The sequence below is a fragment of the Xanthomonas translucens pv. cerealis genome (assembly GCF_006838285.1).
GTDB lineage: Bacteria > Pseudomonadota > Gammaproteobacteria > Xanthomonadales > Xanthomonadaceae > Xanthomonas_A > Xanthomonas_A cerealis.
Genome location: NZ_CP038228.1, coordinates 1,140,796 through 1,197,592, shown reverse-complemented (window position 1 = coordinate 1,197,592; position 56,797 = coordinate 1,140,796). Strand labels below are relative to the sequence as shown.

The following is a 56,797-nucleotide window of genomic DNA, read 5'->3' as shown; positions in this document are numbered from 1 at the left end:
GAAGCGCAGGACAACATCGGCGTGGAGGTGGCGGCCAAGCTGGTGCGCTACAGCGACAACGGCAGCACTGTGTCGGCGGTGAACTTCCCCGAGGTCACCCTGCCCGAGCACGCCGCGAGCCTGCGCCTGCTCCACATCCACCGCAACATGCCGGGCGTGCTGTCGCAGGTCAACGAACTGTTCTCGCGCCACAACGTCAACATCGACGGCCAGTTCCTGCGCACCGACCCCAAGGTCGGCTACGTCGTGATCGACGTCGCCGCCAGCGAGGAACTGGCGGCGGTGCTGAAGGATGAGCTGGGGCAGATCGCGGGGACGTTGCGGACGAGAGTTCTTTACTGAGCGGGACCGGGGACCAGGGACCCGAAAGGGCGTGGGTTGCGTGATCTGCTTTTCCGCGCCTGTTTCCCGCTCTCGTACCTTCGCGGGTTTGCGTCACCGGAAACAATCCAAGCCCGATCGCCGTCGAAGAGCTGACTCGCCAGCGCCGCCGCTCTCCCGGGTTCCCGGTCCCGATCAAGGCTGCAATTCGCCGCGCAACCCCTCGCTCAACAGATAATCGTCGGCCTTCAGGTACCACCGCTCTGGGCCGGTGGTGACTGCCTCCATGTACAGGCCGGCGCCGTCCTCGCGCGGCGGGCGCTGCAGGCTGACGATCGTCACGCCATGCGGCGGCCCGCTCAACGCCAGCAGCGCACGGTGCACGGTGCGCGCCAGTTCGGCCGACGCCATCCGCTCGTCGAGCGGGCGGAACGCCAGGCGGTAGGTGAAGGCAGCAGCGGTGCGGGACATGGGCATGGACAGGCAACGGGCGCCCAAGGGTACCCAATCCCGCCATGCACGCCCAGCCAGCGGCGGATGCTCAGCGCCCGCGCACGCCAGTCCCGCGCATCAGCGGCCGCGCTGCGCCAGCCACTTGCCGGCCATGCGCCGCAGCGACGGATCCAGGTCCGGCTCGGCCAGCAGCTCGGCGATCGGGCGCCAGGCCAGGGCCAGCGACTCGGCGCTGACCGCGAACGCCTCGTCGGCGCCGGCACGCACCACATAGCGCGCGTCGAAGTGCCAGTGTCCGGGCACGTCCTGACGCTCGGGAATCCAGTGCCGGTCCAGGTCGAACAGGGCGCCGTCCTCCAGCGCCAGCCCGGACAGCCCCGATTCCTCCTCGGCTTCCTTCAGCGCCACCAGCGCCAGGTCGCGGTCGCCGTCGGCGTGACCGCCCAGCTGCAGCCAGCGCTGCAGCTTGCGGTGGTGGGTCAGCAGGGTGCGGGTGCCGTCGGCGCTGACCAGCCAGGCCGAACCGGTGAAGTGGCCGTCCAGGCGTTCGCGCACGAACGGGTCCTGCGCATCGTCCAGCAACGCCAGGAATTGCGCAGCAACCTCGGCCTGCTGCGGCCAACGGGCGGCATAGGCCTGCAACTGGCGGCGCAGGGAAAGGTCCGGCATGGGCGGTTCTCGCGATCGGGGTCGGCCATTATCGCCGCCGCCGGCACAGCGCTGCTTGTGGCGGCCGCCCGGCTTTGGCATGGTACGACGCTTGCGTGGCCTGCCTGGGCCTAGCGCACCATCGTTACCGGGGCGAGACCGCCCCGATCGCCCCTGGGAAATGCAACGCATGCTGAAGTCTCTGTTGAGGGTCAAGCCGATCGAGCCTGCCGGCCACGTCGATGCCGGCGAACCGTTCGAAGGCGGCCTGGAAGGCGAGGCCACGCTGAAACGGACCCTCACCGCCAAGCACCTGATCATGCTCGGCATCGGCGCGGTGATCGGCGCGGGCATCTTCGTGCTGACCGGCCAGGCCGCGGCCAACCACGCCGGACCGGCGGTGATGCTGTCGTTCGTGTTCGCCGGCATCGCCTGCGCCTTCGCCGGCCTGTGCTATGCCGAATTCGCGGCGATGATGCCGGTGTCCGGCAGCGCCTACTCCTACGCCTACGCCACCCTGGGCGAAGGCGTGGCCTGGTTCATCGGTTGGTGCCTGGTGCTGGAATACCTGTTCGCCGGCTCCAGCGTCGCGGTCGGCTGGTCGGCCTATCTGATCAGTTTCCTCAGCGGCACCCTGGGCCTGCCGTTCCCCGCCGAACTGGCCGGCGCGCCGCTGGCCTGGAACGGCGATGCCTTCGTCGCCTCCGGCAACATCGTCAATCTGCCGGCGGTGCTGATCGTGGTCGCGGTCAGCGCGCTGTGCTACGTCGGCGTCACCCAGTCCGCGTTCGTCAACGCCATCGTGGTGGCGATCAAGGTCGCGGTGATCTGCCTGTTCGTCGGCTTCGGCATTTCCCACATCGATCCGGCCAACTGGCACCCGTTCATCCCCGAGAACACCGGGCCGGGCCAGTTCGGCTGGAGCGGCATCTTCCGCGCCGCCTCCATCGTGTTCTTCTCCTACATCGGTTTCGACGCGGTCTCCACCTCGGCCGGCGAAACCAAGGACCCGCAGCGCAACATGCCGATCGGCATCCTGGTGTCGCTGGCGGTGTGCACGATCATCTACATCATCGTCTGTGCGGTACTGACCGGCCTGCTGCCCTACACCCAGCTCGGCACCGCCAAGCCGGTGGCCACCGCGCTGGAGCAGTACCCGAGCCTGGCCTGGCTGAAGACTGCGGTGGAGATCGGCGCGATCGCCGGCCTGTCCTCGGTGGTGCTGGTGATGCTGATGGCGCAGCCGCGCATCTTCTACACCATGTCCCGCGACGGCCTGCTGCCGAAGCTGTTCGGCAAGGTCCACCGCACGTTCCACACGCCTTACGTCGGCACCATCTTCGTCGGCGTGGTGGCCGCGTTGCTGGCCGGACTGATCCCGCTGGACGTGCTCGGCGAACTGGTGTCGATGGGCACCCTGCTCGCCTTCGCCACGGTCTGCATCGGGGTGATGGTGCTGCGCTTCACCAAGCCCGACCTGCCGCGCCCGTTCCGGGTGCCGCTGGCGATGGTGATCTGCCCGCTCGGCGCGCTGGCCTGCCTGTTCCTGTTCTTCCAGGCGTTCCAGGAACACTGGAAGGTGTTCGTCGGCTGGACCGTGATCGGGCTGTTCATCTACTTCGGCTACGGCATCCGCCACAGCCGCCTGGCCATCAAGGTTTAATTGCCAGTCCCCTCGCACGAACCCGCGCATCCATGTGCGGTGATCAACAGGAACCGCTCCATGTTCAAACAACTCTGGGCCACCAAACACCCCCACGCCAGCCAAGAAGACGCCGGCGGCCTGGGCCTGCAGCGCTCGCTCGGCCCTTGGGGTCTGACCGCCTTGGGGATCGGCGCAGTGATCGGTGGCGGCATCTTCGTCATCACAGGACAGGCCGCGGCCAACCATGCCGGCCCGGCGATCATGTTGTCGTTCGTGCTGGCGGCGCTGTGCTGCGCGTTCTGCGCGCTGGCCTATGCCGAATTCGCGGCGATGGTGCCGGTCTCCGGCAGCGCCTACACCTACACCTACGCCACCTTCGGCGAACTGGCGGCCTGGTTCATCGGCTGGATGCTGGTGCTGGAATACAGCGTGTCGTCCTCGGCCGTGGCAGTGAGCTGGACCGGCTATTTCCTCAGCCTGCTCGACCATTTCGGCATGCACCTGCCCGCGGCCCTGGTCAATGCGCCGCTGGACGGCAAGCTGCAGCGCACCGGCGCGATCGCCAACCTGCCCGCCGCCGGCATCGTGCTGCTGCTGACCTGGCTGTGCTACGCCGGCATCCGCAAGTCCTCGGCGATGAACATGGCGATGGTGATCCTGAAGACCGGGCTGATCCTGCTGGTGATCGCGGCCGGCTGGAAGTACGTGGACACGGCCAACTGGCACCCGTTCATTCCGGCCAACGCCGGCCCCGGCAAGTACGGCATGGACGGGGTGCTGCGCGGCGCGGCGATGGTGTTCTTCGCTTACATCGGCTTTGAGGCGGTGTCGGTGGCGGCGCAGGAATCGCACCGGCCGCAGCGCGACCTGCCGATCGGCATGATCCTGTCGCTGGTGATCTGCACCGTGCTGTACATCGCCATGGCGGCGGTGATGACCGGGCTGGTGCCCTACACCCAGCTGGGTACCGACGAGCCGGTGGTGACCGCGGTGGCCGCGCACCCGCAGCTGACCTGGCTACGGGTGGTGGTCGAGGTCGGCGCGCTGATCGGCCTGTCCTCGGTGGTGCTGGTGATGATCATCGGCCAGCCGCGGATCTTCATGATCATCGCCCGCGACGGGCTGCTGCCGCCGGTGTTCACCAAGATCCATCCGAAGTACCGCACCCCGCATATCAACACGGTGATCACCGGCATCGGCATCGCGCTGCTGGCGGCGCTGTTCCCGCTGGACGTGCTCGGCGAACTGACCTCGATGGGCACGCTGATCGCCTTCGCCGCGGTCTGCGCCGGGGTCCTGGTGCTGCGCCGTACCCAGCCGGACCTGCCGCGCCCGTTCCGCATCCCGTTCGCGTGGCCGATCTGCATCGCCGGCATGCTCAGCTGCCTGGCGCTGCTGTCGGCGATGACCGCGCACAACTGGCTGCTGATGGGCGGCTGGACCGCGCTCGGCCTGCTGATCTATTTCGGCTACGGCTTCCGCCACAGCCGTCTGCGTGCCACACAGGCTCGCTAGAATACGGGCATGAACGCACAGCCCTACGATACCGAACGCCTGCGCACGCTGGCCCAGCTACTGATCGGCAACATCCGCGAACTGGCGGCGGCCGGCTGGACCCCGGCCACCAGCAGCAACTTCTCGCACCGGCTCGACGCCGCGCATGCCGCGATCACCGTGTCCGGCCGCGACAAGGGTCGGCTGGTCGAGGCCGACATCATGGTGGTGGACTTCGACGGCAAAGCCGTCGGCAGCGACCACCGCCCGTCGGCCGAGACCCTGCTGCACACCCGACTGTACCGCCGTTTCCCGGAGATCGGCTGCGTCCTGCACACGCATTCGCCGGTGCAGACGATCGCCTCGCGGCTGTATGCCGGCGCCGGCCACGTGCGCCTGGAAGGCTACGAACTGCTGAAGGCGCTACACGGCAACCACACCCACGAAACCGCGGTGGAGCTGCCGGTGTTCGCCAACACCCAGGACATGACCGTGCTGGCCGCGCAGGTGGACGCGTTGCTGGACCGCACCCCGCTGTGGGGCTACCTGATCGACGGCCACGGCCTGTACGCCTGGGGCCGCGACATGGCCCAGGCGCGCCGCCACCTGGAAGCGATCGAGTTCCTGCTGCATTGCGAGCTGGAACTGCGCAAGCTGCGCGCAGCCGGCTGAGCCCCGGCGCGCAGCGCCGCGCGACAGCGTTCCAGCGCCGCAACGGCGGCTTCCCCGCCAGCTGCTACCCTTTTCTCCCCTCCACGACGCCCTCGCCCGCCGCCATGAGCCGACTCCGCATCTTCGCCGAAACCACTCCCGACGCGCCGCTGTTCGACAGCCGCGATGGCGACGCGATCGCCGCCGAACTGCGCAAGATCGGCGTCACCTTTGAGCGCTGGCAGGCAGACCAGCCGATCGAGGCCGGCGCCACCCCGGAAGCGGTGATGGCCGCCTACAAGACCGACATCGACCGACTGGTGGCCGCGCATGGCTTCAAGACCGTGGACGTGGTCAGCATCGCCCCGGACCATCCGCAGCGCGAGGAAATGCGCAGGAAGTTCCTCGACGAGCATTTCCACAAGGAAGACGAAGTGCGCTTCTTCGTCGCCGGCTCGGGCCTGTTCACCCTGCACGTGGACGGCAAGGTGTACGAGATCGAATGCGTGCAGAACGACCTGATCGCAGTGCCGGACGGCACCCACCACTGGTTCGACATGGGCCCGGAGCCGCGCTTCGTCGCGATCCGCTTCTTCACCGAGCCGGACGGCTGGGTCGGCCATTTCACCGGCACCGACATCGCCCAGCGCTTCCCGCGCTACGAAGCGGCGCTGCGCGGCGAGGCGAACTGAGCGATGGCCAGCCCGCGCGTGATCCTGACCGATATCGAAGGCACCACCAGCAGCATCTCCTTCGTCAAGGACGTGCTGTTCCCCTATGCGCGCCGTGCCCTGCCCCAGTTCGTCCGCGAGCACGGCCAGCAACCGCAGGTGCGGCAGTGGCTGGACGCAGTGGCGACCGAATCCGGCGGCATCTGCACCGATGCGGTGATCGTGGAGACGCTGCAGGGCTGGATCGACCAGGACCGCAAGCACACCGCGCTGAAGGCGCTGCAGGGCATGATCTGGGAGGCCGGCTACCGCGACGCCGACTTCGCCGCGCACATCTATCCCGACGCCGCGCCGGCGCTGCGCCGCTGGCATGCCGACGGCCACCCGCTGTACGTGTACTCGTCCGGCTCGGTGCCGGCGCAGAAACTGTTCTTCGGCCATAGCGACGCTGGCGACCTGAGCGGGCTGTTCTCCGGCTGGTTCGACACCGAGGTCGGCGCCAAGCGCGAAGCGGCCAGTTACGCGCGCATCGCCGAGGCGACCGGCGTGCCGGCCGCGCAGATCGTATTCCTGTCCGACGTGGTCGCCGAACTCGACGCCGCGCGCGAGGCCGGGCTGGACACGGTGCTGGTCGATCGCCGCGAGGACTATCCCGAACCGCGCCTGGGCGACGCCTGCAACGGCCACCGGCGCGTGGACAGCTTCGCCGAGCTGGCGTTCTGAGTGACCCGCGGCATCGCCACGCGCTGCCGCGTCCTTCCTCTGTCGCATCCGCCGCCGCCCATGCCTTCGTTCCTGCGCAGCAGCAGCCTGCCGTACCGACGCCTGGCCCTGACCCTGCTGCTGGCGCTGCTACTGCCGGCCTGCCATGCGGATCCCGGCGCGGCGCAGGCGCAGGCCAATGCGCCGGCGCCGGTCGATCCGATCGACCAGGCGCAACTGCGCAAGGCATTGGCCGCGCTGCAGCAGCAGCGGCCGGGCAGCACCGACCTGTACGTGGTCGGCTTCGCCGGCGACGCCAGCGAGGACGTGTTCCGCAACGAGACCCATTATCTGCGCCAGCTGTTCGCGCAGCGCTTCGGCGCAGCGGGGCGCATCGTCGCCCTGATCAACCACGCCGACAATCTCGGCGCCCATGCCTACGCGCCGCAGGCCTCGTACGACAACCTGGCCGATACGCTGCAGCGGATCGGCAAGCTGATGGACCGGCGCGAGGACGCGCTGCTGCTGTTCCTGACCAGCCACGGCACCGAGCAGCACGAACTGTATGTGCAGTTCGGCCCCGGCGAGGACGCCGACTACGACACCATCACCCCCAAGGAACTGCGCGGGTTGCTCGACGCCGCCGGCATCCGCAACCGGGTGATCGTGCTGTCGGCCTGCTACTCGGGCGGCTTCGTGCCGGCGCTGAAGAGTCCGGACACGCTGATCATCACCGCCGCGCGCCGCGACCGGCCCTCGTTCGGCTGCGGCAACACCGCCAGCGCCACCTATTTCGGCCGCGCCTGGCTGATCGACGCTCTGGCGCGCACCACCGATTTCGTCGAGAGCTATCGCCTGGCCACCGCCGAGATCACCGCGCGCGAACAGGCGCAAGGCGAAGCGCCGTCGTATCCGCAGTTGTACGTCGGCGCGCGCATCGCCCCGCTGCTGCAGCGCTGGCGCGCGCAGTTGCAGCCGGTCGCGGCGCCGGCGTATCCCTATCCGGAAGCTGAGGCGCAGACGCAGACGACCGCAGCACCGGCCACCGCGGCAGACGGCAAGGCCGGACACTAACCAGGCCGGACGAGGCTGCGGATCCGAATGCCGACGACGAGGCCGAGACGGCAGGTTCGGTACGTGCGCGACAGCATTCGAAAGCATGACGAGTGGCTTCGACCCGACCCTCGCCCCGCCCCTCTCTCCCACGGGACTTCCTTCGATCGCAGGGGGAGATGAGCTCCAGTGTGGCGATGGGCATCGCCTTGCACGACCGCGCCTACCATTTGCGTCGCGCTACGACAGCCGCTCGAGACGATCCGACAAAGTGTGTAGTGCAGCATCGAGCGCATGTCTTTCGTGCACCGCGTTACGAGAAGATGCGAGTGAGTCGCGTTTGATCACCAAATCTTGGCGCTCGCTAAACTTGATTCCGCAGCAAGCCCGCCAGCCTCACGCCAGCCAGCTGCGTCCGATCCTTCCGCCCGCTCGCCTTCGCTCGCCAGCCAGGATCACCCGCTTTCGACAGCCTCCCGCGCGGAGGCGTTTTTGTTTTTGGGATTCGGAAAATCCCTTGCGGGTCTTGTGTCTTGGCTCAGCGGTGCCGACAAATACACGGGCTCTGAAGAGTTTGCTGCTCGCGCTCGTCGCGACTGAAGTCGCTCACACAAGATTTCGCGGCAGGCCAGCCGGCTGCACCGTAGGAGGGGCTTCAGCACCGACAGTTCGCTTGCAGAGCGACCAGCTTGCCCACGCATTCGTCGCGGCTGAAGCCTCCTACAAAAGCGCGCAGCAGCGGGTTGGACGCAATGTGGGAGGGACTTCAGTCCCGACGCAGGAAGCCTGACCGTACGCCGCTTCTTGCGCCCGTTGCATCAATGCGCCGAACGCGGCTCACTCAGGGCGTCGCGTTCTGCAGGCGATAGTCTGTGGTTGCACGCTGCTCGCCGCGCCAGCGGTCGAAGGCGCGCACGTCGATGCGGTGTGCGCCGGCCGCCAGGTCGGTCGGCAAGGCGCCGCGCCAAAGGTGCTGCGACGGGATCGCTTCCGGCGAGCGGTCGTAGCCGCGCAGTGTGTCGGCAGCGTCGTCGCGCGCGTTCTCGGCGAGCAGGTCCGGATCCGGCTGCTGCACGCGCGCCATCGGCTTCCACGCGCCGTCGTCGATGCGGTATTCCACGCGGCTGCCGTCCTCGCCCATGAACACGTTCGCATACACCGCCCAGGCCGGATACGCGCCGCGGCGCAATACCTTCGGCGCATGCAAGCGCATCTGCGCGTCGGCCGCGGCACGCGCGGCGTGATAGGCCAGCGCATAGCGGCCATCGCGCTGCACGGTCAGCAGCGCATAGCCGTTCGGGGTGCCGTCGGCCATCGTCGCCGCGGGAATGCCGTCGGCGTCCTTGGCCCCGGACCAGAACGCGCCGCAGGCCGCGCCCACGTTGTATTCGTGCAGCGGCTGCGCGCCGTGCCAGCCATCGCCGGCACCGTGATAGTAGTGGCGCTGGGTATGGCTGTGGCCGCTGAGCACCAGCACCTGCGCGAACGGCTGCAGCAGCGCGAACAGGCGCGCGCGGTCGGCATGGCGGAACGTTTCCTTGCCCGGCGCGGCGTCGAACAGCGGGATGTGCATGCCCAGCACCAGCAACCGCTGCTTCGGCAGCGTGGCCAGGTAGGCCTGCAGGAACGCGAACTGGTCCTCGCGCAGGCCGCCGATGTAATTGGGTTGCTTCTGCGGCTGGTAGACCACGTCGTCGAGGAACACGAAGCTGGCGCCGCCCTCTTCCGCCGCATAGGTATCCGGCCCGTAGACCGCGCGCCAGCTGGACAGCGAGCCGGCATCGTCGGCCGCGTCGAAATTCAGGTCGTGGTTGCCGGGCACGTGGAACCACGGCACGCCGAGCTTGGCGGTTTCGGCATTCAGCGCCGGATACAGCGACAGGTCGTCGCTGACCACGTCGCCCAGGGTGGTGCCCAGGCGCGCGCGGGTCTTGCCCAGCAGCGGCGCGACGATGTCGCGCGCGTAGTAGCCGACATCGGTCGCCGAGGCGGTCTGGGTGTCGGCGAACACCAGCACCTCGGTGCTTGCCGCGGCCGGCTGCGCGCGCAGCGCGAAATCCCAGCCGCTGATGGCGCCGCCGGTCGGCGCGATGCCCGGGTAGTTGAGCTTGGGCGATCCGGCCGGCGCGTAGTGCCGCCAGTACGCCGGCAAACCGTTGCCGGCGCTGGCGAAGGCGTAGCCGTCGGGCTTGATCACGAACAGCGTGCGTCCCGGCGCCACGTCGAGGCGGTAGCGGCCCTGCGCATCGGTGCGCACGATGTGCACGCCGTCGGAGACCTGCACGCCGGCGATGCCGCGCTCGCCGGTGCCGCGGCCCGCGTGGCCGTCGCGCTCCTGATAGACGCTGCCGCTGATGGTGGCGGTCTGCGCCAGCGCGGGCGCGGCGGCGGTCAACAGGCAGAGAAGCACTACGGCGCGCAGCGACATGCGTGAAGTCCGGCATCGAGGGGATGCCGCGATTGTAGCCATCCACCACGACACGGCGCCGAGCGCCGTCGCGCGAACCTACTTGTGCCGGGCTTCCAGCACCGCAACCGCGTCGGCCAGCGCCAGGCCGCGCGCGCGCAGCAGCACGGTCAGGTGGTACAGCAGGTCCGCCGATTCGCCGAGCAGCGCTGCATCGTCCTGCGCCACGCCAGCCAATGCGGTTTCCACGCCTTCCTCGCCTACCTTCTGCGCGATGCGCCGGGTGCCCTTCTCGAACAATTGCGTGGTGTAACTGCCCGGGGGACGTTCGCGTTCGCGTTGTTCGACCAGGCGGTCGAGCGCACCCAGGAACTGGCCCGGTGCCTGCGGAAAACAGCTGCTGCGGCCAAGGTGGCAGGTCGGGCCGTGCGGGTGTGCCGTCACCAGCAGCGTGTCGCGGTCGCAGTCGGTCTGGATCGACACCAGGTCCAGGGTGTTGCCCGAGCTTTCGCCCTTGGTCCACAGCCGCTGCTTGCTGCGGCTGTAGAAGGTGACCTTGCCGCTGGCACGGGTCGCGGCCAACGCGTCGGCATTCATGTAGCCGAGCATCAGCACGCGCAGCGTGGCCGCGTCCTGCACCACTACGGGCAGCAGGCCGTCGCCCTTGCTCCAGTCCAGGGTGCTCCAATCCAATGTGTTCCCAGCAAACGCCGCATCCACCGGCGCGGCTTCGTGCTCATGCGCCATCGCGCACCTCGATCTGTCGTTGGCGCAGGAAGCGCTTGAGGTCGGGAATCGGAATCGCGCCGCTGTGGAACACGCTGGCGGCCAGTGCGCCATCCACGTCGGCCTGTTCGAATACGTCGGCGAAGTGCTGCATCTGCCCGGCACCGCCGGAGGCGATCAGCGGCACCTTGCACAGGGTACGCACCTCGAACAGCTGGGCGATGTCGTAGCCGCGGCGTACACCGTCGTTGTCCATGCAGTTGAGCACGATCTCGCCGGCGCCGAGCTGCTGCGCCTCCACCACCCAATCCACGGTGCGCACGCGCAGCGCCTGGGTCTTGTCCGGGTCGCCGGTGAAGCGGCGCACCCGCCACTGGCCGTCGTCCTCGCGGATCGAATCGATGCCCACCACCACGCATTGCACGCCGAACGCTTCGGCCAGTTCGGCGATCAGCGCCGGCCGCTCCAGCGCCGGCGAGTTGATCGAGATCTTGTCGGCGCCGGCATGCAGCACCGCGCGCGCGGTGGCCACGTCGCGGATGCCGCCGGCCACGCAGAACGGGATGTCGATCAGCCGCGCCACCCGCTCGACCCAGGCGTAGTCCACCGAACGCCCTTCCGGGCTGGCGCCGATGTCGTAGAACACCAGTTCGTCGGCGCCCTGGTCGCGGTAGCGCAAGGCCAGCTCGACGATGTCGCCCATGTCGATGTGGTCGCGGAACTTCACGCCCTTGACCACGCGCCCATCGCGCACGTCCAGGCACGGGATGATGCGCCGGCTCAGCATGCCAGCGCCTCGTCCAGCGCCAGCCGGCCTTCCAGCAGCGACTTGCCGAGCACCGCGCCGGCGCAGCCGACCTCGCGCGCGGCGCGCACGTCGGCGGCGTCGCGGATGCCGCCGGAGGCCTGCACGTCCACGCCCGGCGCGATCCGGCGCAGGTAGGCGTACAGCGCCAGGTTCGGCCCGGACAGCATGCCGTCGCGGGCGATGTCGGTGCACAGCAGGTGCTTCAGCCCGGCCGCGGCGTACTCGACCGCCAGCGCTTCCAGGGTCAGCGAGGAGGTCTCGGTCCAACCCAGCACCGGCAGCCGCCACACGCCGTGCGCGTCCTGGCGCGTGTCCAGGGCCACGGTGATGCGTTCGGCGCCGAACTCGGCCAGCCATTCGAGCACCGATTCGCGGTCGCGCACCGCCAGCGAGCCGATCACCACGCGCGCGGCGCCGGCGTCGAGCATACGCTGCACGTCGGCACGCGAGCGCACCCCGCCGCCGGTCTGCACCTGCAGCCCGGTCTGCGCGCGGATCTGGCTCAGCAGCGGCGCCAGGGTGTAGCCGCCGGCACGCGCCGCGTCCAGGTCTACCAGGTGCATCCAGCCCGCGCCGGCATCGGCGAAGGCCTGCGCGCGCGGCAGCGGATCGTCGCCGTAATGGGTTTCGCGGGCGTAGTCGCCTTGCGCCAGCCGCACCACGCGGCCGTCGCGGATGTCCAACGCGGGATAGACGATGAAGCTCATGGGAAATCCGCCTCGAGAAAGTTGCGCAGGATGCACGCGCCGGTGCTCGCCGAGCGCTCGGGATGGAATTGCGCGCCGCAGCGGCGGCCTTGCTGCACCACCGCGGTGAACAGGCCGCCGTGATCGCAGGCGGCCACGGTGTCGGCGGTGACCGGGGCGGCGTAGCCATGCACGAAATAGGCGCTGGCGTGCTCCGGCAGGCCATCCAGCAGCGGCGAGGAGCGCATCGGCAACAGCCGGTTCCAGCCCATGTGCGGGATGCGGATACCCAGTGCCGGCGGCATATGCCGGACCACGCCGGTCAGCAGGCCCAGGCAATCGACGTCGCCTTCATCGGAATGCTCGAACAGCAGCTGCATGCCCAGGCAGATGCCGATCAGCGGCACCTGCAGCACGCGCAGCGGCTCGATCAGCCCTTGCTCGCGCAGCCGCGCCATCGCATGCGGCGCGGCGCCGACGCCAGGCAAAATCACCCGGTCCGCACCCTGCAAACCGGCCGCGTCGCGCACCAGCCTGGCTTCCACGCCCAGGCGCTCCAACGCGTAGCGCACCGAGCCGAGGTTGGCGCCGCCGGCATCGATCAGGGCGACATCGCTCATCGCTGCCTCCATGCGCAAGCGCCGCGCATCACAGCACGCCCTTGGTCGAAGGCAGCGCGGCACCCTCGCGGCGCAGCGCCTGGCGCAAGGCCCGCGCCAATGCCTTGAAGCAGGCCTCGACCTTGTGGTGGTCGTTGTCGCCGTGCACGCACAGATGTAGGTTCAACCCCGACGCATCGCACAGCGAACGGAAGAAATGCGGCACCAGTTCGGTCGGCAGGTCACCGACGCGCTCGCGCTTGAACGCGCCTTCGAACACGAAATACGGGCGGCCGCTGAAATCCAGCGCGGCGCTGGCCAGGGTCTCGTCCATCGGCAGGGTGAAGCCGAGGCGCGCGTCGCTGCCGGCGGCCAGCCAAGGGCTGTCGGGCGGATCGAAGCCGTAGCGGCCGATGCCGCGCTTGTCGCCCAGCGCCTGGCGCAAGGCCTGGCCCAGCGCCAGACCGGTGTCCTCGATGGTGTGGTGCTCGTCGATATGCAGGTCGCCCTCGGCGCGCACGTCCAGGGCAAAGCCGCCGTGCTTGCCGATCTGCTCGAGCATGTGGTCGAAGAACGGCAGGCCGGTGGCGCAGTGCGGGTCGCGCGCCAGGTCCAGGTCGATCTCGACCGCAATCCGGGTTTCCTTGGTGTCGCGCTGCACCCTGGCGCGGCGCGGCGCATCGGCCAGTTCGTGGGCGATGCCGGCCCAGTCCCAGTCGCCGCCGAACTGCTCGGTCTTCAGCTGGAAGCCGCGGATGCGCAGATTCTCGGCAAACTCGATGTCGGTGAGGCGGTCGCCGACCATCGCCGAACGCGCCCAGTCGATGCCGCGGTCCTGCAGGTACGGCAGCATCAGGCCGATGCCGGGCTTGCGCGTGGGTGCGTTGTCGGCCGGCCAGCTGCAGTCGATCAGCACCTCGCGGAAGGCAATGCCCTGGCTGGCGAAGATCTGCAGCATCAGGTCGTTGGGGCCGTCGAACGCGGACTGCGGAAAGGCTTCGCTGCCCAGACCGTCCTGGTTGGTGACGATGACGAACTGGTAACCGGCGTCGCGCAATTTCAACATCGCCGGGATCACGCCCTGCACGAAGCGCAGCTTTTCGTAGGCGTCGATCTGGAAATCGGCCGGCTCCTCGATCAGGGTGCCGTCGCGGTCGACGAACAGGATCGGGGTCATGCCGCCGCCCTCCCCGCCTGCAGCGCGCCGAGCACGCGCTGGTTCTGTTCTGCGGTGCCGAGGGTGATGCGCAGCGCATCGCCCAGGGTCGGCGCGGCGCGCTGGTCGCGCACTACCACGCCGGCGGCCAGCAGCGCACGGAATGCGCCTTCGGCATCGTCAAAGCGCAGCAGCAGGAAGTTGCCTTGCGAGGGATACACCCGGCGCACGCCGGGCAGCGCGGCCAGCGCGGCGCACATGCGCTCGCGCTCGCCGCGGATCTCGGCCACGCGCGCGGCGGTCTGCCGCAGCGGCTCGGGCTGCAGTGCGGCCAGCGCCAGCTGCGTGCACGGCGCCGGAATCGGGTACGGCGCCTGGCAGCGGCGCAGCACCGCGATCAGCGCCGGATCGGTGATCACGCAGCCGATCCGCGCCGCGGCCAGCGCATGCGCCTTGGACAGCGTGCGCAGCACCGCCAGATTGGCGTGGCGCGCCAGCAGCGTGCTCGCCGAGGGCACGTCGGAGAATTCGCCGTAGGCCTCATCGACCACCAGCAAGGCGCGCCCATGCAGGCGCTCGGCAGCACGTTCGATGTCGGCAAGTGGGATCGCCGCGCCGCTGGGATTGCCAGGCGAGCACAGGAACACCAGCTTGGCCATCTGGCTCAACGCCGCCTCCACCACTGCATCGATATCGGTGACCAAGCCGGTGGCGTCTTCGCGCAACGGCACTTCGACGATGCGCGCATTCTGCAGCCGAGCGCACACCGCATACATGCCGAACACCGGCGGAGTGATCACGATCGCGTCGCGGCCCGGCTCGCACAGCGCCCGCAGCAGCAGGTCGATGGCCTCGTCGCTGCCGCGGCCGAGCAGCACCTGCTCCGGCGCGCAGGCGTACAGCGACGCCAGCGCCGCACGCAACGCCAGCGGCTGCGGTTCCGGATAGCGGCGGTTGCCGGCGTCGCGGTCGGCGGGATTGGCCCAGGCCGATTCGTTGGCGTTGAGCCAAACCTCGCCTTGCAGCGCGCTGCTGCGCGCCGAGGAATAGCCGGCGAAGTCGCGCAGGTCGTGGCGGACCAGCGCCAGCATCGAACCCGGTATCTGCATTCCGTTCTGCGTGCTCATGCCACCTTCTCCATGCGCAGCGCCACCGCATTGGCATGCGCGTCCAGGCCCTCGGCACGGGCCATGGTCACCGCGCAGGCGCCGATCGCGGCGATGCCGACGCGGCTGGCGCTCTGCACGCTGACGAAGGTCTGGAAACTGGCGACGCTGACCCCGCTGTAGGCGCGCGCCGCGCCGTTGGTCGGCAGCACGTGGTTGGTGCCGCTGCAATAGTCGCCCAGCGCTTCCGGGGTGAAATCGCCGAGGAACACCGAACCCGCGGCCTCGACCCGCTCCAGCCAGGCCCGCGGCTCGCGCAGCGCCAGGATCAGGTGCTCGGGCGCGTAACGGTTGCTGATCGCGAACGCATCCTCGAGCGCGCCGACCTGGATCAGCCGCGACGCGGCCAGCGCCTGGCGCGCGATCGCCGCACGCGGCAGCGTCGCCAGCTGGCGCTCGATCTCGTCCTCGACCGCCTCGATCAGCTCGGCGCTGTCGGACAGCAGCAGCACCTGCGAATCCGGGCCATGCTCGGCCTGCGACAGCAGGTCGGCGGCGACGAAGGCGGCATCGGCGCCGACGTCGGCGATCACCAGCACCTCGGACGGCCCGGCCGGCATGTCGATCGCCGCCGCGCCGGCCTGCGCCAGCTGCTGCTTGGCCTCGGTGACGTAGCCGTTGCCCGGCCCGAACAGCTTGTCGCAGGACGGCACCGAGGCGGTGCCGAAGCCCATCGCCGCAATCGCCTGCGCACCGCCGAGCTTGAACACGCGGTCCACGCCGGTCAGTTTCGCGGCGACCAGCACCGCCGGATCGGCCGAGCCATCGGCGCGCGGCGGCGTGCACAGCACCACCTCGCGGCAGCCGGCCAGCGCCGCCGGCACGCACAGCATCAGCGCGGTGGACGGCAGCGGCGCGCTGCCGGCCGGCACGTACAGGCCGACCCGGCCGATCGGCCGCACCACCCGCTCGCAGACCACGCCCGGCGCGGTTTCCACCGCATACGGTTGCGCCATGCCGGCGCGGTGGAAGGTCTCGATCCGCGCCGCGGCCTGCGCCATCGCCTCGCGCAGCACCGCCGGCACCGCCGCTTCTGCCGCGGCGAACTCGTCGGCGCCGACTTCGAAGCGCTGCAGCACCACGCCGTCGAAACGCGCGGTGATCTCGCGCAAGGCCGCATCGCCGCGACCGCGCACCTCGTCCAGCAACTGCGCCACCGCAGCGCGGGTCTGCGCGGCCACGGTCTGCGCCGGCCGGGTCAGGGCCTGCGTGCGTGCCTGCGCGTCGAGCGAATTCCACTCCAGTCGGTTCATGCCAGCGAGCGCTCCACGGTCAACACCATCAGCCCCTGCGCGCCTGCGCGCTCCAGTTCCTCCATGCGCTGCCAGGTAATCGCGCCATGGCACATGGTCTGCAATTGCAACGGGCCGTCGCCGTCGCCGGGCAGTTGCACCAGCGGATCGGCATCGGGCAGCAGCCGGGTCAGTTCGGCGACGTGGTCGCGCGCGGCGCGGAACATCAGCAGCTTGCTGTCGCGCAGCTTGAGCACGCCGTCGAGCCGGCGCAGCAGCATCGCCGCCAGCCCGGCGCGGGCGTCGCCCGGCTCGCGCACCGGCCCGGCCAGCACCGCTTCGCTTTCCAGCAGCGTTTCCACCGGCTTGAGCTGGTTGGCGGCCAGGGTCGCGCCGCTGGACACCAGGTCGCAGATCAGGTCGGCGGTGCCCAGGCGCGGCGCGATCTCCACCGAGCCGGACAGCTCCACCACCTGTGCGTCGAGGCCGCGCGCCTGCAGCCAGTCCGCCAACACCGCCGGGTAACTGGTGGCGATGCGTTTGCCCTGCAATTGTTCCGCGCCGGTCCATTCCCAGGTCTCGGGCACCGCCAGCATCAGCCGGCACTGGCCGAAGTTCAGCCCGCGCAACGCGCGGTAGGCTTCGGGCAAGCCGTTGCGGCGGCGCTCGCCGGCCTGCTCTTCCAGCTCGTTGCGGCCGACGATGCCGAAATCGCAGACGCCGTCGGCGATCAGCCCGGGGATGTCGTCGTCGCGCACCAGCAACAGGTCCACCGGCAGCGACTCGCCGTAGCAGAACAACTTGTCGCGGCTCTCGCGCCAGCTCAGCCCGCAGGCGGCCAGCACCGCCCGCGCCGGCTCGGCCAGGCGGCCGCTCTTCTGAATCGCGATACGCAGCCGGTCACGCGCCGGCGCTGCCAGGGAAGCACTCATCAGGACATCTCAATGGGAATCGGAGGGGCGCGCCGCTTGCCGGCGCAGCGCCGTGGCATAGCCGCCGGCGCCGTATTCCAGGGTCCGCGCGACGCGGCCGATGGTGGTCACGCTGACCTGGGTCAGCTCGTGGATTTCGCGGTACGGCACACCCTTGAGCAGCAGCGGCACCACCCGCCAGCGGTCGGACATCGCCTCCAGCTCGGCCGGCGTGCACAGGTCCTGCAGGAACGCGGCGACCTCCTGCGGCTTGCTCAGCTGAGCCAGGGCGCGCGACAGCGCCTTGAACGAGGGGTCGCTGTCGCGATCGGGTTGCGTGGAAGGTCGTTGTTTCATTGCAATAATGTAATAGCGTGCTAGCACATTAGCGCGATTGGACGGACCGGGTCAAGCCGCGGCGCACGCGGGCGTTGCCTGGACATGTTCGATCGCTGATGGGCGTGCTGATGGGCGTGAGGTCGCCATGCCATCTGTCGCGGCTGAAGCCGCGGGTGCGGTGTGCGGTGCGCTTTTGCAGCAGCGGCTTCAGACGCGACAGGCACCCACACCGATCGCATCGGCCCAACAGTGCAGGCACCGCTCCTGCCACCCCCACGTGACTGCCTAGGCAGGTGGCGAACGCCCGTTGCGTTCACCATTGCGTGAGCCGCTTCGGTAGCGACAGGCCCTGGTCATCCGCGTCGCGACTGAAGTCGCTCCCACAAGGGACATGCGGCGCGACCATCCAGGTTGCGCCACGCCAGGCCCGGCAAGCCCTCTCAGGGCATGACCTTGGCCTGCTCCAGTTCGACCAGCAGGGCGCTGGCCAGTTCGTCGCGGGCGACCTCGAACTGCTGCTCGCGCACCAGGTCCTTGACCGCGACCACGCCGCGCGCCAGCTCGTCGTCGCCGGCCAGCACCACGAAGCGGATGCCGGCGCGCGCGGCATACTGGAACTGCTTGCCGACCTTCTTCGGCTCCATCTGCACTTCGGTATTGATGCCGCCGACGCGCAGGCGCCGGGCGATGTCAAGCGCGTCGGCCAGCTTGGCCTCGTCCATCAGCGCGACCATCGCCTGCACGCTGCTGGAGGCGATGCCGTCGATCAGCCCGGCCTCGCGCAGCTGCCAGAACAAGCGGGTCAGGCCGATGGAAATGCCCACGCCCGGCAGCCTGGATTTGCTGTAGTGGCTGGCCAGGTCCTCGTAACGCCCGCCCGAGCAGATCGAGCCGATCTGCGGGTAGTCGGTCAGCAGGGTCTCGTAGACGGTGCCGGTGTAGTAATCCAGGCCGCGGGCGATGGAGAAGTTCAGGCAGTAGGCGGTTTCCGGCACGCCCAGCGCCTTGACCAGGGCCAGCACCTCGCACAGCTCGGCCACGCCCTCGCGCAGCGTGGCGCTGGCCTCGGCCGCCGCGACCAGCGCATCCAGCCGCGCCAGCGCGTCGTCATGGCCGCTGGAGCGCACCGCGACGAAGGCCAGGATCCGCTCGACCTGCTCGGCCGGGATGTCGAAACCCTCCCCGGCAAGCGTCTCGCGCACATAATCGGCGCCGCGCTTGTCGAGCTTGTCGACCTCGCGCAGCACCGCCAGCTGGCGCTCGCCCTCGGCCACGCCCAAGCTCTCGAAAAAGCCGCGCATCAGCTTGCGGTTGTTCAATTGCACCGCGAACGCGCCGATGCCCAACTCGGCGAACACCGCGTGGATCACCGCCAGCACTTCGGCGTCGTAGCGGATGCTCAGCGCATCCTTGCCGATCACGTCGATGTCGCACTGGTAGAACTCGCGGAAACGGCCGCGCTGGGCGCGTTCGCCGCGGTACACGCGCTGCATCTGGTAGCGGCGGAACGGGAAACTCAGCTCATGCTCGTGTTCGGCCACGTAGCGCGCCAGCGGCACGGTCAGGTCGAAGCGCAGCGCCAGCTCCGGCAACCCGCCCTCGCCGCTGGCCTCGGCATTGGCCAGCGCGCCGGTGGATTGCACGAAATACACCTGGCGCTCGGTCTCCCCACCGGACTTGGTCAACAGCACGTCGGACAGTTCGAACACAGGCGTCTCCACCGGCAGGAACCCGAACCGCTCGTAATTGCGGCGGATGACGTCCAGCATGCGCTGGAACGCGATCTGCTCACGCGGCAGCAATTCCATGATGCCAGGCGGCGTACGGGGCTTGATCACGTGCAAAACTCCTGCGATTCGGTGGCGAGCGGACGCCAATTCTAGCCGCACTGGGTGCCGGCGATCGTATCGGCGTATGATCCGAGCGTGACCAACCCGCCTGTCAAGCGCATGCACCGGACCATCCCCGGCTTCGCTCTGCCCTATGTCGAACCCACCGCGGCCCGCGATCCGAATGCGCACGAATGCATGCATTGTGCAGTGCGCCACCTGGCGATCTGTTCGGCGCTGGCCTACGACGAAGTGCAGGCGCTGGAGCGGGTGACCACGTCGTTGTCCTATGCCGCCGGCGCCACCGTGGTACGCACCGGCGAGGCGCGGCAGTTCGTGTACACCGTCGTCTCCGGCGCACTGCGCCTGGTCCGCACGCTGGCCGACGGGCGCCGCCAAGTGGTCGGCTTCGTGCTGCCAGGCGACTACGTGGGTCTGAGCGAATCGACGAAATACCGCAACGACATCGAAACCATCGCCGACACCCGCGCATGCCGGGTGTCGGTGGCGCACATGCGCCAGTTGCGCGAGCAGTATCCGCAACTGGAGCGCAAGCTGCTGCAGCGCGCCTGTCTGGAACTGGACGCGGCCCAGGACGCGGCGTTGTCGCTGGCTCGCCTGCAACCGATGGAAAAACTCGCCGACTTCCTGCTCAAGCTGGCGGCCCGCACCGCCAGCCAGGGCGATGCCGGCAACACGGTGACCTTGATGATGGGCCGCGGCGACATCGCCGACCATCTCGGCCTGACCATGGAAACGGTCAGCCGCAGCTTCACCAAGCTGCGCCAGCAAGGCCTGATCGCGCTGCCGCAGCTGCACGTGGTCGAGATCCGCGACTTCGCCGCCTTGCACCGGCTGGCGTCCGTCGAAGGACGCCAGCCGGCGTAGTCGATGAATGCTTCAGGCCGCGGCCCCACCCTGCCCCGCGTCCAGGCATAGACTTGCGATCGCAACACACCTGCGGCGCCGCCGCGGTGCCGGTGGGGGGGAACCATACGGGAGTGCAACCATGCTCGTCGCCATCGATATGCTGCACGACACGCGCGCCTGCGTGATGCTGGATCGCGAAAGGGAACTGGATTACTGGAAGGCGCATTTCACCCAGGCTTCGTTCCATCAGCCTGGCCATGCCTTCACCGACTACGAGCCGGCGCTGAAGCTCGCTTACGACGCCTACCTGAAGTACCACGGACAGCGCTTCGAGGATGTGGTACCGCTGCTGCGCGACGTGTTCCTGCGCGATCACCCGCGCTCGCGCCTGGACTGGCTGCAGGTGCGCAGCGTAGTGCAGGCCGCCTGGCAGCGGATGCAGCCGCAGAACCAGAACCAGAACCAGAACCAGACGTGAGCCTGCACGCCTGAGCTTGCGCGCCGCCGTGCCTGGCCAATGCAGGCGGCACCGCGACATCCCGGGCAGCGGCAGCGCCGCTGCCCCTTCCAACGGCGTCAGCCGGCCAGCAGGCGTGCGCGCAACGCCGCGTAGTCCGGTGCGATCGGCTCGGCCTGCGCTGGCCGCTGCAGCAGGGCCGCCAACGCCGGCGGCACCGGTACCGGCTGGCCGATCAGCGGCTCCACCACTGCCTCGAACTTGGCCGGATGCGCGGTCGCCGCCACCGCCCAGTCGCCCGCATCGGCCTCGGCGCCTTCGGCGCGGATCTGCTGCAGCACATGCAATGCGGTGGCGGTATGCGGGCAATGCACCTCGCCGTAACGGCGGAAGCGCTCGCCGATCAGCTGGCGGATCTGCGCATCGTCCACCGAATAGGACTGGAACTGCGCACGCAGCGCGGCATCGTCGCCGCGGTACAGCCAGCGCAGGCGCTCGAAATTGCTCGGCGCGCCGACGTCCATGGCATTGGCCACGGTGGCCACGCTGGGCCGCGGCGCGTAGTCGGCGCCGGCGAAATAATCCGGCAGCACGTGGTTGGCGTTGGTCGCCAGCACGATGCGGCCCAGCGGCACGCCCAGCCCGCGCGCCAGGATCGCCGCCAGGGCATTGCCGAGGTTGCCGGTCGGCACCACCAGGTTCAGCGCCTGCGCGTGCGCGGCGTAATGCACCAGTGCGCTGTGCGCGTAATAGCTCATCTGCGGCAGCAGCCGGCCCAGGCTGATGCTGTTGGCCGAACTCAGCGGCGCCTGCGCCTGCAGTTCGACATCGCTCAAAGCCTGCTTCACCAGCGCCTGGCAGTCGTCGAACGAACCGGCCACGCGCAGCGCCTGGATGTTGTCGCCGAAGCAGCCCAGCTGATGCGCCTGGCGCGGCGACACGCGCCCGTCCGGATACAGCACCACCACACGCAGGCCGGGCTGGCGATGGAAGGCCGCCGCCACCGCCGCACCGGTATCGCCGGAGGTGGCGACCAGGATGGTCAGCGGCGTGGCGGCATCGCGGCGCAGCCGCGTCAGGCAGGCGGCGAGGAAGCGCGCGCCGAAATCCTTGAACGCGGCAGTCGGCCCGTGGAACAGCTCCAGCGCGTGGTCGCCAGGCGTGGCCAGCGGCTGCAGCGGCGCGTCGAAGTCGAAGGCCTCGGCGCAGATCGTCGGCAACTCGGCGGCGAGCGCGTCGCCGTCGAAGAACGGCGCCAACAGGTCCGCTGCGGTTGCAGCCAGATTGGCGCCGGCACGCAGTGCGCGCGCTGGCGGCATCCGCTCGGGAACGTAAAGCCCGCCATCGGGCGCCAGGCCGGCGGCGATGGCCTGGCTGAGCGTGGCGGCAGGGGCGGCATGACGGGTGGAAATGAAGTTCATCGTTGATCCATGACGGGAAGAATGCGCCCCACCGCCGCCGTTTCGCCCTCGCCTTGCGCGGGGGAGTGCCGGCACCGCGAGCGGGACAAACGCGCATTGGCGAGCCAGGCGCGGGTTTGCCAGGCGGCAGTGGGACGGGGCCGACACCGCCACCACCGCCCGACTGAGGCAAGTGGCGCATGCGCATCGACACGTGCCGGTGGCGAACGTTACCAGATGGCGCGCGGCTGCGTCCTTCCCGGACCCGGCGCGGATAGCGCCCGCCGCTCCGACCGCGCGCTTGCCCGGCCACTGGCAACGCCATCGAGGCCTGTCCTGCGCGCGGAGGATCGTGCAAGGCGCTGCGGCGTTGCACCGTATCCGCTGCAACGCACCGAGAGCGCTGACGCGCGTGCCACTGGATGCTCGGCTGGATGGCAGAGGTATTCGCCGCAGCGGCGCCGGCACGGCCGCCAACTCAGGCCGTGGCAACGGAGGTGGCCATGCGCGTCCGCCGAAGCAGGCCTGCAGCGCTGGCCGCGTGCAAGGCCGGTGCACGCGACCGCGTCTTCGCCGCCTTGCGTGCGGCCAGGGCGGCGCCAGCACAGCGGCGGTGTCGCGCGGCGCCGCCTATCGTCTGCTGTGCCGGGCGAACGGACGCAAGCCAGAGCGTGCGAGCACCCGAGACTTATCGAGCTTGCGCCGCGCCTGGCAAGGGAGCGCGCGCAGGCGCCGCACCATCGAGGTAGGCACCGCGCGGACTGTCCAAACAGATGAAGTTCTGCGCATCATCGGCGCTGCCCTGGCCGATCCATAGCGCCGATTGCGGATAGTGGCAGAGCGGCCGGGTGCGGACCACGCCCTTGGCCGGGTCGTCATTGGCGTATTTTGCCGCGACGATGCGCTCTGGCGCGATGCCTTGCTCGACCCACGCCTCCATCGCCGACAACACGTCGTGCTGGCGATCGAGGGCCAATGCGGGCGGCCCGTACAGCGCGCCGAAGGCCGAGGTGCCGGGTCCGCCGGTGAAGTGGCCCATGCCGGGCACCATGAACAGGCGGAAGAACTGCTGGGTCTGCGCAAGCGCATCCCCGGCGCTGTTGCTCTGCGGATTGTCCAACGCTTGCCTGGCCACGACCGATTCGTAATAGGTGATCGCGCCCCGCGGCGGAACCACCGGATCTTCCCAGCCGATATACAGGATCATCTTGCCGTTGCGCGCGCGAAATCCGCTCAGATCCGCGGAGGTGGCGTCGATGACGCCGGCCAGCGGCTGGCCGGCGACCGGCTTGCGTTCGGCGCGGGCGACATCGCTATCGAAGTTCACCTGGGTATGGTCGAACCCGGCGCTGCCGGTATCGAACACCATGTTGGCGAAGAACTGGTTGGCGAGCACCGCATGGCCGCCACCGGGAACGGCGGCGTTGCCGGTGATCCACTGGTCCCATGTCCCCGGCGTGGCGACCGCGAACGGCTCGAAACCATAGTAGATGCGCTCGCCGGTGCGCGGGTTGACCGGGCCGGCAAGGATGGCGGCGAGCGCCTGCAGCTGCGCCGCAGTGAGACAAGCGTCGCTCTCGGCACCGCTGCACAACAGCACGCGCGGATCGAAGCGGCAGCGACGCGGGTCGTTGACCACGCCGTCGGCGGTGTGGTCCTTCGCATCGCATTGGGCGAGCGCGGCGGCCTGGATGGCCGGCAACTTGGCCGCCGCGATGGTCGCCGCCGGACTGCCGAACTCGGCGTCCTCCGACCACAGCCAGGAAAACGCGTTGTGGACCCAGGCGCTGGACGGCGCATCGGCGATGATGCCATCGAAGGCGCCCGGAAAGCGCTGCGCGGCGATCAACGCATCGCGGCCACCATTGGAGGCGCCGAAAAAGTAGGAATAGCGCGGCGCGCGGTGCGTGTAGGCGGAGACCAACGCCTTGCCGTTGGAGATCGTCGTGGCCAGCGCCTGATAGCCCCAGTCGACGATCTTCTGCGCGTGGCCGAGCGCAAAGCTGGCATCGCCGATCGACGCCCGGTGGCCGCTATCGGTGGTGGCGGTCGCATAGCCGCGGCGCAAGGCGAAACCAAGCGATCTGTATTGAATGTTGCCGGCAAAAACGACGGTGCCGACCTGCAGGTATTTCTGGTTCCAGCCCGAGGATGGAATCCACACCTCGAACCCGATTTCCGAATCGCTGGCCGGCCGCGACACCCCGACGACGCGACAGAACGCCGGCAGTCCGTCGAGCACGGTGCCGTCCGGCGCAGTGAAGCTGCCGGCGGGCACATCGGTAGCGCTGCTGATCGTGGTGGACGGCAGCGACAGCGCGAGCACGTCGGCGCAGGCGGCCGAGGCCGAGGCCGTTGTCAGCAAGGCGCCCGTTGCCGCCAGCGTGCGTAGCAACACAGGTAACCCGTTCAATCGAAACATGCGCATTTCCTTGACTGAAAAAGCAGTTGCAACGGACCGGCGGCCAGTGCGCGCACCGATGAAAGGGATGGCGTTGGTGGATGCCGCAACAGCGCCTGCGGCACTGCGGCGGGCATGCTTATCGGCGCAAGCGCTCCAGCAGCGAGGTGCTGGCGTATCCATCCGCTGGCAGATGCAGATCCTGCTGGTAGGCGCGGATGGCGGCACGCGTCATCGACCCCAGTACGCCGTCGGCGGTGCCGGGCGAGTAGCCCTTGGCGGTCAGCCGCTGCTGCAACTCGGTGATCTGCGCGACGCTGCTCAATGGCGGATCATCGGTCGGCCATGCGTGGGCCACGCCGCCAGCGCCCGCATAGCCGTCGGCCAGCAAGCCGATCGCCAGCGCGTAGGCTATGGAGTTGTTGTAGCGCAGGATGCTGCGGAAATTGCGCAGGACCAGAAAGGCCGGACCGCGATAACCGGCAGGCAACACGATGGCGGCTTGCTCCTGGGCGAGCGCGTCGGGAATGGCGAGCGTGGCGCCCATCACCCCGAGGCGTTGCCATTCGGCAACCGACTTTTCGGTCGAAAGGTCCGCCTGGGTGTAATCGAAACTCGCCGGTAGCTGCACTTCCTGGCCCCAGGGCGTGCGCGCGTTCCAGCCGCTACGCTGCAGATAGGAGGCCGTGGACGCCAGCGCATCGGCGCGGGACGTCCAGACGTCGCGCAGATGGTCGTGATCGAAATCGACCGCATAGTCCAGATAGGTGCTTGGAATGAATTGGGTCTGTCCCATGGCGCCGGCCCACGAACCAACCAGCTGGGTGCGTGCGGCGTCCTTGTTTTGCAGGATATGGAGCGCGGCCATCAATTGCGCGGCGCCGTAGTGCATGCGCCGCCCGCTGTAGGCGAGCGTGGCCAGCGAACGAATCACATCGCGGCTGCCGATGTCCTTCCCGTAGCCACTCTCCACGCACCAAATGGCCGCCACGATCCCGGCATCGACGCCATAGGCGCGCTCCACCTCGGGCAGCACCGGTTCGCTGCGCAGCAGTTGCTGGCCCTGCTGGATATTCTCCGCGCTCACGCGCTTGGCCAGATACTCCCAGATGGGGGTGGTGAATTCCGGTTGCGCCATATCCAGCTGGTGCACCGAAGGATCCGGCGTGACGACGCGGAAGGCGAGATCGAGCGTGCTTTGGTCGATGCCCTGGGCACTGGCATCGCTGCGGAACGTCGCCAGCCATTGCTGGAAATCCGCCTGGGAGGCGGCGTCGACCGGCGCGCTGGACGTCGCATCTGCGGCAAAACAAGCAGGAGCGGCCGATGCAGATGCAAGCGCAACGACCATCAGCGATGTAGCGAGAATAGTGGAACGCATGGGCTGTATATCCATAAATGGCGTTAATCAGACGCCGCGTGGTGGAGATCAATCGCAGCGTTTACTTTCGAAATGAAACACACCCCCCTTGGGACCAATCATCGGTCGCCACCGCAGCCGGCGTCGAGCGCAAGAAGCGAACAATCAACCACGTAAGCGAAGATCTCCGTAGACAGCGCAGCACTTGCCGCCCTGGCCGATTCGCCGTATCTATTGAACGATGCCGGCGCGGGGGCGCTGGCGGCGCCACCCGATCGGGGAGGCATGGCACGGCGTTGCCGCCGAGCGCCAACAAGCGGTACGGCGCAACGCGGGCGCGGGCGCAAGCTAGAGCAACCTGGCGCCCTGGCAGTTCAGCGAAGACACCCAGCGCTGGCTGGCGAAACCAGCCACCGCGAACGCCGCCTGCACCGCAGGCGCGGCCGCCTCGGCCGCCGCACGGGTCGGGAACCACGCGAAGATGCTTGGGCCGGCGCCGGAAATGCTCGCGCCCATCGCACCGGCGTCCAGCGCGGCGTGCTTGGCCGCATCGAAGCCGGCGATCAACGGCGCACGCCGCGGCTCGATCAGCACGTCGCGCAGCCCAGCGCGCACCAGCGCTTCGTCGCCGGCGTGGCAACCCGCCAGCACCAGCGCCAGATTGGAACTCTGCGCCACGAACTCGCCGAGTCGGTAGTCGCCGGCCAGCGCCGCGCGCGCGCGGCGTGTCTCCAGCACTGCGTCGGGATGCACCAGCAGGCTGTGCCAGGCCGCCGGCACCGGCAGCGGCACCATCCGCTGCAACGTGGACAGCACCAGCCCGCCCAGGAACATCGGGCCGAGGTTGTCGCCATGGCGACTGCCGCTGGCCACCGCCTCGCCCTCCAGCGAATACAGATACAGCTGCTGGCGTGACAATGGCGCGTCCAGCAGCGCATTGGCCGCCACCAGCGCGGCCACGCACGAGGCCGCCGACCCGCCCATGCCGGAACCGAGCGGGATGCCCTTGTCGATCTCGATCTCGAAGCCGAACGGCAGCTCCAGCGCCTCGCGCAGCGCGATCAGCGCCGCGCCGGCGGTGTTGCGCGCCGCCTCCAGCGGCAGCGCCACCGTAGTGCCGCGGATCGCGGCGATGCGCACCTGCGGCGCGTCGATGCGACGCACCGTCACCGTGTCGCCCACGCCTTCCAGCGCATAGCCGAGCAAATCGAAGCCCACCGCCACGTTGGCCACCGAGGCCGGCGCGAAGGCGCGTGCCTCGCGCGGCGCGGTGCGCGCGCCGGGGTTCGGGGCCATCGCCATCTGCGCTTCGCTCACAGCCGCGCGCCCTCGCCCGCCGCCACCCGCAGCAGGTCGGCGAACACGCCGGCGGCGGTGACTTCCGGACCGGCGCCGGGACCCTGCACCACCAGCGGATTGTCGCAATAGCGGCGGGTGGTGAACTGCACCACGTTGTCGGTCAGGCGCAGGTTGGCGAAGGCGTGCTCGGCCGGCAGTTCCACCAGGCCGACGCTGGGCGCGCGCTCCGGGGTCAGCTGCGCCACGTAGCGCAGCACGCAGCCGCGCGCCCTGGCCGCCTGCAGGCGCTGCGCGAACGCCGCGTCCACTTCGTGCAGGCCAGCCATGAAATCCTCCACGCTGGCCTGGCGCAGCGCTTCCGGCACCAGGCTCTCCACCGCCACGTCCTCCAGGCTCAGCTCGCGCCCGGCCTCGCGCGCCAGGATCACCAGCTTGCGCGCCACGTCGGTGCCTGACAGGTCGTCGCGCGGATCCGGCTCGGTATAGCCCATGCCGCGCGCATCGGTGACCAACTGCGAGAACGGCACGCTGCCATCGTACTTGTTGAACAGCCAGGCCAGGGTGCCGGAGAAGATGCCCTCGATCGCAGTGACCACGTCGCCGGTATCGACCAGGTCGCGCAGCGTGGTGATCACCGGCAGGCCGGCGCCGACCGTGGCTTCGTAGCGGAAGCGCGCGCCGCTGCTCGCGGCGGCGGCGCGGATCGCATGGAAACGCGCCAGCGGCCCGGCACCGGCCTGCTTGTTCGGGGTGACCACGTGGATGCCGGCGGCAAGCCAGCCGGCGTAGCGGTCGGCGACGTCGGCGCTGCCGCTGCAATCGATGATGACCGCATGCGGCAGGTGCGCCGACAGCAGGTGCGCGGTGAACGCATCCAGGTCGGTGGGCTGCTGGCCGCTGGCGAAGGCCTGCCGCCAGTCGCCGGCGATCGCGCGGGTTTCCAGGCACATCGCGCTGCGCGAGGCGATCGCGCGCAGGCGCAGGTCGAGGTTGGCCTTGGCCAGCAGCTGCGGCTGCGCTGCGCGCAGTTGGTCGAGCAGCGTCTTGCCGACGTTGCCCGGGCCGATCACCCCGACCGAGAAGGTCTGCGGCGACAGCCAGAACCCGGCATGCGCCGCGCGCAGCGCCTTGGTCGCATGCGCGCTGTCGATCGCCACCGAGATATTGCGCTCCGAGGAACCCTGCGCAATCGCCAGGATGTTGACCTGGGCGCGGCCCAGCGATTCGAACAGGCGCGCGGCCACGCCCGGCTGCCCGGCCATGCCGTCGCCGACCGCGGCCAGCACACTGATGCCGGTGGTCAGTTGCACGCGCTGCACCTGGCCGAGCACCAGTTCGTGCGCGAACGCCGACAGCAGCGCGTCGCGCGCGCGTTCGCATTCGTTCTGCCGCACCACGCAGCAGATCGAATGCTCCGAGGAGCCCTGCGAGATCATCACCACCGACACCCGCGCATTGCGCAGCGCGGCGAACACGCGCTCGGCGGTGCCGGGCACGCCGATCAGGCCGGTGCCTTCCAGGTTCAGCACCGCCAGATCCGGGCTCAGGGTCAGGCCCTTGATCGGCCCGCTGGTCGCGCTGCTGGCGGTGATGCGGGTGCCCGGGTGTTCGGGCTGGAAGGTGTTGCGGATGATGATCGGCAGGCCGCGCTCGATCGCCGGCGACATGGTCTGCGGATGCACCACCTTGGCGCCGAAATAGGCCAGTTCGCAGGCCTCGTCGTAACTCAGCGTTTCGAGCTGCACGGCTTCGGGCACCACCCGCGGGTCGGCAGAGAGCACGCCGTCCACGTCGGTCCAGATATGCAGTTCGTCGGCATCGAACAACGCGGCGAAGATCGCGCCGGAGTAGTCGCTGCCGTTGCGGCCGAGCGTGGTGATGCGCCCGGCGCGGTCGCGGGCGACGAAGCCGGTGACCACGACGCGCTGCTGCGGGTGCTGCGCGCGCCAGTCGGCCAGGCGCGCCGCGCTGGCCTCCCAGTCCACGTCCACGCCCAGTTCGCCTCGGTCCACCACCAGCACCTCGCGCGCGTCCAGCACCGCGCAGTCCTCGCCCAGCGCACGCAGATGTTCGCCGAGCAATTGCGCCGAATACACCTCGCCCAGGCCCTGCACCCGGTCCAGCACCTCGCGCGGCAACTCGCCGATCACCGCCAGCGCGCCGAGGATCTCGGCCAGGTGCGCGAAGCGCGCATCCAGCCATTCCACCGTGGCGCCAGCATGCTCGCCGAGCAGCGACACCGCCGCGGCGCGGTGCCGCGCGCGGGTCTCGTGCCAGCGCTCGCGCCAGTCGCCGTTCTCGCTGGCGGCCAGTTCGGCCAGCCCGATCAGTGCATCAGTGACGCCCTTCATCGCCGAGACCACGGTGATCTGCAGAGCTTCCGGGCGCGTCAGCAGCAGCTGCGCGACATGGCGATAACAGTCGGCGTCGGCCACCGACGTGCCGCCGAACTTGTGGACGACGGAGCGCGCGGCGAGCGCGGGATCTGCGGAGGGTACGGAAGCGACAGCGGGGGACGGCATGGGAGACCTCGGAGTAGAGGCCCCGCTCGCATCAGGCCGACGGGTTCCCCCGCATCCTGATCCGGGTGCGGGGCCGTGGGTTTCGAAAGTTACGCGAAAACGACGGGCCGCACCGGGCGAATGGTGTGGATGGTAATACCGGTGTTAATGCCCGCGCAAAGCGCCGCCGTGCGCCGCAGCGCGGGCGGAACGACACAGCTGGCGAGGGCGAAGGCGTGGTGCATGGCAGCAAGGGGACATCATGCGCCGGGGTGCTGTCAAGCGCCGCACGCAGCCCGACCGCAAACGCACTGCGGCCGGGTCGATCGGTTGCAAAAGTTACCATCGGCGCAGCACCCAGGATCGCGCGGCATCGAGCACTGCCGCCGGTGGCGCCGGCACCGACGCGAGCGCATGGCGAGTGGCCTCGCGCATGCGCCGCGGACGCACGCAGATCCCGCTGCTGCGTGCGCGGCCTAGCGGTCAGTGCTGCGGTTTGTCGGTGGTCGGCTGCTGCTGCGGATCGGTGGTGGGTTGCTGAGGATCGGTGGCCGGCGGCGTGGCGGGCGGTGTGCCTTGGGTTGCATCGCTGCCCATCGCCGCATCGCCGGTGGTACCCGTTGCCGGGGGCGAACCTGCGTCCTGCCCGCGGCCGGGGCCGTGCTGCCATCGGCGGCGGGTGGTGGCGCTGCGCTCTGCTCATGCGTGGGCTGGTCGCCATCGCGATGGCAGGCGACCAGGGCGGCCAGGACCGAACCGATCAACGCGACGTTCAATGTCTTGCTCATGTGCTTGCTCATGTGGGTAACTCCTGCTTTGGCATTCGTACCGTGCTGAGTGGGTGCGGCCGCGCTCGGGCGACCGGAGGAACGAGCCCGCATCTGCGATGCCGCCGCCGGGTCGCGTACGCGATCCGGCCGGCAGCGGCAAGCGCGGCAACGGCAACGTTGCTGCATTTGCGGACCGGCATAGGCTACGCAATACGGCGCTCAGATGGCGTCGGCATAGGGTGTGGATCGCGTTATCCGCAGTCCCGGCATTTCACCTGCATCGACTCACCTGCATCGACGGCGCTGCTGCCGATGGCGTGCACAGCGAACGCCAGCAGCGACGACCGCGCCGGCTGCGCGATTGCCGCAATGGTGGTGACCCCGGCGCGATTCGAACGCACGACCTGTCCCTTAGGAGGGGACCGCTCTATCCAGCTGAGCTACGGGGCCTTGGCCGGCGCATTGTCGCACGATCGCCGCGCTTGCCAAGCCCGCCGCGGCGCGCGGCGAATGCGGCCGGGCCCGCCCGGTCTGCTAAAATTGCGGGCTAGTCGCGTCCCGCGTCCCCCGCCTGCGGTCGCCTTCCCTGTCGCAACGAACCCAGGAGATTCCATGTCCGCTGACCTGCTCAAGGCGCTCGGCCTGACCGCGTCCAATTCCGGTACCTACCTCGGCAACGGCGAGTGGTCCACGGCCACCGGTGCCGGCGTGCTGCAGCCGCTGAACCCCTCCAGCAACACGGTGATCGCCGAGGTGCAGGCGACCACCGCGCAGGACTACGAGACCGTGGTCGCCCGCGCCCAGGCTGCGTTCAAGGTCTGGCGCACCACCCCGGCGCCGCGCCGCGGCGAGGCGGTACGCCTGTGCGGCGATGCGCTGCGCAAGCACAAGGACGCGCTGGGGTCGCTGGTCGCGCTGGAAATGGGCAAGAGCAAGCCCGAGGGCGACGGCGAAGTGCAGGAGATGATCGACATCGCCGATTTCGCGGTCGGCCAGAGCCGCATGCTGTACGGCTACACGCTGCACTCCGAGCGTCCCGGCCACCGCATGTACGAGCAGTACCAGCCGCTGGGCCTGGTCGGCATCATCAGCGCGTTCAACTTCCCGGTCGCGGTGTGGGCGTGGAATGCCTTCCTGGCGGCGATCTGCGGCGATATCTGCCTGTGGAAGCCGTCCAACAAGACCCCGCTGACCGCGATCGCGTCGATGAAGATCTGCAACGCCGCGCTGCGCGACGCCGGCTTCCCGGACATCTTCTTCCTGATCAACGACGCCGGCACCGAACTGGCCGAAACGCTGGTCGAGGACCAGCGCATCGCGCTGATCAGCTTCACAGGCTCGACCCAGGTCGGACGCAATGTCGCCGAGAAGTGCGCGCGGCGCCTAGGCCGCTGCCTGCTGGAACTGGGCGGCAACAACGCGATCGTCCTCGACGAAAGCGCCGACCTGAAGCTGGCGATCCCCGGCATCGTGTTCGGCGCGGTCGGCACTGCCGGCCAGCGCTGCACCACCACCCGCCGGCTGATCGTGCACGAATCCATCTACGACACGGTGCTGGCGACGCTGATCAAGGCCTACAAGCAGGTCGAAGGCAAGATCGGCGACCCCACCGACCCGGCCAACCTGATGGGACCGCTGAACAGCCGCAGCGCGGTCGAGCAGTTCCTGGTCTCGATCGAAAAGGCCAAGGCCGCCGGCGGCACCGTCGAGACCGGCGGCACCGCCCTGGACCGTCCCGGCAACTTCGTGCTGCCGGCGATCGTCACCGGCCTGCACAACGGCGACGAGGTGGTGCAGCACGAGACCTTCGCGCCGATCCTGTATGTGATGAAGTACAGCAGCCTGGACGAGGCCATCGACCTGCAGAACGGCGTGCCGCAGGGCCTGTCCTCGTCGATCTTCACCCAGAACCTGAAGGCGGCGGAGAAGTTCCTGTCGGCGGCCGGCAGCGACTGCGGCATCGCCAACGTCAACATCGGCACTTCCGGCGCGGAGATCGGCGGCGCGTTCGGCGGCGAGAAGGACACCGGCGGCGGCCGCGAATCCGGCTCGGACGCGTGGAAGGTGTACATGCGCCGGCAGACCAACACGATCAACTATTCCGACTCGCTGCCGCTGGCGCAGGGCATCAAGTTCGATCTTTGACACAATGCGCGCAGCGTCCCGCCGCACGATCCACCATTGCCTGAAGGAGTCCGGCCGATGAGCAACATACGTGAAACCAATTCGCTCGCCGTGATCAGCCTGGTCGCCGGCATCCTCGGCTGGACCCTGATGCCGGTGCTGGGCAGCCTCGGCGCGATCGTCACCGGGCACCTGGCGCGCGCCGAGATCCGCCGCCAGCCGCAACGCTTCCAGGGCGACGGACTGGCGGTCGGCGGGCTGATCCTGGGCTGGACCGCGGTGATCGTCGCGGTCCTGTCGGTGCTGGCGTTCGTGCTGTTCTTCGGCGGGCTGGCCTGGTTCGCCAGCACCCAGGCCTGAGCCGATGGACGCCTCCGCTCCGCGCGAACGCTTCAGCGACCGCGTCGCCGACTACGTCCGCTACCGTCCCGACTATCCGCCGGCGCTGCTGGACTGGGTGCACGGGGAACTGGGCGTGGCACGCGACGCACAGGTCGCCGATATCGGCGCCGGCACCGGCATTTCCACCCGCATGTTCCTGCAGGCCGGGCATCCGGTGCTGGCGGTGGAGCCGAACGCGGCGATGCGCGCCGCCGCCGAGACCTTGCTGCGCGATTTCCCCGGCTTCGCCGCGATCGACGGCAGCGCCGAGGCCACCACCCTGCCCGCCACCAGCGTCGACCTGATCAGCGCCGCGCAGGCCTTCCACTGGTTCGACCTGGACGCGGTACGCCACGAATGGGCGCGCGTGCTGCGTCCCGGCGCGCTGGCACTGGTGTACTGGAACTCGCGGCTGCTGGAAGGCACGCCATTCCTGCACGACTACGAGCAATTGCTGCGCGACTACGGCACCGACTACAGCGCGGTGGCCGAGCGCTACCACGACGATGCGACCATGCAGCGCTGGTTCGGCGCCGGGCTGCGCGGCACGGCCCAGTGTCCCAACGTGCAGCAGCTGGACTACGACAGCCTGCGCGGGCGCCTGCTGTCCTCCTCATACGCGCCGCTGGCCGGGCATCCGCGCCACGAACCGATGCTGGCCGCGCTGCGCGCGCTGTTCGATCGCCACCAGGTCGATGGCCTGGTCGATGTCCATTACCGTACCCGTGCCTTCGCCGGCACGTTGAACTGAGCTGTGCCCATGTATTCCCTCGCCCGCCCGTTCCTGTTCGCCCTCGACGCCGAGCGCGCCCATGCGCTGGGCCTGCGCGCGATCGAGATGGCCTACCGCACCGGCACCAATCCGTTGCTGGCCAAGGCGATCGCGCCGATGCCCACGCGCGCGTTCGGCCTGGAGTTTCCCAACCCGGTCGGGCTGGCCGCAGGCCTGGACAAGAACGGCGAGCACATCGACGCGCTGCTGGCGCTGGGCTTCGGCTTCGTCGAGATCGGCACCACCACCCCGCGCCCGCAGCCGGGCAATCCGAAACCGCGCATGTTCCGGCTGCCGCGCGAGCAGGCGGTGATCAACCGCATGGGCTTCAACAACCTCGGCGTGGACGCGCTGGTGCGCAACATCGAACGCGCGCGCCGCCGCCACGGCCTGCTCGGCATCAACATCGGCAAGAACAAGGACACGCCGAACGAGGACGCCGCGTCGGACTACCTGCATTGCCTGGAAAAGGTCTACGCACTGGCCGACTACGTGACAGTCAACATCTCCTCGCCGAACACCGCCGGCCTGCGCGAGCTGCAGGAAGAACAGGCGCTGCGGCAACTGGTGTCGCAATTGCGCGAGGCGCAGGAAGCGCTGGCCGCGCGCCACGGCAAGCGCGTGCCGATGCTGGTCAAGGTCGCGCCGGACCTGAGCGACAGCGACATCGATGCAGCGGCGCGGGTGCTGTCGGACCTGCAGGTGGACGGCGTCATCGCCACCAACACCACCATCGCCCGCCCCGGCCTGGAGCACGACGCGCTGGGTGCCGAAGCCGGCGGCCTGTCCGGCGCGCCGCTGCTGGACCAGTCCACGCTGGTGCTGCGCCGGCTGCGCGCGCGCCTGCCCGAGGCGATCCCGTTGATCGGGGTCGGCGGCATCCTGTCCGGCACCGATGCGGTGGCGAAGATGGCCGCCGGCGCAGCGCTGGTGCAGTGCTACAGCGGGCTGGTGTTCCGCGGCCCGGCGCTGATCGGCGAATGCGTCGAGGCGATGCGCCGGCGCCGCGAAGCGCCCAGCCGCGGCGCGGTCGCTGCACTATGAGCAACGCCTGGTCGCTGACCGCGAATGCGCCGCTGCAGGCGCTGAACACCTTCCATGTGGCCGCGCAGGCGCCGTGGCTGCTGCAGATCTTCGCCCCCGAGGCGCTGCCCGAGGCACTGCTGGCGCCGCAGCTGGCCGGCGCGGCGCTGCTGCCGCTGGGCAGCGGCAGCAACTTGCTGTTCGCCGGCGACGCGCCCGGCGTAGTGCTGGCCTTCGCCAACCGCAGCATCGACACGCTCGAACACCGCGTGGACTACGCCATCGTCCGCGCCGGCGCCGGGGTGGGCTGGCACGAGCTGGTGATGTGGTCGCTGGCGCAGGGCCTGTCGGGCCTGGAGAACCTGGCGCTGATCCCCGGCACGGTCGGCGCCGCGCCGATCCAGAACATCGGCGCCTATGGCGCGCAGGTCGGCGAGTTCGTGCACGTGGTCGAGGCCTACGACCGCGCCGACGCGCGCTTCGTGCGGCTGGATGCGGCCGCCTGCGAGTTCGGCTACCGCGACAGCCTGTTCAAGCGCCAGCCCGACCGCTACCTGATCGCCGCGGTGGAATTCAACCTGCCGCGGCTGCATGCGCTGCGCCTGGACTACGCCGGCATCGGCGAGGAACTGGACGCGCTCGGCATCGCCATGCCCGGCGCGCCCGACGTGGCGCAGGCGGTGATCAACATCCGCCGCCGCAAGCTGCCCGACCCGGAGGTGCTCGGCAACGCCGGCAGCTTCTTCAAGAATCCGCTGCTGCCGGCCGAGCAGGCGCAGGCGTTGCAGCACGCGTACCCAGCGTTGCCGGTGTTCCCCGGCGATGCCGAGGAGCAGCGCAAGCTGTCGGCGGCATGGCTGATCGAGGCCTGCGGCTGGAAAGGCCACCGCGACGGCGACGCCGGCGTCTCCGCGGCGCACGCGCTGGTGCTGGTCAATCACGGCCAGGCCAGCGGCGCCGAGCTGCTGGCGCTGGCGCGGCGCATCTCCGCCTCGGTGCTGGAGCGCTTCGGCGTGATCCTGGAGCCGGAACCGCGCATCGTCGGCGCGTACTGGTGAAGCAGACGGTGTCGCTGCGCGCGGCCGCGCTGATGCTGGGCAGCACGCTGTCGTTCGGATTCATGGTGGTCGCGATCCGGCTGGCCTCCGCGCACCTGTCCACGGTGGAGATCGCCTTCTTCCGCAACCTGTTCGGCCTGCTGTTCCTGCTGCCGATGCTGCTGCGCCCGGGCCAGCCGTTGCCGCGTACCGCGCAGCTGCCGCGCTACCTGCTGCGCACCGCGATCGGCCTGGTGTCGATGCTGGCCGGGTTCTGGGCGATCGGCCACCTGCCGCTGTCGCAGGCGATCGCGCTGTCCTACTCCACGCCGCTGTTCGTGACCCTGGCCGCGGCGTTGTGGCTGGGCGAGAACGTGCGCCTGCGGCGCTGGATGGCGGTGCTGTGCGGCTTCGCCGGCGTGCTGATCATCCTGCGCCCCGGCGCGGCCACGTTCAACGCCGGCACCCTGGTCGCGCTGCTGGCGGCAGTGATGGGCGCGCTGGTGGCGATCCAGATCAAGCAGCTGGCACGGGTGGATGCGGCCAATACTGTGGTGTTCTACACCTACGCGTTCTGGGTGCCGATGTCGCTGCTGCCCGCCCTGTTCGCCTGGACCTGGCCGCAGGGCATCGACTGGCTATGGCTGCTCGCCACCGGCCTGTTCGGCACGCTCGGGCAACTGCTGTGGACGCAGGCGCTGCGCATCGGCGAAGTCTCGGCGCTGACCCCGATCAGCTTCATGCAGCTGCCGTTCGTGGCGCTGCTTGGCTGGTGGCTGTTCGCCGAGGCGATCGCCGCGCATACTCTGCTCGGCGCGAGCATCATCGTCGCCGCCAACGCCTACATCGCGCATCGCGAATCGGTCCTGGCCAAGCGCGCCGCCACGTGCGCGCCGCTGGAAGGAGCAAAACCGGGCGAATAAGGGTGCCGCCACGTCTGCGCAAACACCATCCATGGGCGCACGATCGATTCCATCAGCGCCGATACGGCGCCTGTGCTTGCGTGGCATCGTTGCGTCGCCTGTTGCTGCGGCCGGCACCGCCCGCCTGCGCCATCGAGGTTCCCGCGTCTACACCGCCCGACATGCGCCAGCGCATGGGCGTCGTGGCCGCGACCAGCCCGTGTCGCAATCTGGCCGCGGCCGCGGCACTCGACATCCTCGTTCACGACGACGATCGAGCGGCAGTCCACAGTCGCCGCCCATCTTTTCGGTGTGTGCCGGATGCCGAGCGCGGTGGTGTCGCCGCTAGCGCGAGAAGCCTGCGTGCAGCCAGGCTGCGACCCGCAAGCGGCCACCGTTCAATCACCTGCAAGCGTCCGGCTGCATGCTCAGGGCCTACTACCATGTTGCCACTGCCGCAGCTGTTCCTTGTCACCATAGGCAGTTTTAACCGTCTGCAACTGTGCGATCAACTCGGCGCTCAACGCGGGGTCAAGCAGTCGCTCACCGTCACTGGCCTCTTGCAACATGGCCAGCCGATCAAGTGCATTTTCGACAGCCGCAAGCAAGACAGACGGCGTGGCTTTTTGCTCTTTTAGCTGCTGCAAAGCGTCGCGTAATGGGCCAGCGCCAGGGCTGAGCGGCACCGGCACGCCTGCGCCTTCTTCCACCGAGCGCGCAACCTCGGCCTCGGATGGCGGCGAAAGCAACGCGATCGTCGTGTCCAGAATCTTGGCGATATCCCGCGGCGTGCACGAAATCGTTCTGTCCTGCTCGGCTACCGCAATGGCACGCTCCTGGTCCAGTCGTGTGGCCTGGGTCGCGTTGGTACCGTTCTTGGCTTTGAACGCATTCCAGACCAGGTCGTTGAAGAACATCTGCGTTCCTTGCTGCAACATCCATGCTGGCGAATTGTCGGCCTCTCCCGGCAGGCTGCCACCGCCATACCCGCCGCGCAGGGTGGACGCGATCAATCTGGTGGCCCCGAGCGAGGCAATATTGGACAGCACGTTGCCGACCATATGACGTCCCAGCAGGTCGCGTAGTGCCGTCGTTGCCGCATTGGCCGTGCTGAAGGCCTGACCGGCCAGCGCCATCGCTTCCTTACCGGTCTGCAGAACATAATCGGGAAAATGCACGGCGTCGGACCACGTGGCCGGAGGACGTGTCTTGTCCGGCAATGCCAGGGCGAACAGATTCAAGCGCTGATGCCCACCAAACAGATCGGGAACCGTCACCTGACCAGTGCGCCCCATGACCTTGGCGGCGTCCAGCAGCGCTTTGTGCAAAGCGCCTGCGCCGCCAATGGCGAGCGCGCTCAAGCCGACCTCGGCAGCGGCCGTACGGGTTGCCGGATCGCCTGAGGTGCGCCTGGCGGCGTTAAAGCCGCCGCTGATCGATGGCCTAAACAGCATCGTGTCCAGCGCCGTATCGTCAAGTGTGGATTGGCGCTGGGATATCCCCGCACGGAGGTCGTAAGCCTGTGCCGTGAGTTCAGCGCGCGTCGGCGTGCCGTTCTCACCGGGACGCATGAAGCGTTTGCTTCCGTCCGAAGCGATTTCCAACAGGACCGGAGGCGGGTCTGGCACCAGGATTTTGGGGGCGACCGCCTGGAAACGCGGCAGGTTGGCGACCCGGGCACGCCGGTCCATCGAGGGGAGCAACAGCGTATCGCAGGTATACGATCCCATTCCCGATATCACCCCGGCAAGCATCGCCGTACTCACCGGCTCGGATGCGGGAGCGTGACTGCTCTGATAAGCGGCGGCCGCCGAAATTCCGAGTGGCGTGCGCAGTGCGCCAACGAGAAATGATCTGAGACATTCGTAGGCAATGGGCAGCGATGCTTTTTTGCCCAAGGCCTTCATATCCCCGGCAACTTCGTAGGCGGCGTCCGGTCCGAACGCATCGGCACGTTCCTGGAGACGGGCATCGGCCCATTGCAAGTAGCGCGCCTGCAATTCCTCCTGCTCTTTCGAAGGCTCGGCAAACGGGCGCTTCTTCAGATCGGCACGCAGCTGCGCCTTCAGGCGGTCGGTAGTAGCCGAACGACGCTCTGCAGAGGAACCCGGCTCAGCCGACGGGATGACCATCTGCTGGCCGCCTCGCGGCTGTACAGCGCGATGGCTGCTGTCCGCGCGCTGAGATGCAGCGTGGGAAGATTCTCCGAATTCTGGGTGCCGCTGTCTCATTTCGGTGGAGGATGCTTCGCCCCCAGTTGGGTTGGCGTTGGTCTTTGCGCGCGCACCCGAGCGCAAACGCGCGCTTGGTGGAGATAGGCCTTCCAATGGCGCGGGGCGCGACGGCTGCGTTGCCGGCACGAAACCATCGCTCTGATGCACTGCGTTGGCATGCCCGGACGACGCACTCGGGATAGACGCTGGAGCGCTGTTCTGGCGTGTGAGCTTCATACGGTCGCTTCCTTGGCGCTGCCGGCCTGTGTGACCAACGCATCCAAGACGACACGCGCGATGACCTGTCCGCGCTCAAGGGTGGCTGCCACGTCTTCAGGCGTCTGCGCGAGCAACAACGGGCAGATACAAAGCAAGCCGAGATTGGACATCGTCAACCGCCAACCGTATTCGGTCAGCAGTTGCTCCTGTAGCGCCAGCAGTGTCACCACCTCGTCTCCACCCAATTCGCGTGCGGCCAACGGCAGGATCACTTCCGGAAAACCTGCCACACCGTCGTCCTGCACCCGCGTATGCACGCGGCACAGCATGCCTGCAGGTCCGAGGACGGTCTCGCCTTCGCGCAGCCGCTGCACCAGCGCATCGGTTAACCCGAGGCGTACGCCGAGGCTGGAAAAAAACGCCGTGCCCATGGAATCGTGATGAGTTTGATCAGACGTCATTGAGATACCTCAAAGTGAGAATTTCGACATGTTTTATGTGTCAACTTGCCCCGCTGGGCAATATTTTGACAGCCATGGACGAACGATCGGGATGACAGCGCGAATCACCGTCGCAGCGCACGAAGCGCGCCGGCGTTACTTTCAAAAACGCATTCGACCAACGCACTCTGATTCGAGAAAAACCAAGAAACTTCGTGGAAGCGATACAGCCTTGGAGCAACCAACAAACCATCTTGCACTACCGAACACAATGGCAAAAATGCGAGCATGGCCCGTCGCGAAGATATTCCGATTGCGCCGTGAAAGCGCATTGAGCCGCTGATTCCGCACGTGAAGCCCTCGTGCCCAAGGGCGATCGGCCGCGCATCAGCGATCAGCAACCCTCAACGCCATCCTCTACGTCACGCGCACCTGCATCGCCCGGGAAGATCTGCCGCTGGAGTTGGGCTATGGCAGTGGCATGATCTGCTGGCGGCGTCTGCGCGACTGGCACGCCGCCGGTGTGTGGAATAGATCGAGCGCAATGATCGGCTGGGGGCGACATCGCTGGGTGGTGGCCTGCGCGACCATCTGTTTTCGTCGTCTTTGGGGTTTGTCAACCGCTCCACGCGTGAGCGCTTGCGCAGGCAATCAGCACTGGCTGGGCGTTTTTCATTTGTCTGCGAGGGAAAGGCCGCTCGATGCGTCAGAGAGAAAGCATGGCGCTGTGACAGCGAGGACTCACACAGGCAGAGTCATCCAGCGCTGCGCGGACCGGTTGCCAACCACAGCATTGCCGAGATGTCGCGGATGGACCACGACCGAAAGCTCACCACGCACCGCAATCGGGCGCCGCGCGCCGAGAGCGCCAGCGCGGCCGCCGTTCGCCTCGGAACAGTAGCAAATACAGCCCGACCACCCACACCAGCGCCGCACACCAGCCGCCGAGGATGTCGGAGGGGTAATGCACACCCAGGTAGATCCGCGACACGCCGACCAGCAGCGCGAACGTGCCTGCCAGCAGCAGCACCGGCCAGCGCCAGCGGCTGCGCCAGGCCAGCGCGACCAGTACCGCGGCCAGGGTCATCGAGCCCATCGCGTGGCCGCTGGGAAAGCTGAAGGTGTGCTCCGGCGCGATCGACTCCCACAGGCTGGGCCGGTCGCGCTGGAAGAACTGCTTGGCGCTCATGTTCAATAGCGCCGAACCGACGAACGAGAAGCCGGCGAACATCGCCTCGCGCCAGCGCCGCAGGCCCAGCAACAACAGCACGATCAGCGTGTCCAACGGGATCACCCCGTACTGGTAGCCGGCCTTGGTGACGACGGTAAAGAACCGGTCCCAGCCCGGCGAGGCCAGGCCGCGCATGCTCCACAGCAACGGTTCGTCGAAGTAGAGGTTCTCCAGTGCGTGGACCTCGTCGGCCAACGCCACGAACACGCCCATCGGCAGCAGCACGCCGACGAACAGCAGACCGATGCGCCAGGCGTTGCGGCGCAACCAGTGACGCAAGCCGGCGGCTTGCTCGGCCGGGGTTTCACCCGGCGCGGCGGACATACTTGGTCTGGACGTAGTCGTCGATCAGCGCGACGAACTCGTGGGCGATGTTCTCGCCGCGCAGGGTCACCGTCTTTTCGCCATCGACGAACACCGGCGCCGACGGCGCCTCGCCGGTACCCGGCAAGGAAATGCCGATGTTGGCGTGGCGCGATTCGCCCGGCCCGTTGACCACGCAGCCCATCACCGCCAGGGTCATGTTCTCGGCCCCGGGATGGCTCACCTTCCACTCCGGCATCTTCGCGCGGACGTGGTTCTGCACCACCTTGGCCAGTTCCTGGAAGAACTCGGAGGTGGTGCGGCCGCAGCCCGGACAGGCGGTGACCAGCGGGGTGAAGGCGCGCTGGCCGGTGGTCTGCAGCAATTCCTGGGCGACGATCACTTCCTGCGTGCGCGACTGCCCCGGCTCGGGGGTCAGCGAAATGCGGATGGTGTCGCCGATGCCTTCCTGCATCAGCACCGCCAGCGCCGCGCTGGACGCGACAATGCCCTTGCTGCCGATGCCGGCCTCGGTCAGGCCCAGGTGCAGCGCGAAATCCGAGCGCTGCGCCAGGTCGCGGTACACCGCGATCAGTTCCTGCACGCCGCTGACCTTGCAGCTGAGCACGATGCGGTCGCGGCCCAGGCCAAGTTCCACCGCGCGCTCGGCAGAATCCAGGGCCGAGCGGATCAGCGCCTCGCGCAACACCCGGCCGGCGTCCCACGGCGTGTCGCGGCGCGAATTCTCGTCCATCAGCTGCGCCGCCAGCGCCTGGTCCAGCGAGCCCCAGTTGGCGCCGATGCGCACCGGCTTGTCGTACTTCAGCGCGAACTCGATCAGCTGCGCGAACTGGGTGTCCTTCTTCTTGCCGAAACCCACGTTGCCGGGGTTGATCCGGTACTTGGCCAGCATCTCGGCGCAGGCCGGTTCGGCGGCCAGCAGCTGGTGCCCGTTGTAGTGGAAGTCGCCGATCAGCGGCACCTCGATGCCCATCATCCGCAGCTTGTCGACGATGCGCGGGATCGCCGCGGCCGATTCGGCGTTGTTGACGGTCAGCCGCACCAGCTCCGAGCCGGCGCGCCACAACTCGGCCACCTGCTTGACCGAGGAGGCCACGTCGGCGGTGTCGGTGTTGGTCATCGACTGCACCACGATCGGCTTGCCGCCGCCCACGACGACGCCTCCGACGCGGACCGGCTGGGTGGAACGGCGCGCCCAGGGCGCGGCGTCGCTGGGGGGGTGGGTCGGCTGACGGCGTCGTACATGCGCGCATTTTAGCGTGAGCGGGCGTCCGCGCCCCACCCCGGCGCCGAGGACTGCGACGGTTTGTCGCAGACAGCCGTGTGCGCCAGCGCATACGATGCGCGCCATGACTTCCACCGATGCCTCGTTCCTGCGCACCCTGTGCAGCCTGCGCTGGCTGGCCACCGCCGGGCAGGCGGCGACGATCCTGGTCGCGACCTGGGCGATGCGCCTGCCGCTGCCGCAGCTGCCGCTGTGGTCCGGCGTGGCCGCGTTGACCCTGTTCAACCTGTATGCGCAACTGCGCCTGCGCCATGCCGACACCGCCGCGCCGGCCACCGCCTTCGGCCACATCCTGGTCGACGTGACCGTCCTGACCTGGATGGTCGGCTGGAGCGGCGGCATCGGCAACGCCTTCGGCTCGCTGTTCCTGGTGCTGATCGCGCTGGCCGCACTGGCCCTGCCGCTGCGCTGGGCGCTGGCGGTGGCGCTGGCTTGTGTGGCCGGCTACGCGGTCAGCGCGCTGTTCGGGCTGCCGCTGCCGCGCGGCCCGCACCAGGCCCTGGATCTGCAGCGCTGGGGCATGGCCGCCAACTTCCTGCTGTCCACCGTCGTGGTGCTGGTGTTCTCCACCCGCCTGGCGCTATCGCTGCGAGAACGCGAACGCGAGCTGGCGCTGCTGCGCGAGCGCTTCGCCCGCAACGAAGGCATCGTCGCCCTGGCCACCCACGCCGCCTCGGTCGCGCACGAGCTGAACACGCCGCTGGCGACGATGACCCTGCTCACCGACGACATCGTCGAACAGAGCGATCAGCCGGAACTGCGCGAGGACCTGGAAACCCTGCGCGAACTGTTGGTGCAGTGCCGCGAACGGGTGCTGGCGCTGGCCGCGCCGGCGCAGCGCCCCGGCGGCGGCACGGTGGCGCTGGCGCACGTGCTGCACCGGTGGCAACTGGTGCGGCCGACCGTGCAACTGTGCCGCAACGACGACGCGCCGCTGCAACTGCGCCTGGAGAGCGCGATCGGCCACCTCCTGCAGGTACTGCTGAACAACGCCGCCGATGCCGGCGAACGCGCCGGCCATCCGCAGGTGGACCTGAGCGTGCGGGTCACCGGCAGCGAACTGGTCGGCGAGGTCCGCGACTACGGCGGCGGCTTCGACGCCAACCAGGTCGCGCTGCCGGCCACCCTGTTCCGCAGCGGCAAGCCCGACAGCATGGGCGTGGGCCTGGCGCTGTCGCATGCCACCATCGAACGCCTGGGCGGCGAACTGTGGACCCAACCTGCGCCGGACCACGGCACGCGGGTCGGTTTCCGCCTGCCGCTGCTCGCCCTGGAGACCCCTGCATGAGCATCGATGCCCCGCTGGGCCTGCTGGTCGACGACGACCCGCTGTACCTGCGCACCCTGCAACGCACCCTCGCCCGCCGCGGGCTGGAGACGCTGACCGCCGACAGCGGCGCCGCGGCGCTGGCGCTGGCCACGGCGACGCCGCCGGACTACGCGCTGATCGACCTCAAGCTCGGCGACGAGTCCGGCCTGGCGCTGATCCAGCCATTGCGCGCGATCCGCGCCGACATGCGCATCCTGCTGGTCACCGGCTACGCCAGCATCGCCACCGCGGTGGAGGCGATCAAGCTCGGCGCCGACGACTACCTGCCCAAACCGGCCACGGTGCAGATGATCCTGCGCGCACTGAGTCTGGAGGCGGACAGCGCCGAGGACGACGACGCGCTCGAATTGCCGGACGCGATGACCCCGCTGAGCCGCCTGCAGTGGGAACACATCCAGCAGGCCATGCACGAGACCAGCGGCAATGTCTCGGCCGCGGCGCGCCTGCTGGGCATGCACCGCCGCTCGCTGCAGCGCAAGCTGGCCAAGCGCCCCAGTCCGCAGCGCGATCCGCCGCGTTGAGGAGACTCGAGCGGCGCGCCCCGCGCCACGATCGCAACGGAGGCGTCCACATCGCCCTCACCTTGCCGAACAGAAGGAGTTGGCCACCCGCCAATGTCGCCCCACCGGCTCAAGTCGTGCTTCCGCGCGCCGCTAGGCTGGCATGAGTCCATTCTCTCCCTCGCCGCTGCCAGACGAATCGACGCGGCTGGCGGCCCTGCGCGGGCTATGCCTGCTCGATACCCCGCCCGACCGCGTCTTCGACCTGATCACCCAACTGGCCTCACGCACCCTGCGCACCCCGATCGCGCTGGTCTCGCTGGTCGACGAGCAGCGCCAGTGGTTCAAGTCGCGGGTCGGCCTGGACGCGGCGCAGACGCCGCGCAGCCAGGCCTTCTGCGCGCATGCGATCCACAGCCCGGAGCTGTTGGTGGTCACCGACGCGCGGCAGGATCCGCGCTTTCGCGACAACCCGCTGGTCACCGGGCCGCCGTTCATCCGCTTCTACGCTGGCGCGCCGTTGATGCTGGCCGATGGCACCGGCCTGGGCACGCTGTGCGTGATCGACACCGAACCGCGCAGCGAATTCGATGCGCCGTCGCGGCAGACCCTGCAGCAATTGCGCGACCTGCTGCTGCTGCGGATCGAGACCCTGCGCAACACCGGCTTCGTCGATGCGCTGACCGGCCTGCCCAACCGCAGCGGCTTCAACGAAGACTTGACGATGTGGCTGTCGCTGCAGGCCGTGAACCAGCACGACGCCTGCGTGGCGATCGACGTCTGCGGCACCGAGTACTTCCGCGACATGGTCAAGGCATTGGGCTGGGAATACGCCGAGGGCTACCTGCTGGCCACCCGCGACCGCCTGCTGCAAGCCCTGGACGGGCTGCCGGCCTACCGCATCGATACCAGCAGCTTCGCCTTCGTCGTGCAGGGCAACGACCCCGCGCAGCTGGCATTGCATTGCGAGCGCGTGTTCAGCGCCTTCGCCGAGCCGATCGAGCACCAGGGCATTCCGCACGCCGCAACCCCGTCGCTCGGCGCGGTGCGCCTGGACGGTGCGCTGAGCGCCAACCATACGCTGCGCTCGCTGACCACCGCGGTGGACATAGCGCGCCAGCGCGGCCTGCCGTGGAGCCTGTACGAGCGCAGCCACGACGCCAGCCAGCGCAACGCGTTCCGCATCCTGGCCGCGTTGCCGGAGGCGCTGGACGCACGCGAGCAGTTGAGCCTGCACTACCAGCCGCGGGTCAGCCTGCGCAGCGGCGAATGCGTCGGCGTGGAGGCGTTGCTGCGCTGGCGGCATCCGCTGCTGGGCAGCGTTGCGCCCAACGAATTCATTCCGCTGGCGGAAAAGACCGCGCTGATGAGCCGGGTCACCGCCTGGGTGCTGGAGGCCGGCATCGCCCAGGCCGCGCGATGGCAGCAGCATGGGCATCGCTTCAGCGTTTCGCTGAACGTGTCGGCGGTGGATCTGGAACAGGCCGACTTCATCGCCACGCTGCGCGAACTGCTGGCGCGGCATGCGCTGGAACCGGGCCGCATCGAGATCGAGTTCACCGAAAGCGCGATGATCCGGCATCCGCAGCGCGTGGCCGAACAGTTGCTGGAGATCAGCGCAATGGGGGTGAAGATCGCCATCGACGATTTCGGCAGCGGCTACAGCAACCTCAGCTACCTCAAGCGCATCCCCGCCAACGCGCTGAAGATCGACCAGTCGTTCATCCGCTCGCTGCCGGACAGCCGCAAGGACTGCATGATCGTGCCGTCGATGATCCGGCTCGGCCACGACTTCGGCCAACAGGTGGTGGCAGAAGGCATCGAGAGCGAAGAGATCTACCGCATGCTGCGCGACTGGGGCTGCGACGAGGGCCAGGGCTACTGGATCGCACGGCCGATGCCGGCGGCAGCGCTGGAGACCTGGCTGGCCACGCCCTGGCGCGACCCCGCCTGAGCGCGCGGGCGAACCCGCCGCGGCCGCAAACGCACGGCCGCTGCGGCCACGCTCACCAGAACACCGCGTACAGCGCGATCAGGATCGCGACCACGCCCACCGCCCCGATCTTGAAGCCGAGCGTGGTGGCATAGCCGACGTCGTCGGTGCGGATCAGGTCGCGCGCCTGCGTGGCCGGGGTCAGCAGCGACACCACCACCGCCAGCACCAGCGCCGCCACGAACACCACGCCGATGCGGTCCATGAACGGCAATGCCGGCCAGGCGAACTTGAGCGCGAACGACAGCACCACCGAGCCGATCGCCGCGGTCAGCGCGCCGGCTTCGTTGGCGCGCTTCCAGAACAGGCCGAGCATGAAGATCACCACCACGCCGGGAGTGAAGAAGCCGGTGAATTCCTGGATGAACTGGAAGCCCTGGTCGAAGTTGCCGAGCAACGGCCGCGCGCTGAGGATGCCAACCAGCACCGACGTCACCGCGGCGATGCGGCCCACCCGCACCAGGTGCTTCTGTTCGGTCTGCGGGCGGAACTTGGCGTAGAAATCCAGGGTGAAGATCGTCGCCACCGAGTTGATCTTCGACGCCAGCGAGGCCACGATCGCGGCCACCAGCGCGGCGAACACCAGGCCGAGGATGCCGCTGGGCAGCAGCTGCATCATGGTCGGATAGGCTTGGTCGGGCTTGGCCAAGTCCGGCGCCAGCACCACCGCGGCGATGCCCGGCACCACGATCACCAACGGCATCAGCAGCTTCAGAAACGCAGCGAATACCATGCCCTTCTGCGCCTCGCCGATGTTCTTGGCGGCCAGCGCGCGCTGGATGATGTACTGGTTGAAGCCCCAGTAGCTGATGTTCATCACCCACAGCCCGCCCAGCAACACGCTCAGGCCCGGCAGGTCCTTGTAGAACGGGTTGTCCCTGGACAGGATCATGTGGAAGTGCTCGGGGTGCGCGTTCCACAGGTGCTTGAAACCGGCCAGCACGCCGGCACCGTCGCCGATGCGCGACAGGGTCAGCCCGGCCACCAGCAATCCGCCCAGCACCAGCAGGGTGACCTGCACGATGTCGGTCAGCGCCACCGCCTTGAGCCCGCCGTACAACTGGTAGACCAGCGCGAACACGCCGATCAGGGCCAGCGCCAGAGTCTGGTCCATGCCGGTGACCTGGCTCACCGCGATCGAGCCCAGCCACAGGATCGAAGTCAGGTTGACGAACACGTACAGCAGCAGCCAGAACACGGCCATTAAAGTGCGGATCCACTTGCCGTAGCGCTGCTCCAGGAACTGCGGCATGGTGTAGATGCCGTTGCGCAGGAAGATCGGCAGGAAGAACTTGCCGACGATCAGCAGGGTCAGCGCCGCCATCCATTCGTAGGACGCGATCGCCAGGCCGATCGCATAGCCGGAACCGGCCATGCCGATGATCTGCTCGGCAGAGATGTTCGCCGCGATCAGCGACGCGCCGATCGCCCACCACGGCAGGGCCTTGCCGGCCAAGAAGTAGTCCTCGGCGCTCTTGCTATGCCCGGCCTTCTCCCGCGATACCCACTGCGCGAGCACGAAGATGCCCGTCAGGTAGACCACTACGATCGCACTATCCAATGTCGCCAGACCCACTGCATTTCTCCCACGGGCCGCGGCCCTTTCGCCTGTGTATCGATGCGCCCATCCCGGCGGGACAGGGCTTGCTTGAGCCTGATTCGCGCCGACCTTCGGCAATCAGGCAAAAGGGACAACCGCCTGCTTCGGAGAGCAGGCTGTTGTGGGAGGGGCTTGAGCCCCGACGGGCGTTGCCGGCCTACTGTCGGGGCTGAAGCCCCTCCCACAGGGGATCTACTGCCAAATCCTCGGCAGGCGGCTCAGCGCACCGGGCAATCGACCACGCTCTGCGCGTCGTTGCTGGCGCCCAGCGCGATCCGCGACAGCGACAGATCCAGCGTGCCGTCGCTCTCGATCACCGGCAGCCGCTCCAGCCTGGACACATCGGCGCCGGCGACGCTGAAGCACTTCAACGGCACGCCCAGCGTGCGCCATTCGCGCTTGGGCAGCGCGGCAAGCGCCTTGCCTAGATCCACCTGCGCTGGCGTACAGCCATTACCGCAGGCCACACCGATGCGCGCGCTGCCGCTCGGCGCCGCGTCCACCTTCAAGGTCAGGATCAGCTGCACGTCGCCGTTGCTTTCGCGCGACACGTCAAGCGGCCTGGGCAGCACCAGCGCCATCCCCGCCTTGCCCTTGCCCGACCACTCGAGGCGGCGCGCATCCTCCTGCGCCTTGTGGTCGACCGAGGTGATCCTGAGCGACCCATCGGCCAGCGCCACCGGCGTCGTCACCGCCGGCACATTGGCCTGGCTGGCGCCTTGCAGGATCATGGTGATGCCCGCCGCCGGCTTGCCGCGTTCGAAGTACACCCCGCCCACCGCTTGCGCACCGGAAACGCCGGAGACTTCCGATAGCCGGATCAGATCGCCCTTGTCGGCGTAGCGCAGGCCATAGCCGAACGCGAACTGCGGGTTGTAGTTCTTCTGCCCGACGTTGTTGGCGTACTGGGTCGCGGTGCGCGGCCAGGAGAAGCTGAGCTTGCCGTGGAAATCGTACTGGATGCCGCCATCGGGCTTGCGCAGCAGCACGTCGGCGATGCCGCCGCCTTCCGAACCCGGCAGCCACGCGGCGACGAAGGCATCGGCGGCATTGATCTCGCGGTTCACCCACAGCGGGCGCCCGCTCAGGAACACCGCCACCACCGGAATGCCCTCCGCCTTGAGCGTCTTGATCAGCTGCAGGTCGCTGTCGTCGCCGGGCTTGTACAGCAGCGTGGCGATATCGCCCTGGAACTCGGCGTAAGGGTTCTCGCCGAACACCACCACCGCCACGTCCGGCTTGGCCTGGTAGTTGCCGTCGATCGCCAGCTCGGCGCTGCCGCCGGCGGCCGTGACCTGCGCCTGCAGGCCCTCCCAGATCGTGTTGCCGTTCGGGTAGTCGGCGCGCTTGGTGCCGGTACCCTGCCAGTTCAGCGTCCAGCCGCCGGACTGCTTGCCCATGTCGTTGGCGCCGTCGCCGGCGACCAGCACCTTGCTCTGCGGCTTCAACGGCAGCAGCTGCTTCTGGTTCTTCAGCAGCACCAGCGACTCGCGCACCGCCTGCCGCGCCACCGCGCGGTGCTCGGGCGCGCCAAGCAGTTCGAACTTGCCGCCGAGCGGACGCTGCGACGGCTTGCCGGCCTCGAACAGGCCCAGCCGCAGCTTGACCCGCAGGATCCTCCGCACCGCATCGTCCAGCCGCGGCATCGGGATCTCGCCCGACGTGACCGCTTTCAACGCGCTCTCGTAATAGCCCTTCCAGCTGTCCGGCGCCATCAGCATGTCCACGCCGGCATTGAACGCGGCCGGACAGTCGTCGTTGCGGCAACCGGGCACCTGGCCATGGCCGTTCCAGTCGCCGACCACGAAGCCCCCGAAATGCATCTGTCCCTTCAGCACGTCGGTCAGCATCGGCGTGTTGCCGTGCATCTTGACCCCGTTGAAGCTGTTGAACGAGGCCATCACCGTCTGCGCGCCAGCGGCGATCGCCGGCGGATAGCCGGCGCCGTGGATGTCGCGCAACTGCTGCTCGCTGACCCGGGTATCGCCCTGGTCCTTGCCGTCGGTGGTGCCGCCGTCGCCGAGGAAATGCTTGACCGAGGCGATCACGTGCGAACCGTCGAGGAAGCCGGGCTGCCCGGGCACGCCCTGCAGGCCTTCGACCACCTTGCCGGCGAAGCTGGCGACCACCTCGGGCGATTCGGAATAGCCCTCGTAGGTACGGCCCCAGCGATCGTCCTGCGGCACCGCCACGGTCGGCGCGAAGGTCCACTCCATGCCGGTGGTGCGGGTCTCGGCGGCGGTGACCGCGCCGATCTTGCGCATCAGCTCCGGGTCGCGCGTGGCGCCCAGGCCGATGTTGTGCGGGAATAGCGTGGCGCCGACGATATTGCTCTGCCCGTGCACCGCATCGATGCCGAAGATGATCGGGATCGCCGGGCCGCCGTTGCCCTTGTCCATCGACGCCGCGTAATAAGCGTCGGCCAGCTTCAGCCACTGCGCCGGGCTGGCGTCGTACTTGCCGCCGGGATCGGAATTGCCGCCGGCCAGCACCGAACCGATGTGGTACTTGCGCACGTCGTCCGGGGTCATGCTGGCGATATCGCCCTGCACGATCTGCCCGACCTTCTGCTCTACCGTCATCTGCGCCATCAGCTTGGAAATGCGCGCCTCCAGGGCCGCATCGGCGGCCAGCGGCCAGGCCGGCGACGGCCACAGCTGCGGATGGATCGCCGGCGGCGCGACGGCGACGGCAGTAGCGGCGGCCGCAACCGATTGGCCAGGGCCGGCCGCGGCCAGCGCCAACAGGCCCAGCGCGGCAGCAGTGACCAGCGCATTGCGAATCGGCGCGGACACGCCGCCAGCGGACTGTTTTTGCAAGATCTTCCCTCCCAGGACCGGCGAACGCGCCACACACGGCGACCGCGCTCCCTCCCGAGACCCGCGACCGGAGCCTACGCTTCATTAATTGCCCCGATGCTGTCAACAACGCCGCGAGGTATGCCTGACCCGGCAATGGATATCGGATTACGCTATAGCGATGGAATACCGACAACGTCGACTTCATGCACGAGGGGCGCGTTCGCAGGCCGCGGCTGCGACGACGGCGGCGAATGTATTTTGCGGCACCGCAACAACCGCTTGCCCTAGGACTGCGCAAACTTCGCCGCGGCAGTGTTATGTAGTGTGCATGGCGCGGCGGCCAAAGAACCGCGAGCCGCCATGCAGCCCACCCCCACAACTGGCAGCCCCATCGCACCGATGCCCAGGCCACACTCAAGCCGATCCTGGCCGCCGGCCTGCTCGCCGTAGAACTTGGCCTGTCCTGCTCTGGCACCGGCAAGCTCACGCCAGCCTTCGCGCTTGAAGGGCCACAGGGCGCGTCCGCGTCACCGCGCATCGCGCCCGCGGGCAGGCGCGTGACCCGGGCCGGTCGCCACCTGGACGCATGCCCGTCAGCGAGCCCAAGGGGTGGTGACGCCATGACAGATTTGCTAACGTGCGCGCAGGGGTTCAGTCAAGTCAACGCTGGGGAGCGCTGACGGGGAGATTCAGTGATGGATGCACTGACAATGCTAACGACCGCAATAGCACAGTTCGACGATACCCAGCGCCTATACCGCTTGCAGCTGCCAGGCGGGGATGTCCAGGTGGTGGAGCGCTGGAGCGGGTCGGAACGCCTGAGCGAGGGGTTCGTGTGGTGGGTGGACGTGCTGAGCACGCAGGCGGGCTTGCCGCTGGAGGCGTGGCTGGGGCGCCGCGCAACGCTGTACACCCGGCTGGCCGATGGCGATGAGAGCCCGCGCACGGGGCTGATCCACGAAGCGTACGAACTGGGCAGCGACGGCGGTCTGGCGCGCTACCGGGTAGGCCTGGTGCCGTGGACGTGGTGGCTGTCGCAGGGCCGGCACAGCCGGGTGTTTCAGGAACGCACGCTGGTGCAGATCGTGGAAGCGGTGTTCGCCGACTACGCGCCGATGGCGAGCTGGCAGTGGAGCGAAGAGGTGAGCGGGTTCCTGGCCCAGGCGCGGCCGCGCAGCGACTGCGTGCAGTACCGCGAGAGCGACCTGGCCTTCGTGCAGCGGCTGCTGGCCGAGGAAGGGCTGGGGTGGCGGCTGCAGGAGGCGGACGCGTCGCCATGCGGGCACCAGCTGGTGGTGTTCGCCGACAGCGCCGCGCAACCGCAGGACCCCAGTTCGGCGCAGGGCGGCGGGCTGCGCTACCACCGCAGCGACGCCACCGAGGCGGCCGACAGCGTGCTGGCGCTCGGCGCCACCCGGCGGCTGGGCAGCGGTCGGCTGACCGTGCTCAGCGAAGACGTCAAGACGCGCCAGGCGCGCAGCGCACAACTGCCGCTGCACGGCGGCGGCGGACAATCGCTGCGCGAGCTGTACGAGCCGGTGGGGATGGACGCCTTCGCCAGCGCGCAGGAAGCGGACCGCTATGCGGAGTTGATGGCGCAAGCGCAGGAGGCGCAGTGGTCGCCGTGGCAGGGCCGCAGCACGGTGCGCACGCTGCGCGCCGGCACCTGGTTCACGCTGACCCAGGCGCCGCAGCAGGGCCAGGCGCCGCCGGCGCAGCTGTTGCTGACGCGGGTGTGGCATGCGGGCATCAACAACCTGCCGGTGGACGTGCGCGCGGCGGTGCAGGCGCAGTTGGGGGCCGCGCCGGCGTGGCCGGACGCCAGCGCGGTGGCCGCACGCAGCACCTGGGCGCAAGCCGAGGCGGTGGGCTACGGCAACGCCTTCGAGGCGGTGGACCGGCAGCAGCCGTGGCGGCCGGTACTGGCCGACGGCACCGGGGCGCGGCTGAACCCGCGGCCGACCGCGCCGGGCTACCAGAGCGCCATCGTGGTCGGCGCCGATGGCAGCACCGGCGGCAGCCAGGAGGTCTATGCCGACGCGCTGGGCCGGATCCGGGTCAGGTTCCACTTCCAGCACGCCGCGTCGGCCCCGGCCGCGCAGGACAGCACGTGGCTGCGGGTGGCGCAGCGCTACGCCGGCCCGGGCGTGGGCAGCCAGTTCCTGCCGCGCATCGGCCAGGAAGTGCTGGTGGGCTTCCTGGAGGGGGACATCGACCGTCCGGTGGTGCTGGGGGCGCTGTACAACGGCAAGGGCGAAGCCGGCGTTCCCGCCACCCCCGGCGGCACCAGCGCCGAGGCCGACACCCGCCTGTATGCCCAGGCCGGCGACGGCACACCCAGCGCGCAGGGCAACCTGGCCGGCGGCCACGCCCCGGCCTGGCACGGCGCCGGCGGCGGCGCGGACAACCACCGCAACGCTACCGCGCTGTGGGGCGTGCAATCCAAGGAATGGGGCGGCGCTGGCCACAGCCGGCTGGTGTTCGACGACAGCGACCAGCAACTGCGCTTGCAACTTGCGACCACCCAGGCGGCCACGCAGCTGAACCTGGGGCACCTGATCCACCAGGCCGACAACTACCGCGGCAGCTTCCGCGGGGAAGGCTTCGAACTGCGCACCGACGCATGGGGCGCGGTGCGCGCCACCTCGGGGCTATGGCTGAGCAGCTACGGCCGCAGCAGCGGCCCGGCCGGCGAGGCGACCCAGCCCAGCGCATTGCTGAGCCAGTTGCAGACGCTGGGCAAGACCTTCTCGCAGGCGGCCGCCACCCACCAGACGGTGACGCTGGCCGCGCACGAAGGCGTGGGCCAGGCGAACCACTCCAAGCTGATCGCCGATCAGGCGCCGCTGCAGGCGTTGCTGACCAGCGTGAAAACCACGGTGCCGGGCACGGCCTACGCCGACGCCAAGGGCGCGGCGGCCGAGCGCAGCGCCAGCCCGGGCGAAGACCGGGTGCCGCACACCGGCGATGCGCTGCTGGGCCTGGCCGCACCGGCGGGGATCGGCGTGGTGGCCGGCCAGGGCCTGAGCTGGAGCGTGGGCGAGACGCTGACGCTGGCCAGCGGCGGCGGCAGCGAAGCGGCCATCGCCGGCGACGCCCGCCTGCACAGCGGCCAGGCGATCGGCGTGCTGGCCGCGGCGGTGGACGGCGGGCAAACGCAAGCCAACAGCCTGAGCCTCGTCAGCGGCGAAGGCGAACTGGACGTGCAGGCGCAGTCGGACGAAGTGCGCGTGCAGTCGAAAGAAGGACTGAAGCTGATCAGCGCCAACGCCGAAGTGGAACTGGCGGCAGGCAAGACCATCCACCTGGCGGTGGCCGGCGGGGCCAGCGTGACCATCGAAGGCGGCAACATCACCGTCGCCTGCCCCGGCACCATCACCGTGCATGCGAGCAAGAAGTCGTTCGTGGGGCCGGTGCAGCGCAGCGCGCCGCTGCCACTGTTCCCGCAGTCGGTCTGCGTGGAATGCATGCTCAAGGCGGCACGTGCCGGCGCGCCGTTCGCCGTTCTCCAATAAGCGCGGCGGCCACCATGAGCAGTTCCATCGACTTCGCCTACGACAGTCCCGATGCCGCGCAACAGCAGGCGCTCGCCGCGGCGATCTGCGCAAGCCATCCATCCTGGGCCGTACTGGATCTGGCGCTGCTCGATGCCACCACGCTGCATCGCCGCATGCAACGCAACCGATGGACGCACTACAACGCCTATGCCGCCTCCAGCTTGGCGGCCTTTGCCGAGCATGCCGTGTGGCTGGTGGCGCTGGACACCGAGCCGGCGGCGCACGCGAAGCAGATAGCAACCCTGCTGAACTGGACGGCCGGCACTCCCGCGCTGAGCTTCCTTTACGGCGTGGCGGAACCGGCACAGCTGCAGGCGCTGGCCGGCTATCTGGCCAAGATCGCCGTGGAAGAGCGCAAGCAGCCGCTGCATTGCCGCTTTGCCGACACCCGCGTGCTGCCCGGCTTGCTGCGCCAGCTGGATGCCGCGCAGCGCAGCCGCGTCCAGCAGGCGATCGAGGACTGGGGCTGGATCGACCGCCATGCCGCCTACGCACGTTGGCAGCCCGCTCCCGGCGGTGTGGCCGCCGATAGCGCCGCGCACCTGCGGCTGAGCGCCGCACAGTTCCGCGCCTTGCGCGCGGCGTCGGACGCCGATGCGATCTTCGTCCTGTTGCTCGAACAGACGCCCAGCCTGGTTCCCGCCGAACGGCGCGGCCAGTTCCACGCCCGGCTGTGCGCCATCCTGGAGACCGCGGACAGTTACCGCGTCCACGATCCGCACAGCCGCCTGCAATTCGTGGTGCTCAGCATGACCTGCGGCGAAGGGTTTCACCGTCTGCATGCCCTTGCCGACACCTGGGCGGGGGTGCAGGCCGGCGAGCACACGCTGGCCGAGCACATGCCGCTGTGGGACAGCAAGGTGTGGGAGCAGCTCGACGCCGACCCGGCGCGGCACGATGGCAGCCCGTTCGGCGAGCAGACCGCATGAGCGCGCACAACAGCCTTCGCAGCGCCTTCGGTTGTGCCGCGCTGGTCGCGCTATTGGTGGCCTGCAAGGCCGAGCCATCCACAACCGCCGAAGCGAGCATCAGTCCGTACAACCATACCGAGGACTATATTCACCAGCTCTATATCGATGGACAGTGGGGCGGGAACTCATATCCATTCGAGGGAGGGGGAAGCTTCGTCTGCTGCGTCACCTATCCGCGGCAGTGGCGCCCGGGGCTCACCGCCAAGGTTCGTTGGACGACATCGAGTGGCATTCCCGGCATTCGCAGCGAACCGGTCTGGCACGAGAAGGTCGTCCCCATCGAACGTTATGAGAAACCCGGGACGACGCTCAATGTCCACTTCCTGCCGGAAGGGAAGGTGCGGCTGCTGATCTGGAACGGCTCGGCCGGATCGAAAGGCTACAAAGGCCCCGATGCACCGGTCAAACCCGAAGGTTGGCCGCCGCTACCGCCGCCACCGACATTACCGGACGCAAAATCCGAACACACCGATGCAGAGCACCAGCCATGAGCGACTTCAAACCTGGGTGGTATGCGGTCAAGCGCCTGCACGATGGCGCGGTGGATAGCTGGTATTTCGAGACGCGGGAGCGGGTGACGCTGACCGCGCGCATGCTGGCAAACGCCGATCATGCCATGCATTCCCGGCCCGTGTCATTGTGACGCGCTCTGGTTCCCCGACTCCTGCACGCAACACGCTGCCGCTGCTTCGCCACAGCAATTACGAGGACACGATGCGACACCATGATGATGACCAAACCCGTAGTAGAAGCAGGTGTGCCGTTGCCCGCCTGCTGATCGCGCTATCGCTGCTCTCGCTATTGGCTGCCTGCAAAGCCGAGCCTTCCACAACGGCCGAAGCGAGCATCAGTCCGTACAACCATACCGAGGACTACATCCACGAGCTTTATGTCGATGGCCAATGGGGGGGGAATTCCTATCCATATGGCGGCGGTGGAAGCTTCGTCTGCTGCGTCACCTATCCGCGGCAGTGGCGCCCGGGGCTCACCGCCAAGGTTCGTTGGACGACATCGAGTGGCATTCCCGGCATTCGCAGCGAACCGGTCTGGCACGAGAAGGTCGTCCCCATCGAACGTTATGAGAAACCCGGTACGCGGCTCAATGTTCATTTCCTGCCGGAAGGGAAGGTGCGGCTGCTGATCTGGAACGGCGCGGCCGGATCGAAAGGCTACAAAGGCCCCGATGCACCAGTCAAACCCGATAACTGGCCGCCACTACCGCCGCCACCGATAGTGCCGGACGCAAAATCCGAACACACCGATGCGGAGCAACAGCCATGAGCGACTTCAAACCTGGGTGGTATGCGGTCAAGCGTCTGCAGGATGGTGCGGTGGATAACTGGTATTTCGAGACGCGGCAGCGGGTGATCATGACTGCGCGCGTGCTGGCAAACGCCGATCATGCCATGCATTCCCGGCCCGTGTCATTGTGACGCGCTCTGGTTCCACGACTCCTGCACGCAACACGCTGCCGCTGCTTCGCCACAGCAATTACGAGGACACGATGCGACACCATGATGATGACCAAACCCGTAGTAG

The 56,797-nt window shown here is 68.7% G+C and carries 49 protein-coding genes, 1 tRNA gene and 2 pseudogenes (2 of these 52 running past the window's edge); 26 read left to right on the top strand and 26 right to left on the bottom strand.

Annotated elements, in window-relative coordinates; translation table 11 throughout:
* Positions 1–342: the 3' portion of a phosphoglycerate dehydrogenase gene (serA, locus tag E4A48_RS05305; RefSeq protein WP_142741999.1), read on the top strand. 900 nt of this gene lie to the left of the window's left edge; the window shows 342 of its 1,242 coding nt (coding positions 901–1,242); its start codon lies beyond the left edge, outside the window; its stop codon occupies positions 340–342.
* Between the two features lie 174 nt (positions 343–516).
* On the opposite strand, the gene E4A48_RS05300 is transcribed toward serA, so the two are convergent.
* Both E4A48_RS05300 and E4A48_RS05295 read right to left on the bottom strand, forming a co-directional pair.
* Entirely contained in the window at positions 517–798 is a 282-nt protein-coding gene (locus E4A48_RS05300) for a hypothetical protein (protein WP_087960529.1), read from the bottom strand.
* Between the two features lie 93 nt (positions 799–891).
* On the bottom strand, positions 892–1,443 hold the full coding sequence (locus tag E4A48_RS05295; RefSeq protein WP_039005115.1) for an NUDIX hydrolase: 552 nt from the start codon (positions 1,441–1,443) through the stop codon (positions 892–894).
* A 169-nt stretch (positions 1,444–1,612) separates the two neighbouring features.
* Between E4A48_RS05295 and E4A48_RS05290 the strand changes: the two genes are divergently transcribed.
* The 6 genes from E4A48_RS05290 to E4A48_RS05265 all read left to right on the top strand — a co-directional run bounded on the left by E4A48_RS05290 (position 1,613) and on the right by E4A48_RS05265 (position 7,659).
* The gene (locus E4A48_RS05290) at positions 1,613–3,085 is read left to right on the top strand and encodes an amino acid permease (RefSeq protein WP_185910720.1); all 1,473 of its coding nucleotides are present in this window, start codon (positions 1,613–1,615) and stop codon (positions 3,083–3,085) included.
* 60 nt (positions 3,086–3,145) lie between these two features.
* On the top strand, positions 3,146–4,582 hold the full coding sequence (locus E4A48_RS05285) for an amino acid permease (RefSeq protein WP_039005116.1): 1,437 nt from the start codon (positions 3,146–3,148) through the stop codon (positions 4,580–4,582).
* A 9-nt stretch (positions 4,583–4,591) separates the two neighbouring features.
* Positions 4,592–5,233, top strand: a complete 642-nt coding sequence (locus tag E4A48_RS05280; RefSeq protein ID WP_039005117.1) for a methylthioribulose 1-phosphate dehydratase — start codon at positions 4,592–4,594, stop codon at positions 5,231–5,233.
* Between the two features lie 104 nt (positions 5,234–5,337).
* On the top strand, positions 5,338–5,904 hold the full coding sequence (locus E4A48_RS05275) for a 1,2-dihydroxy-3-keto-5-methylthiopentene dioxygenase (protein ID WP_039005118.1): 567 nt from the start codon (positions 5,338–5,340) through the stop codon (positions 5,902–5,904).
* A gap of 3 nt (positions 5,905–5,907) precedes the next feature.
* Positions 5,908–6,606 carry an acireductone synthase gene (gene mtnC / locus E4A48_RS05270; RefSeq protein ID WP_058195956.1) on the top strand — a complete coding sequence of 233 codons (699 nt, stop codon included), beginning with the start codon at positions 5,908–5,910 and terminating at the stop codon, positions 6,604–6,606.
* 60 nt (positions 6,607–6,666) lie between these two features.
* Positions 6,667–7,659: a C13 family peptidase gene (locus tag E4A48_RS05265; RefSeq protein WP_142741997.1), complete on the top strand. Its 993-nt coding sequence runs from the start codon at positions 6,667–6,669 to the stop codon at positions 7,657–7,659.
* An 820-nt stretch (positions 7,660–8,479) separates the two neighbouring features.
* On the opposite strand, the gene E4A48_RS05260 is transcribed toward E4A48_RS05265, so the two are convergent.
* The 11 genes from E4A48_RS05260 to hisS all read right to left on the bottom strand — a co-directional run bounded on the left by E4A48_RS05260 (position 8,480) and on the right by hisS (position 19,506).
* Positions 8,480–10,066 carry a calcineurin-like phosphoesterase C-terminal domain-containing protein gene (locus tag E4A48_RS05260; protein ID WP_142741996.1) on the bottom strand — a complete coding sequence of 529 codons (1,587 nt, stop codon included), beginning with the start codon at positions 10,064–10,066 and terminating at the stop codon, positions 8,480–8,482.
* Between the two features lie 78 nt (positions 10,067–10,144).
* A complete protein-coding gene (gene hisIE, locus E4A48_RS05255) occupies positions 10,145–10,792 on the bottom strand; it encodes a bifunctional phosphoribosyl-AMP cyclohydrolase/phosphoribosyl-ATP diphosphatase HisIE (RefSeq protein WP_052234959.1) in 648 nt (215 codons plus the stop codon).
* Positions 10,782–11,558: an imidazole glycerol phosphate synthase subunit HisF gene (hisF, locus tag E4A48_RS05250; protein WP_039005122.1), complete on the bottom strand. Its 777-nt coding sequence runs from the start codon at positions 11,556–11,558 to the stop codon at positions 10,782–10,784. The genes hisIE and hisF overlap by 11 nt, the downstream gene beginning before the upstream one ends.
* Positions 11,552–12,286: a 1-(5-phosphoribosyl)-5-[(5-phosphoribosylamino)methylideneamino]imidazole-4-carboxamide isomerase gene (gene hisA, locus E4A48_RS05245; protein WP_053837845.1), complete on the bottom strand. Its 735-nt coding sequence runs from the start codon at positions 12,284–12,286 to the stop codon at positions 11,552–11,554. The genes hisF and hisA overlap by 7 nt, the downstream gene beginning before the upstream one ends.
* Complete coding sequence (gene hisH / locus E4A48_RS05240) at positions 12,283–12,885, bottom strand: imidazole glycerol phosphate synthase subunit HisH (RefSeq protein ID WP_058195960.1); 603 nt, start codon at positions 12,883–12,885, stop codon at positions 12,283–12,285. Before hisH ends, hisA begins: the two co-directional genes overlap by 4 nt.
* 28 nt (positions 12,886–12,913) lie before the next feature.
* Positions 12,914–14,041 (bottom strand): bifunctional histidinol-phosphatase/imidazoleglycerol-phosphate dehydratase HisB, encoded by a 1,128-nt coding sequence (gene hisB, locus E4A48_RS05235; RefSeq protein ID WP_142741995.1) that lies wholly within the window; start codon positions 14,039–14,041, stop codon positions 12,914–12,916.
* A complete protein-coding gene (gene hisC / locus E4A48_RS05230) occupies positions 14,038–15,147 on the bottom strand; it encodes a histidinol-phosphate transaminase (RefSeq protein WP_142741994.1) in 1,110 nt (369 codons plus the stop codon). Before hisC ends, hisB begins: the two co-directional genes overlap by 4 nt.
* Positions 15,144–16,439 carry a histidinol dehydrogenase gene (hisD, locus tag E4A48_RS05225; RefSeq protein ID WP_142741993.1) on the bottom strand — a complete coding sequence of 432 codons (1,296 nt, stop codon included), beginning with the start codon at positions 16,437–16,439 and terminating at the stop codon, positions 15,144–15,146. Before hisD ends, hisC begins: the two co-directional genes overlap by 4 nt.
* The gene (gene hisG / locus E4A48_RS05220; protein ID WP_039005130.1) at positions 16,436–17,350 is read right to left on the bottom strand and encodes an ATP phosphoribosyltransferase; all 915 of its coding nucleotides are present in this window, start codon (positions 17,348–17,350) and stop codon (positions 16,436–16,438) included. The genes hisD and hisG overlap by 4 nt, the downstream gene beginning before the upstream one ends.
* A 9-nt stretch (positions 17,351–17,359) precedes the next feature.
* Positions 17,360–17,686 (bottom strand): YerC/YecD family TrpR-related protein, encoded by a 327-nt coding sequence (locus tag E4A48_RS05215; protein ID WP_009603865.1) that lies wholly within the window; start codon positions 17,684–17,686, stop codon positions 17,360–17,362.
* Positions 17,687–18,108: 422 nt separating this feature from the next.
* Positions 18,109–19,506, bottom strand: a complete 1,398-nt coding sequence (gene hisS, locus E4A48_RS05210) for a histidine--tRNA ligase (protein WP_142741992.1) — start codon at positions 19,504–19,506, stop codon at positions 18,109–18,111.
* A 201-nt stretch (positions 19,507–19,707) separates the two neighbouring features.
* Here hisS and E4A48_RS05205 point away from each other — a divergent pair, with 201 nt between their 5' ends.
* Positions 19,708–20,385, top strand: a complete 678-nt coding sequence (locus tag E4A48_RS05205) for a Crp/Fnr family transcriptional regulator (RefSeq protein ID WP_185910755.1) — start codon at positions 19,708–19,710, stop codon at positions 20,383–20,385.
* Between the two features lie 121 nt (positions 20,386–20,506).
* Positions 20,507–20,845 carry a hypothetical protein gene (locus tag E4A48_RS05200; RefSeq protein ID WP_142741991.1) on the top strand — a complete coding sequence of 113 codons (339 nt, stop codon included), beginning with the start codon at positions 20,507–20,509 and terminating at the stop codon, positions 20,843–20,845.
* 98 nt (positions 20,846–20,943) lie between these two features.
* On the opposite strand, the gene thrC is transcribed toward E4A48_RS05200, so the two are convergent.
* The 7 genes from thrC to E4A48_RS05165 form a co-directional block, all read right to left on the bottom strand.
* Positions 20,944–22,245 (bottom strand): threonine synthase, encoded by a 1,302-nt coding sequence (gene thrC / locus E4A48_RS05195; protein WP_039005133.1) that lies wholly within the window; start codon positions 22,243–22,245, stop codon positions 20,944–20,946.
* 667 nt (positions 22,246–22,912) lie between these two features.
* Complete coding sequence (locus tag E4A48_RS05190; RefSeq protein ID WP_260608068.1) at positions 22,913–24,646, bottom strand: tannase/feruloyl esterase family alpha/beta hydrolase; 1,734 nt, start codon at positions 24,644–24,646, stop codon at positions 22,913–22,915.
* 118 nt (positions 24,647–24,764) lie between these two features.
* Positions 24,765–26,006, bottom strand: coding sequence for a lytic murein transglycosylase (locus tag E4A48_RS05185; RefSeq protein ID WP_142741990.1), 1,242 nt, complete (start codon positions 26,004–26,006; stop codon positions 24,765–24,767).
* Between the two features lie 327 nt (positions 26,007–26,333).
* Complete coding sequence (locus E4A48_RS05180; RefSeq protein ID WP_142741989.1) at positions 26,334–27,287, bottom strand: homoserine kinase; 954 nt, start codon at positions 27,285–27,287, stop codon at positions 26,334–26,336.
* An 11-nt stretch (positions 27,288–27,298) separates the two neighbouring features.
* Complete coding sequence (gene thrA, locus E4A48_RS05175) at positions 27,299–29,806, bottom strand: bifunctional aspartate kinase/homoserine dehydrogenase I (protein ID WP_039005137.1); 2,508 nt, start codon at positions 29,804–29,806, stop codon at positions 27,299–27,301.
* 89 nt (positions 29,807–29,895) lie between these two features.
* Positions 29,896–30,030 (bottom strand): hypothetical protein, encoded by a 135-nt coding sequence (locus E4A48_RS20925; protein ID WP_256703881.1) that lies wholly within the window; start codon positions 30,028–30,030, stop codon positions 29,896–29,898.
* Positions 30,031–30,928: 898 nt separating this feature from the next.
* Positions 30,929–31,005, bottom strand: a tRNA-Arg gene (locus E4A48_RS05165).
* A 162-nt stretch (positions 31,006–31,167) separates the two neighbouring features.
* Here E4A48_RS05165 and amaB point away from each other — a divergent pair.
* The 6 genes from amaB to E4A48_RS05135 are packed head-to-tail and all read left to right on the top strand — an operon-like array spanning position 31,168 to position 36,815.
* Entirely contained in the window at positions 31,168–32,700 is a 1,533-nt protein-coding gene (amaB, locus tag E4A48_RS05160) for an L-piperidine-6-carboxylate dehydrogenase (protein WP_142741988.1), read from the top strand.
* A 57-nt stretch (positions 32,701–32,757) separates the two neighbouring features.
* Complete coding sequence (locus E4A48_RS05155; RefSeq protein WP_142741987.1) at positions 32,758–33,039, top strand: DUF4190 domain-containing protein; 282 nt, start codon at positions 32,758–32,760, stop codon at positions 33,037–33,039.
* Between the two features lie 4 nt (positions 33,040–33,043).
* Positions 33,044–33,811, top strand: coding sequence for a class I SAM-dependent methyltransferase (locus E4A48_RS05150; RefSeq protein WP_039005142.1), 768 nt, complete (start codon positions 33,044–33,046; stop codon positions 33,809–33,811).
* 9 nt (positions 33,812–33,820) lie between these two features.
* Positions 33,821–34,876, top strand: a complete 1,056-nt coding sequence (locus E4A48_RS05145) for a quinone-dependent dihydroorotate dehydrogenase (RefSeq protein WP_142741986.1) — start codon at positions 33,821–33,823, stop codon at positions 34,874–34,876.
* Entirely contained in the window at positions 34,873–35,913 is a 1,041-nt protein-coding gene (gene murB, locus E4A48_RS05140) for a UDP-N-acetylmuramate dehydrogenase (protein ID WP_039005145.1), read from the top strand. The genes E4A48_RS05145 and murB overlap by 4 nt, the downstream gene beginning before the upstream one ends.
* Positions 35,914–35,945: 32 nt before the next feature.
* Complete coding sequence (locus E4A48_RS05135; RefSeq protein ID WP_185910754.1) at positions 35,946–36,815, top strand: DMT family transporter; 870 nt, start codon at positions 35,946–35,948, stop codon at positions 36,813–36,815.
* Between the two features lie 407 nt (positions 36,816–37,222).
* Here the strand turns inward: E4A48_RS05135 and xopF1 are convergent, their stop codons facing one another.
* Both xopF1 and hap3 read right to left on the bottom strand, forming a co-directional pair.
* Entirely contained in the window at positions 37,223–39,244 is a 2,022-nt protein-coding gene (gene xopF1, locus E4A48_RS05130; protein WP_312845570.1) for a type III secretion system effector XopF1, read from the bottom strand.
* Positions 39,241–39,687, bottom strand: a complete 447-nt coding sequence (gene hap3, locus E4A48_RS05125) for an Hpa3 family type III secretion system protein (RefSeq protein WP_039005149.1) — start codon at positions 39,685–39,687, stop codon at positions 39,241–39,243. Before hap3 ends, xopF1 begins: the two co-directional genes overlap by 4 nt.
* A 309-nt stretch (positions 39,688–39,996) precedes the next feature.
* On the opposite strand from hap3, the pseudogene E4A48_RS05120 reads away from it, so the two are divergent.
* A pseudogene (locus E4A48_RS05120) lies at positions 39,997–40,201 on the top strand (transposase); the annotation flags it as partial.
* Between the two features lie 294 nt (positions 40,202–40,495).
* Here the strand turns inward: E4A48_RS05120 and E4A48_RS05115 are convergent.
* Complete coding sequence (locus E4A48_RS05115) at positions 40,496–41,221, bottom strand: phosphatase PAP2 family protein (RefSeq protein ID WP_142741983.1); 726 nt, start codon at positions 41,219–41,221, stop codon at positions 40,496–40,498.
* Positions 41,202–42,466, bottom strand: a pseudogene (gene ispG, locus E4A48_RS05110) (flavodoxin-dependent (E)-4-hydroxy-3-methylbut-2-enyl-diphosphate synthase). Before ispG ends, E4A48_RS05115 begins: the two are co-directional and overlap by 20 nt.
* Positions 42,467–42,570: 104 nt before the next feature.
* On the opposite strand from ispG, the gene E4A48_RS05105 reads away from it, so the two are divergent.
* The 3 genes from E4A48_RS05105 (at position 42,571) to E4A48_RS05095 (ending at position 46,290) form a co-directional block, all read left to right on the top strand.
* Positions 42,571–43,794 carry an ATP-binding protein gene (locus E4A48_RS05105; protein WP_039008739.1) on the top strand — a complete coding sequence of 408 codons (1,224 nt, stop codon included), beginning with the start codon at positions 42,571–42,573 and terminating at the stop codon, positions 43,792–43,794.
* Entirely contained in the window at positions 43,791–44,357 is a 567-nt protein-coding gene (locus E4A48_RS05100; protein WP_142741981.1) for a response regulator transcription factor, read from the top strand. The genes E4A48_RS05105 and E4A48_RS05100 overlap by 4 nt, the downstream gene beginning before the upstream one ends.
* Positions 44,358–44,499: 142 nt before the next feature.
* Positions 44,500–46,290: a sensor domain-containing phosphodiesterase gene (locus E4A48_RS05095; RefSeq protein WP_039005153.1), complete on the top strand. Its 1,791-nt coding sequence runs from the start codon at positions 44,500–44,502 to the stop codon at positions 46,288–46,290.
* A gap of 52 nt (positions 46,291–46,342) precedes the next feature.
* On the opposite strand, the gene E4A48_RS05090 is transcribed toward E4A48_RS05095, so the two are convergent.
* Together E4A48_RS05090 and E4A48_RS05085 are read right to left on the bottom strand one after the other, a co-directional pair.
* A complete protein-coding gene (locus E4A48_RS05090) occupies positions 46,343–47,905 on the bottom strand; it encodes a sodium/sugar symporter (RefSeq protein ID WP_039005154.1) in 1,563 nt (520 codons plus the stop codon).
* A 242-nt stretch (positions 47,906–48,147) separates the two neighbouring features.
* Positions 48,148–50,748, bottom strand: coding sequence for a glycoside hydrolase family 3 protein (locus tag E4A48_RS05085; protein ID WP_142741980.1), 2,601 nt, complete (start codon positions 50,746–50,748; stop codon positions 48,148–48,150).
* Positions 50,749–51,440: 692 nt separating this feature from the next.
* On the opposite strand from E4A48_RS05085, the gene E4A48_RS05080 reads away from it, so the two are divergent.
* The 7 genes from E4A48_RS05080 to E4A48_RS05060 all read left to right on the top strand — a co-directional run.
* Positions 51,441–54,245, top strand: coding sequence for a type VI secretion system Vgr family protein (locus E4A48_RS05080; protein WP_260608067.1), 2,805 nt, complete (start codon positions 51,441–51,443; stop codon positions 54,243–54,245).
* 14 nt (positions 54,246–54,259) lie between these two features.
* Positions 54,260–55,216, top strand: coding sequence for a DUF4123 domain-containing protein (locus E4A48_RS05075; protein WP_142741978.1), 957 nt, complete (start codon positions 54,260–54,262; stop codon positions 55,214–55,216).
* Entirely contained in the window at positions 55,213–55,749 is a 537-nt protein-coding gene (locus tag E4A48_RS05070; protein WP_081047919.1) for a DUF3304 domain-containing protein, read from the top strand. Before E4A48_RS05075 ends, E4A48_RS05070 begins: the two co-directional genes overlap by 4 nt.
* The gene (locus E4A48_RS20435; protein ID WP_176717067.1) at positions 55,746–55,901 is read left to right on the top strand and encodes a hypothetical protein; all 156 of its coding nucleotides are present in this window, start codon (positions 55,746–55,748) and stop codon (positions 55,899–55,901) included. The genes E4A48_RS05070 and E4A48_RS20435 overlap by 4 nt, the downstream gene beginning before the upstream one ends.
* A 71-nt stretch (positions 55,902–55,972) precedes the next feature.
* Entirely contained in the window at positions 55,973–56,539 is a 567-nt protein-coding gene (locus E4A48_RS05065; RefSeq protein WP_142741977.1) for a DUF3304 domain-containing protein, read from the top strand.
* Complete coding sequence (locus E4A48_RS20430; RefSeq protein ID WP_004426180.1) at positions 56,536–56,691, top strand: hypothetical protein; 156 nt, start codon at positions 56,536–56,538, stop codon at positions 56,689–56,691. Before E4A48_RS05065 ends, E4A48_RS20430 begins: the two co-directional genes overlap by 4 nt.
* Positions 56,692–56,762: 71 nt before the next feature.
* A protein-coding gene (locus tag E4A48_RS05060) for a DUF3304 domain-containing protein (protein ID WP_142743099.1) crosses the window boundary here: on the top strand, positions 56,763–56,797 show its start. 535 nt of this gene lie beyond the right edge of the window; 35 of the gene's 570 nt are visible here — the first part of the coding sequence; its start codon is at positions 56,763–56,765; the stop codon falls past the right edge of the window.

What these genes read in the sequence shown, in the direction of transcription:
- E4A48_RS05300 (WP_087960529.1), bottom strand. Translation starts at nt 798, where the DNA reads ATGCCCATGTCCCGCACCGCTGCTGCCTTCACCTACCGCCTGGCGTTC.
- E4A48_RS05295 (WP_039005115.1), bottom strand. Translation starts at nt 1,443, where the DNA reads ATGCCGGACCTTTCCCTGCGCCGCCAGTTGCAGGCCTATGCCGCCCGT.
- E4A48_RS05290 (WP_185910720.1), top strand. Translation starts at nt 1,613, where the DNA reads ATGCTGAAGTCTCTGTTGAGGGTCAAGCCGATCGAGCCTGCCGGCCAC.
- E4A48_RS05285 (WP_039005116.1), top strand. Translation starts at nt 3,146, where the DNA reads ATGTTCAAACAACTCTGGGCCACCAAACACCCCCACGCCAGCCAAGAA.
- E4A48_RS05280 (WP_039005117.1), top strand. Translation starts at nt 4,592, where the DNA reads ATGAACGCACAGCCCTACGATACCGAACGCCTGCGCACGCTGGCCCAG.
- E4A48_RS05275 (WP_039005118.1), top strand. Translation starts at nt 5,338, where the DNA reads ATGAGCCGACTCCGCATCTTCGCCGAAACCACTCCCGACGCGCCGCTG.
- mtnC (WP_058195956.1), top strand. Translation starts at nt 5,908, where the DNA reads ATGGCCAGCCCGCGCGTGATCCTGACCGATATCGAAGGCACCACCAGC.
- E4A48_RS05265 (WP_142741997.1), top strand. Translation starts at nt 6,667, where the DNA reads ATGCCTTCGTTCCTGCGCAGCAGCAGCCTGCCGTACCGACGCCTGGCC.
- E4A48_RS05260 (WP_142741996.1), bottom strand. Translation starts at nt 10,066, where the DNA reads ATGTCGCTGCGCGCCGTAGTGCTTCTCTGCCTGTTGACCGCCGCCGCG.
- hisIE (WP_052234959.1), bottom strand. Translation starts at nt 10,792, where the DNA reads ATGGCGCATGAGCACGAAGCCGCGCCGGTGGATGCGGCGTTTGCTGGG.
- hisF (WP_039005122.1), bottom strand. Translation starts at nt 11,558, where the DNA reads ATGCTGAGCCGGCGCATCATCCCGTGCCTGGACGTGCGCGATGGGCGC.
- hisA (WP_053837845.1), bottom strand. Translation starts at nt 12,286, where the DNA reads ATGAGCTTCATCGTCTATCCCGCGTTGGACATCCGCGACGGCCGCGTG.
- hisH (WP_058195960.1), bottom strand. Translation starts at nt 12,885, where the DNA reads ATGAGCGATGTCGCCCTGATCGATGCCGGCGGCGCCAACCTCGGCTCG.
- hisB (WP_142741995.1), bottom strand. Translation starts at nt 14,041, where the DNA reads ATGACCCCGATCCTGTTCGTCGACCGCGACGGCACCCTGATCGAGGAG.
- hisC (WP_142741994.1), bottom strand. Translation starts at nt 15,147, where the DNA reads ATGAGCACGCAGAACGGAATGCAGATACCGGGTTCGATGCTGGCGCTG.
- hisD (WP_142741993.1), bottom strand. Translation starts at nt 16,439, where the DNA reads ATGAACCGACTGGAGTGGAATTCGCTCGACGCGCAGGCACGCACGCAG.
- hisG (WP_039005130.1), bottom strand. Translation starts at nt 17,350, where the DNA reads ATGAGTGCTTCCCTGGCAGCGCCGGCGCGTGACCGGCTGCGTATCGCG.
- E4A48_RS05215 (WP_009603865.1), bottom strand. Translation starts at nt 17,686, where the DNA reads ATGAAACAACGACCTTCCACGCAACCCGATCGCGACAGCGACCCCTCG.
- E4A48_RS05200 (WP_142741991.1), top strand. Translation starts at nt 20,507, where the DNA reads ATGCTCGTCGCCATCGATATGCTGCACGACACGCGCGCCTGCGTGATG.
- thrC (WP_039005133.1), bottom strand. Translation starts at nt 22,245, where the DNA reads ATGAACTTCATTTCCACCCGTCATGCCGCCCCTGCCGCCACGCTCAGC.
- E4A48_RS05190 (WP_260608068.1), bottom strand. Translation starts at nt 24,646, where the DNA reads ATGTTTCGATTGAACGGGTTACCTGTGTTGCTACGCACGCTGGCGGCA.
- E4A48_RS05185 (WP_142741990.1), bottom strand. Translation starts at nt 26,006, where the DNA reads ATGCGTTCCACTATTCTCGCTACATCGCTGATGGTCGTTGCGCTTGCA.
- E4A48_RS05180 (WP_142741989.1), bottom strand. Translation starts at nt 27,287, where the DNA reads ATGGCGATGGCCCCGAACCCCGGCGCGCGCACCGCGCCGCGCGAGGCA.
- thrA (WP_039005137.1), bottom strand. Translation starts at nt 29,806, where the DNA reads ATGCCGTCCCCCGCTGTCGCTTCCGTACCCTCCGCAGATCCCGCGCTC.
- E4A48_RS20925 (WP_256703881.1), bottom strand. Translation starts at nt 30,030, where the DNA reads ATGCACCACGCCTTCGCCCTCGCCAGCTGTGTCGTTCCGCCCGCGCTG.
- amaB (WP_142741988.1), top strand. Translation starts at nt 31,168, where the DNA reads ATGTCCGCTGACCTGCTCAAGGCGCTCGGCCTGACCGCGTCCAATTCC.
- E4A48_RS05155 (WP_142741987.1), top strand. Translation starts at nt 32,758, where the DNA reads ATGAGCAACATACGTGAAACCAATTCGCTCGCCGTGATCAGCCTGGTC.
- E4A48_RS05150 (WP_039005142.1), top strand. Translation starts at nt 33,044, where the DNA reads ATGGACGCCTCCGCTCCGCGCGAACGCTTCAGCGACCGCGTCGCCGAC.
- E4A48_RS05145 (WP_142741986.1), top strand. Translation starts at nt 33,821, where the DNA reads ATGTATTCCCTCGCCCGCCCGTTCCTGTTCGCCCTCGACGCCGAGCGC.
- murB (WP_039005145.1), top strand. Translation starts at nt 34,873, where the DNA reads ATGAGCAACGCCTGGTCGCTGACCGCGAATGCGCCGCTGCAGGCGCTG.
- E4A48_RS05135 (WP_185910754.1), top strand. Translation starts at nt 35,946, where the DNA reads ATGCTGGGCAGCACGCTGTCGTTCGGATTCATGGTGGTCGCGATCCGG.
- xopF1 (WP_312845570.1), bottom strand. Translation starts at nt 39,244, where the DNA reads ATGAAGCTCACACGCCAGAACAGCGCTCCAGCGTCTATCCCGAGTGCG.
- hap3 (WP_039005149.1), bottom strand. Translation starts at nt 39,687, where the DNA reads ATGACGTCTGATCAAACTCATCACGATTCCATGGGCACGGCGTTTTTT.
- E4A48_RS05115 (WP_142741983.1), bottom strand. Translation starts at nt 41,221, where the DNA reads ATGTCCGCCGCGCCGGGTGAAACCCCGGCCGAGCAAGCCGCCGGCTTG.
- E4A48_RS05105 (WP_039008739.1), top strand. Translation starts at nt 42,571, where the DNA reads ATGACTTCCACCGATGCCTCGTTCCTGCGCACCCTGTGCAGCCTGCGC.
- E4A48_RS05100 (WP_142741981.1), top strand. Translation starts at nt 43,791, where the DNA reads ATGAGCATCGATGCCCCGCTGGGCCTGCTGGTCGACGACGACCCGCTG.
- E4A48_RS05095 (WP_039005153.1), top strand. Translation starts at nt 44,500, where the DNA reads ATGAGTCCATTCTCTCCCTCGCCGCTGCCAGACGAATCGACGCGGCTG.
- E4A48_RS05080 (WP_260608067.1), top strand. Translation starts at nt 51,441, where the DNA reads ATGCTAACGACCGCAATAGCACAGTTCGACGATACCCAGCGCCTATAC.
- E4A48_RS05075 (WP_142741978.1), top strand. Translation starts at nt 54,260, where the DNA reads ATGAGCAGTTCCATCGACTTCGCCTACGACAGTCCCGATGCCGCGCAA.
- E4A48_RS05070 (WP_081047919.1), top strand. Translation starts at nt 55,213, where the DNA reads ATGAGCGCGCACAACAGCCTTCGCAGCGCCTTCGGTTGTGCCGCGCTG.
- E4A48_RS20435 (WP_176717067.1), top strand. Translation starts at nt 55,746, where the DNA reads ATGAGCGACTTCAAACCTGGGTGGTATGCGGTCAAGCGCCTGCACGAT.
- E4A48_RS05065 (WP_142741977.1), top strand. Translation starts at nt 55,973, where the DNA reads ATGCGACACCATGATGATGACCAAACCCGTAGTAGAAGCAGGTGTGCC.
- E4A48_RS20430 (WP_004426180.1), top strand. Translation starts at nt 56,536, where the DNA reads ATGAGCGACTTCAAACCTGGGTGGTATGCGGTCAAGCGTCTGCAGGAT.